The sequence below is a fragment of the Sphingobium sp. SG1 genome (assembly GCF_057063145.1).
In genome coordinates this window covers 584,926-639,175 of sequence record NZ_JBVVOJ010000001.1, presented here as the reverse complement: position 1 = coordinate 639,175, position 54,250 = coordinate 584,926, and the positions used below count along the sequence as shown (strand labels likewise).

Annotated in this window: 68 protein-coding genes (2 of these 68 running past the window's edge); 52 read left to right on the top strand and 16 right to left on the bottom strand. The window is 54.5% G+C overall.

Annotated elements, in window-relative coordinates; all coding sequences use genetic code 11:
• From AC0KVN_RS04180 to AC0KVN_RS04165, 4 genes are all read right to left on the bottom strand, one after another.
• On the bottom strand, window positions 1-522 hold the 5' portion of the coding sequence (locus AC0KVN_RS04180; RefSeq protein ID WP_483655877.1) for a VWA domain-containing protein. It extends 237 nt beyond the left edge of the window; only the first 522 of its 759 coding nucleotides appear in the window; its start codon is at window positions 520-522; its stop codon lies beyond the left edge, outside the window.
• Window positions 523-551: 29 nt separating this feature from the next.
• Window positions 552-1,664 carry a toxic anion resistance protein gene (locus AC0KVN_RS04175; RefSeq protein ID WP_483655876.1) on the bottom strand — a complete coding sequence of 371 codons (1,113 nt, stop codon included), beginning with the start codon at window positions 1,662-1,664 and terminating at the stop codon, window positions 552-554.
• 125 nt (window positions 1,665-1,789) lie between these two features.
• Window positions 1,790-2,299, bottom strand: a complete 510-nt coding sequence (locus AC0KVN_RS04170; RefSeq protein ID WP_483655875.1) for a hypothetical protein — start codon at window positions 2,297-2,299, stop codon at window positions 1,790-1,792.
• Window positions 2,300-2,340: 41 nt separating this feature from the next.
• A complete protein-coding gene (locus AC0KVN_RS04165; RefSeq protein ID WP_483655874.1) occupies window positions 2,341-3,531 on the bottom strand; it encodes a hypothetical protein in 1,191 nt (396 codons plus the stop codon).
• On the opposite strand from AC0KVN_RS04165, the gene AC0KVN_RS04160 reads away from it, so the two are divergent.
• From AC0KVN_RS04160 to AC0KVN_RS04140, 5 genes are all read left to right on the top strand, one after another.
• The gene (locus AC0KVN_RS04160; protein WP_483655873.1) at window positions 3,494-4,684 is read left to right on the top strand and encodes a hypothetical protein; all 1,191 of its coding nucleotides are present in this window, start codon (window positions 3,494-3,496) and stop codon (window positions 4,682-4,684) included. The genes AC0KVN_RS04165 and AC0KVN_RS04160 overlap by 38 nt on opposite strands.
• 1 nt (window position 4,685) lies before the next feature.
• Entirely contained in the window at window positions 4,686-5,216 is a 531-nt protein-coding gene (locus AC0KVN_RS04155) for a hypothetical protein (RefSeq protein ID WP_483655872.1), read from the top strand.
• A gap of 106 nt (window positions 5,217-5,322) precedes the next feature.
• The gene (locus tag AC0KVN_RS04150; protein WP_483655871.1) at window positions 5,323-5,787 is read left to right on the top strand and encodes a hypothetical protein; all 465 of its coding nucleotides are present in this window, start codon (window positions 5,323-5,325) and stop codon (window positions 5,785-5,787) included.
• 38 nt (window positions 5,788-5,825) lie between these two features.
• Entirely contained in the window at window positions 5,826-6,191 is a 366-nt protein-coding gene (locus AC0KVN_RS04145; RefSeq protein WP_483655870.1) for a TMEM199/VMA12 family protein, read from the top strand.
• 27 nt (window positions 6,192-6,218) lie between these two features.
• The gene (locus AC0KVN_RS04140; RefSeq protein ID WP_483655869.1) at window positions 6,219-6,998 is read left to right on the top strand and encodes a hypothetical protein; all 780 of its coding nucleotides are present in this window, start codon (window positions 6,219-6,221) and stop codon (window positions 6,996-6,998) included.
• Here AC0KVN_RS04140 and AC0KVN_RS04135 read toward each other — a convergent pair.
• The gene (locus tag AC0KVN_RS04135; protein ID WP_483655868.1) at window positions 6,972-7,895 is read right to left on the bottom strand and encodes a hypothetical protein; all 924 of its coding nucleotides are present in this window, start codon (window positions 7,893-7,895) and stop codon (window positions 6,972-6,974) included. The genes AC0KVN_RS04140 and AC0KVN_RS04135 overlap by 27 nt on opposite strands.
• Before the next feature lie 121 nt (window positions 7,896-8,016).
• Here AC0KVN_RS04135 and AC0KVN_RS04130 point away from each other — a divergent pair, with 121 nt between their 5' ends.
• The 14 genes from AC0KVN_RS04130 to AC0KVN_RS04065 all read left to right on the top strand — a co-directional run bounded on the left by AC0KVN_RS04130 (window position 8,017) and on the right by AC0KVN_RS04065 (window position 21,208).
• A complete protein-coding gene (locus AC0KVN_RS04130; RefSeq protein ID WP_483655867.1) occupies window positions 8,017-8,442 on the top strand; it encodes a hypothetical protein in 426 nt (141 codons plus the stop codon).
• Between the two features lie 62 nt (window positions 8,443-8,504).
• On the top strand, window positions 8,505-9,143 hold the full coding sequence (locus tag AC0KVN_RS04125) for a deoxynucleotide monophosphate kinase family protein (protein ID WP_483655866.1): 639 nt from the start codon (window positions 8,505-8,507) through the stop codon (window positions 9,141-9,143).
• A 10-nt stretch (window positions 9,144-9,153) separates the two neighbouring features.
• Window positions 9,154-9,690, top strand: coding sequence for a hypothetical protein (locus tag AC0KVN_RS04120; RefSeq protein WP_483655865.1), 537 nt, complete (start codon window positions 9,154-9,156; stop codon window positions 9,688-9,690).
• Between the two features lie 150 nt (window positions 9,691-9,840).
• Window positions 9,841-12,690 (top strand): phage tail sheath C-terminal domain-containing protein, encoded by a 2,850-nt coding sequence (locus AC0KVN_RS04115; protein WP_483655864.1) that lies wholly within the window; start codon window positions 9,841-9,843, stop codon window positions 12,688-12,690.
• A gap of 124 nt (window positions 12,691-12,814) precedes the next feature.
• Complete coding sequence (locus AC0KVN_RS04110) at window positions 12,815-13,390, top strand: hypothetical protein (RefSeq protein ID WP_483655863.1); 576 nt, start codon at window positions 12,815-12,817, stop codon at window positions 13,388-13,390.
• Window positions 13,391-13,396: 6 nt separating this feature from the next.
• The gene (locus AC0KVN_RS04105) at window positions 13,397-14,578 is read left to right on the top strand and encodes a hypothetical protein (RefSeq protein WP_483655862.1); all 1,182 of its coding nucleotides are present in this window, start codon (window positions 13,397-13,399) and stop codon (window positions 14,576-14,578) included.
• A 14-nt stretch (window positions 14,579-14,592) separates the two neighbouring features.
• Window positions 14,593-15,051 (top strand): TnsA endonuclease N-terminal domain-containing protein, encoded by a 459-nt coding sequence (locus AC0KVN_RS04100; protein ID WP_483655861.1) that lies wholly within the window; start codon window positions 14,593-14,595, stop codon window positions 15,049-15,051.
• On the top strand, window positions 14,952-15,704 hold the full coding sequence (locus AC0KVN_RS04095; protein WP_483655860.1) for a hypothetical protein: 753 nt from the start codon (window positions 14,952-14,954) through the stop codon (window positions 15,702-15,704). Before AC0KVN_RS04100 ends, AC0KVN_RS04095 begins: the two co-directional genes overlap by 100 nt.
• A gap of 23 nt (window positions 15,705-15,727) precedes the next feature.
• Window positions 15,728-16,474 (top strand): hypothetical protein, encoded by a 747-nt coding sequence (locus AC0KVN_RS04090; protein WP_483655859.1) that lies wholly within the window; start codon window positions 15,728-15,730, stop codon window positions 16,472-16,474.
• Entirely contained in the window at window positions 16,474-17,118 is a 645-nt protein-coding gene (locus tag AC0KVN_RS04085) for a hypothetical protein (protein WP_483655858.1), read from the top strand. The genes AC0KVN_RS04090 and AC0KVN_RS04085 overlap by 1 nt, the downstream gene beginning before the upstream one ends.
• Window positions 17,102-17,647 (top strand): NUDIX domain-containing protein, encoded by a 546-nt coding sequence (locus AC0KVN_RS04080; RefSeq protein WP_483655857.1) that lies wholly within the window; start codon window positions 17,102-17,104, stop codon window positions 17,645-17,647. Before AC0KVN_RS04085 ends, AC0KVN_RS04080 begins: the two co-directional genes overlap by 17 nt.
• A 37-nt stretch (window positions 17,648-17,684) precedes the next feature.
• Window positions 17,685-19,049 (top strand): hypothetical protein, encoded by a 1,365-nt coding sequence (locus AC0KVN_RS04075; RefSeq protein WP_483655856.1) that lies wholly within the window; start codon window positions 17,685-17,687, stop codon window positions 19,047-19,049.
• Entirely contained in the window at window positions 19,015-20,484 is a 1,470-nt protein-coding gene (locus AC0KVN_RS04070; RefSeq protein WP_483655855.1) for a hypothetical protein, read from the top strand. The genes AC0KVN_RS04075 and AC0KVN_RS04070 overlap by 35 nt, the downstream gene beginning before the upstream one ends.
• Window positions 20,456-21,208: a Hint domain-containing protein gene (locus AC0KVN_RS04065; RefSeq protein ID WP_483655854.1), complete on the top strand. Its 753-nt coding sequence runs from the start codon at window positions 20,456-20,458 to the stop codon at window positions 21,206-21,208. The genes AC0KVN_RS04070 and AC0KVN_RS04065 overlap by 29 nt, the downstream gene beginning before the upstream one ends.
• Here the strand turns inward: AC0KVN_RS04065 and AC0KVN_RS04060 are convergent.
• Window positions 21,192-21,809, bottom strand: a complete 618-nt coding sequence (locus tag AC0KVN_RS04060) for a class-II aminoacyl-tRNA synthetase family protein (protein WP_483655853.1) — start codon at window positions 21,807-21,809, stop codon at window positions 21,192-21,194. The genes AC0KVN_RS04065 and AC0KVN_RS04060 overlap by 17 nt on opposite strands.
• Window positions 21,796-22,647, bottom strand: a complete 852-nt coding sequence (locus AC0KVN_RS04055; RefSeq protein WP_483655852.1) for a nucleoside triphosphate pyrophosphohydrolase family protein — start codon at window positions 22,645-22,647, stop codon at window positions 21,796-21,798. The genes AC0KVN_RS04060 and AC0KVN_RS04055 overlap by 14 nt, the downstream gene beginning before the upstream one ends.
• Before the next feature lie 60 nt (window positions 22,648-22,707).
• On the opposite strand from AC0KVN_RS04055, the gene AC0KVN_RS04050 reads away from it, so the two are divergent.
• The 5 genes from AC0KVN_RS04050 to AC0KVN_RS04030 all read left to right on the top strand — a co-directional run bounded on the left by AC0KVN_RS04050 (window position 22,708) and on the right by AC0KVN_RS04030 (window position 26,865).
• Window positions 22,708-23,814 (top strand): phage terminase large subunit family protein, encoded by a 1,107-nt coding sequence (locus tag AC0KVN_RS04050; protein WP_483655851.1) that lies wholly within the window; start codon window positions 22,708-22,710, stop codon window positions 23,812-23,814.
• Window positions 23,815-23,913: 99 nt separating this feature from the next.
• The gene (locus AC0KVN_RS04045) at window positions 23,914-24,549 is read left to right on the top strand and encodes a hypothetical protein (RefSeq protein WP_483655850.1); all 636 of its coding nucleotides are present in this window, start codon (window positions 23,914-23,916) and stop codon (window positions 24,547-24,549) included.
• A 69-nt stretch (window positions 24,550-24,618) separates the two neighbouring features.
• Window positions 24,619-25,497 carry a hypothetical protein gene (locus AC0KVN_RS04040; RefSeq protein WP_483655849.1) on the top strand — a complete coding sequence of 293 codons (879 nt, stop codon included), beginning with the start codon at window positions 24,619-24,621 and terminating at the stop codon, window positions 25,495-25,497.
• A gap of 107 nt (window positions 25,498-25,604) precedes the next feature.
• Window positions 25,605-26,381 carry a metallophosphoesterase gene (locus tag AC0KVN_RS04035; RefSeq protein WP_483655848.1) on the top strand — a complete coding sequence of 259 codons (777 nt, stop codon included), beginning with the start codon at window positions 25,605-25,607 and terminating at the stop codon, window positions 26,379-26,381.
• Window positions 26,371-26,865, top strand: coding sequence for a peptide deformylase (locus AC0KVN_RS04030; protein ID WP_483655847.1), 495 nt, complete (start codon window positions 26,371-26,373; stop codon window positions 26,863-26,865). Before AC0KVN_RS04035 ends, AC0KVN_RS04030 begins: the two co-directional genes overlap by 11 nt.
• Here AC0KVN_RS04030 and AC0KVN_RS04025 read toward each other — a convergent pair.
• From AC0KVN_RS04025 to AC0KVN_RS04015, 3 genes are all read right to left on the bottom strand, one after another.
• Window positions 26,855-27,412 (bottom strand): hypothetical protein, encoded by a 558-nt coding sequence (locus AC0KVN_RS04025; protein ID WP_483655846.1) that lies wholly within the window; start codon window positions 27,410-27,412, stop codon window positions 26,855-26,857. The two genes, AC0KVN_RS04030 and AC0KVN_RS04025, sit on opposite strands and share 11 nt — an antisense overlap.
• A 26-nt stretch (window positions 27,413-27,438) precedes the next feature.
• Window positions 27,439-28,665, bottom strand: a complete 1,227-nt coding sequence (locus AC0KVN_RS04020; RefSeq protein WP_483655845.1) for an AAA family ATPase — start codon at window positions 28,663-28,665, stop codon at window positions 27,439-27,441.
• Window positions 28,666-28,827: 162 nt separating this feature from the next.
• A complete protein-coding gene (locus tag AC0KVN_RS04015) occupies window positions 28,828-29,751 on the bottom strand; it encodes an ADP-ribosylglycohydrolase family protein (RefSeq protein ID WP_483655844.1) in 924 nt (307 codons plus the stop codon).
• A gap of 889 nt (window positions 29,752-30,640) precedes the next feature.
• On the opposite strand from AC0KVN_RS04015, the gene AC0KVN_RS04010 reads away from it, so the two are divergent.
• The 8 genes from AC0KVN_RS04010 to AC0KVN_RS03975 all read left to right on the top strand — a co-directional run bounded on the left by AC0KVN_RS04010 (window position 30,641) and on the right by AC0KVN_RS03975 (window position 37,291).
• Complete coding sequence (locus tag AC0KVN_RS04010) at window positions 30,641-32,149, top strand: hypothetical protein (RefSeq protein WP_483655843.1); 1,509 nt, start codon at window positions 30,641-30,643, stop codon at window positions 32,147-32,149.
• 247 nt (window positions 32,150-32,396) lie between these two features.
• The gene (locus tag AC0KVN_RS04005; RefSeq protein ID WP_483655842.1) at window positions 32,397-33,470 is read left to right on the top strand and encodes a hypothetical protein; all 1,074 of its coding nucleotides are present in this window, start codon (window positions 32,397-32,399) and stop codon (window positions 33,468-33,470) included.
• Between the two features lie 133 nt (window positions 33,471-33,603).
• Window positions 33,604-34,686, top strand: a complete 1,083-nt coding sequence (locus AC0KVN_RS04000) for a P-loop NTPase family protein (protein WP_483655841.1) — start codon at window positions 33,604-33,606, stop codon at window positions 34,684-34,686.
• Between the two features lie 58 nt (window positions 34,687-34,744).
• Window positions 34,745-34,987: a hypothetical protein gene (locus AC0KVN_RS03995; RefSeq protein ID WP_483655840.1), complete on the top strand. Its 243-nt coding sequence runs from the start codon at window positions 34,745-34,747 to the stop codon at window positions 34,985-34,987.
• A gap of 6 nt (window positions 34,988-34,993) precedes the next feature.
• Complete coding sequence (locus tag AC0KVN_RS03990) at window positions 34,994-35,494, top strand: hypothetical protein (protein WP_483655839.1); 501 nt, start codon at window positions 34,994-34,996, stop codon at window positions 35,492-35,494.
• 87 nt (window positions 35,495-35,581) lie between these two features.
• Entirely contained in the window at window positions 35,582-36,430 is an 849-nt protein-coding gene (locus tag AC0KVN_RS03985) for a deoxycytidylate deaminase (RefSeq protein WP_483655838.1), read from the top strand.
• Window positions 36,427-36,696 (top strand): hypothetical protein, encoded by a 270-nt coding sequence (locus AC0KVN_RS03980; RefSeq protein ID WP_483655837.1) that lies wholly within the window; start codon window positions 36,427-36,429, stop codon window positions 36,694-36,696. The genes AC0KVN_RS03985 and AC0KVN_RS03980 overlap by 4 nt, the downstream gene beginning before the upstream one ends.
• Before the next feature lie 13 nt (window positions 36,697-36,709).
• Window positions 36,710-37,291 carry a hypothetical protein gene (locus tag AC0KVN_RS03975; RefSeq protein ID WP_483655836.1) on the top strand — a complete coding sequence of 194 codons (582 nt, stop codon included), beginning with the start codon at window positions 36,710-36,712 and terminating at the stop codon, window positions 37,289-37,291.
• Here the strand turns inward: AC0KVN_RS03975 and AC0KVN_RS03970 are convergent.
• The 5 genes from AC0KVN_RS03970 to AC0KVN_RS03950 form a co-directional block, all read right to left on the bottom strand.
• Window positions 37,288-37,809 (bottom strand): NUDIX domain-containing protein, encoded by a 522-nt coding sequence (locus AC0KVN_RS03970; RefSeq protein ID WP_483655835.1) that lies wholly within the window; start codon window positions 37,807-37,809, stop codon window positions 37,288-37,290. The two genes, AC0KVN_RS03975 and AC0KVN_RS03970, sit on opposite strands and share 4 nt — an antisense overlap.
• Before the next feature lie 180 nt (window positions 37,810-37,989).
• Complete coding sequence (locus AC0KVN_RS03965; RefSeq protein WP_483655834.1) at window positions 37,990-38,532, bottom strand: 3'-5' exonuclease family protein; 543 nt, start codon at window positions 38,530-38,532, stop codon at window positions 37,990-37,992.
• Window positions 38,492-38,872, bottom strand: a complete 381-nt coding sequence (locus AC0KVN_RS03960; protein ID WP_483655833.1) for a hypothetical protein — start codon at window positions 38,870-38,872, stop codon at window positions 38,492-38,494. Before AC0KVN_RS03960 ends, AC0KVN_RS03965 begins: the two co-directional genes overlap by 41 nt.
• A gap of 9 nt (window positions 38,873-38,881) precedes the next feature.
• A complete protein-coding gene (locus AC0KVN_RS03955) occupies window positions 38,882-39,373 on the bottom strand; it encodes a hypothetical protein (RefSeq protein ID WP_483655832.1) in 492 nt (163 codons plus the stop codon).
• Window positions 39,370-39,939: an alpha-ketoglutarate-dependent dioxygenase AlkB gene (locus tag AC0KVN_RS03950; RefSeq protein ID WP_483655831.1), complete on the bottom strand. Its 570-nt coding sequence runs from the start codon at window positions 39,937-39,939 to the stop codon at window positions 39,370-39,372. Before AC0KVN_RS03950 ends, AC0KVN_RS03955 begins: the two co-directional genes overlap by 4 nt.
• 145 nt (window positions 39,940-40,084) lie before the next feature.
• On the opposite strand from AC0KVN_RS03950, the gene AC0KVN_RS03945 reads away from it, so the two are divergent.
• The 13 genes from AC0KVN_RS03945 to AC0KVN_RS03885 all read left to right on the top strand — a co-directional run bounded on the left by AC0KVN_RS03945 (window position 40,085) and on the right by AC0KVN_RS03885 (window position 47,629).
• Window positions 40,085-41,566: a DEAD/DEAH box helicase family protein gene (locus AC0KVN_RS03945; RefSeq protein ID WP_483655830.1), complete on the top strand. Its 1,482-nt coding sequence runs from the start codon at window positions 40,085-40,087 to the stop codon at window positions 41,564-41,566.
• A gap of 114 nt (window positions 41,567-41,680) precedes the next feature.
• Complete coding sequence (locus AC0KVN_RS03940) at window positions 41,681-42,004, top strand: hypothetical protein (RefSeq protein WP_483655829.1); 324 nt, start codon at window positions 41,681-41,683, stop codon at window positions 42,002-42,004.
• Between the two features lie 48 nt (window positions 42,005-42,052).
• On the top strand, window positions 42,053-42,346 hold the full coding sequence (locus AC0KVN_RS03935) for a hypothetical protein (protein WP_483655828.1): 294 nt from the start codon (window positions 42,053-42,055) through the stop codon (window positions 42,344-42,346).
• The gene (locus AC0KVN_RS03930; protein ID WP_483655827.1) at window positions 42,330-42,839 is read left to right on the top strand and encodes a hypothetical protein; all 510 of its coding nucleotides are present in this window, start codon (window positions 42,330-42,332) and stop codon (window positions 42,837-42,839) included. Before AC0KVN_RS03935 ends, AC0KVN_RS03930 begins: the two co-directional genes overlap by 17 nt.
• A gap of 143 nt (window positions 42,840-42,982) precedes the next feature.
• A complete protein-coding gene (locus tag AC0KVN_RS03925) occupies window positions 42,983-43,447 on the top strand; it encodes a hypothetical protein (RefSeq protein WP_483655826.1) in 465 nt (154 codons plus the stop codon).
• 9 nt (window positions 43,448-43,456) lie between these two features.
• Window positions 43,457-44,050 (top strand): hypothetical protein, encoded by a 594-nt coding sequence (locus tag AC0KVN_RS03920; RefSeq protein WP_483655825.1) that lies wholly within the window; start codon window positions 43,457-43,459, stop codon window positions 44,048-44,050.
• Window positions 44,051-44,053: 3 nt separating this feature from the next.
• Window positions 44,054-44,521 (top strand): hypothetical protein, encoded by a 468-nt coding sequence (locus AC0KVN_RS03915; protein WP_483655824.1) that lies wholly within the window; start codon window positions 44,054-44,056, stop codon window positions 44,519-44,521.
• 159 nt (window positions 44,522-44,680) lie between these two features.
• Complete coding sequence (locus AC0KVN_RS03910) at window positions 44,681-45,190, top strand: hypothetical protein (RefSeq protein WP_483655823.1); 510 nt, start codon at window positions 44,681-44,683, stop codon at window positions 45,188-45,190.
• Window positions 45,129-45,860 carry a hypothetical protein gene (locus AC0KVN_RS03905; RefSeq protein WP_483655822.1) on the top strand — a complete coding sequence of 244 codons (732 nt, stop codon included), beginning with the start codon at window positions 45,129-45,131 and terminating at the stop codon, window positions 45,858-45,860. The genes AC0KVN_RS03910 and AC0KVN_RS03905 overlap by 62 nt, the downstream gene beginning before the upstream one ends.
• The gene (locus tag AC0KVN_RS03900) at window positions 45,860-46,132 is read left to right on the top strand and encodes a hypothetical protein (protein ID WP_483655821.1); all 273 of its coding nucleotides are present in this window, start codon (window positions 45,860-45,862) and stop codon (window positions 46,130-46,132) included. The genes AC0KVN_RS03905 and AC0KVN_RS03900 overlap by 1 nt, the downstream gene beginning before the upstream one ends.
• Before the next feature lies 1 nt (window position 46,133).
• Window positions 46,134-46,634, top strand: a complete 501-nt coding sequence (locus tag AC0KVN_RS03895) for a hypothetical protein (protein ID WP_483655820.1) — start codon at window positions 46,134-46,136, stop codon at window positions 46,632-46,634.
• Window positions 46,618-47,238: a hypothetical protein gene (locus tag AC0KVN_RS03890; protein ID WP_483655819.1), complete on the top strand. Its 621-nt coding sequence runs from the start codon at window positions 46,618-46,620 to the stop codon at window positions 47,236-47,238. Before AC0KVN_RS03895 ends, AC0KVN_RS03890 begins: the two co-directional genes overlap by 17 nt.
• Window positions 47,219-47,629: a hypothetical protein gene (locus AC0KVN_RS03885; protein ID WP_483655818.1), complete on the top strand. Its 411-nt coding sequence runs from the start codon at window positions 47,219-47,221 to the stop codon at window positions 47,627-47,629. Before AC0KVN_RS03890 ends, AC0KVN_RS03885 begins: the two co-directional genes overlap by 20 nt.
• Here the strand turns inward: AC0KVN_RS03885 and AC0KVN_RS03880 are convergent.
• Entirely contained in the window at window positions 47,626-48,027 is a 402-nt protein-coding gene (locus tag AC0KVN_RS03880) for a hypothetical protein (protein WP_483655817.1), read from the bottom strand. The genes AC0KVN_RS03885 and AC0KVN_RS03880 overlap by 4 nt on opposite strands.
• A 182-nt stretch (window positions 48,028-48,209) precedes the next feature.
• On the opposite strand from AC0KVN_RS03880, the gene AC0KVN_RS03875 reads away from it, so the two are divergent.
• The 7 genes from AC0KVN_RS03875 to AC0KVN_RS03845 form a co-directional block, all read left to right on the top strand.
• A complete protein-coding gene (locus AC0KVN_RS03875; protein WP_483655816.1) occupies window positions 48,210-48,911 on the top strand; it encodes a hypothetical protein in 702 nt (233 codons plus the stop codon).
• Between the two features lie 65 nt (window positions 48,912-48,976).
• The gene (locus AC0KVN_RS03870; RefSeq protein WP_483655815.1) at window positions 48,977-50,065 is read left to right on the top strand and encodes a hypothetical protein; all 1,089 of its coding nucleotides are present in this window, start codon (window positions 48,977-48,979) and stop codon (window positions 50,063-50,065) included.
• A gap of 29 nt (window positions 50,066-50,094) precedes the next feature.
• Window positions 50,095-51,519 carry a DnaB-like helicase C-terminal domain-containing protein gene (locus tag AC0KVN_RS03865; protein WP_483655814.1) on the top strand — a complete coding sequence of 475 codons (1,425 nt, stop codon included), beginning with the start codon at window positions 50,095-50,097 and terminating at the stop codon, window positions 51,517-51,519.
• Between the two features lie 43 nt (window positions 51,520-51,562).
• Complete coding sequence (locus AC0KVN_RS03860; RefSeq protein WP_483655813.1) at window positions 51,563-52,705, top strand: hypothetical protein; 1,143 nt, start codon at window positions 51,563-51,565, stop codon at window positions 52,703-52,705.
• Window positions 52,706-52,708: 3 nt separating this feature from the next.
• The gene (locus tag AC0KVN_RS03855; RefSeq protein WP_483655812.1) at window positions 52,709-53,068 is read left to right on the top strand and encodes a hypothetical protein; all 360 of its coding nucleotides are present in this window, start codon (window positions 52,709-52,711) and stop codon (window positions 53,066-53,068) included.
• A gap of 82 nt (window positions 53,069-53,150) precedes the next feature.
• Window positions 53,151-53,330, top strand: a complete 180-nt coding sequence (locus AC0KVN_RS03850) for a hypothetical protein (protein WP_483655811.1) — start codon at window positions 53,151-53,153, stop codon at window positions 53,328-53,330.
• A protein-coding gene (locus AC0KVN_RS03845) for a hypothetical protein (RefSeq protein WP_483655810.1) crosses the window boundary here: on the top strand, window positions 53,327-54,250 show its 5' portion. It continues 357 nt past the right edge of the window; 924 of the gene's 1,281 nt are visible here — the first part of the coding sequence; the start codon lies at window positions 53,327-53,329; the stop codon falls past the right edge of the window. Before AC0KVN_RS03850 ends, AC0KVN_RS03845 begins: the two co-directional genes overlap by 4 nt.

Here is a 54,250-nt window from a genome sequence, read left to right as displayed (position 1 = left end):
GTCGGGGTCCTGACAGTCGCCATCGGTGAGGATCATCGACAGGACCGGCATGGTGTTGATCGGGCCTCCCGATGCGACCACCTTAGTCACGGCGGGCTTGCCGCCGAAGCCGAAGAAGCCCTTCTTGGCCGGTTCCACTTCGACGACTTCCGCGCCACCGAAATGATGGTCGATCACGGAGGAGCCGATTGGCGCATAGCGCGTGCTGCCGCGCGGCAGGATGCCGTGCTTCTTGACGAAGTTGGTGTGGTTGTCGACGGTCGCGACACCGACATATTCACAGCGATCGTCGAACTTGCGCACGTCGACGTCACCGTCGTCATCTACGGTCACGGCGACACCCATCACCTGATTGACCGACAACTGAAGGTTGTCGTTTTCGATGTGTCTCTTCATCGAATAGGAAACGTCGAGCGCGAGGTCGACGCGCAGGCTGGGGATCACGCGGACACCCTTATCCAGCATCAGGCCGGTCACGAGTTCCTTTTTCTTCGACAGGTCGAGGGTCAGATTTGCTGCCATCGGAAATGGTCCTTTCAAATGAACGTTGATTAAATGGTGGGGGCGCGGGCCAGCCGTTCGGCCAGTTCCTTGCTCTTGGCTTCGAGCACAGGGCGATTGCGTTCGTTCTCCGCCTTGGCTTCGATGCGGATGCGTTCGATCTCGTTGAGCGAATTGATGACCGCATCATATTGCGCCGTGACCGTGCTGTTATCGAACGTCGCCTTGTTCGCTTCCGTGTGGATGAGCGTGGTATTGCGGCCGAGCAGTTCAGCGTTCTTGAGCATGGCTTGGTTCGCCATCTCGCGATTGGTCTGGTGGAGCTTGATACCCGCTTCCTGCTCCTTGTTCATGATCCAGAGACTGAAGGTGGTGCGCAGCGTCGGGAGGGTGGTCTGCTGAAATTCGAGGAAGGTAGTCGACAGGCTCTTCGCGTTGGTCTTCATGATGCTGGTCTGGGCCACCATCGTTTCGGCAAGAGCGCGGGCGTTGCGCAGGTTCGCAACGCGTGTCCGGGCAGCAGCGATAACGCTATGCCAGTCCTGCACCTTCTGCGCCGACAGCGTATTGGTCGGATCGACAGGCGGAACATTCGCTTCCATCCATGCGATGCCTTCTTCGATGTATTCGATTTCCGGGCCGAGATCGATATGTTGCTGTTCGAGCGCCGCACGGATGGTATCGAGCGTGCGAACCTGACCGTCATAGAGCGCAATGCGACGGTTCATTTCGGCGACCAGACCGTCGATGGTCTTTTCTGCTGTTTCGAACTGCGTCCGCGCCTTTGCGACCGCCTTCTTCATGTTTTTGAAGAAGCCAAAGAAGCCCTTCGAAACATTGTCGGGATCATAGCCCTTCGATACGAGGGACGCGTTGGTCAGCAGGTCGCCGAGTTCATCGAGATCGCCGGTTTTGTTCGAGGACAGGATGGTCTTCGAAGCGGCAGCAATGCTGGCCTGTGCCCCGCTGCCACGCTTTTCGATTTCCTCGACCGTCAGCACGATCTGGCGACCCTGCGGCGCAGCGGGCACGATGCCGTTGGTCGCGGCCGGGGGCTGCGTCAGCGAATTGGTATCGAACTGGGTGGGGAAGGGCGAGCCCGACACGACGGTCGGCGCGGGAGGAGTTGCGCCCACAATGAGCGGCTTGGGTGTTCGAGCCATCAAATGTTCCTCTTCAAATCCTGAAGCCGTCACTAAATCATAAAAGGTGGTATGTCCACCCCCGACTTCAAAATAAAATCAAACGATCAAATCAAACTTCATCGGCGGCTATATCGGAGCCCGCCCTACGTGCCAAGGTAGGTCACGTAAGATTTTTGTCCGACACCGTCAGAGCGCGACGTAAACCAGACTTCGTCGGCGCGTTCAATATGTTTTCCATCTGCGTCGATGAAGTGTTCATTTTGGTAGGGATTATAGGAAATCCGCTCCCCCTGAGGATCAAAGGGACGGTCCCACGAAACGAGCGTCCCGATGATACCCGCATGGACATTTTTCGCGCCGCGCGCGCGAACTGACTTCCAACCATGACCGCTGGTCTCATTACCAGCCCGAACATCAAAGACGCAGTCGGTCAGGTGAACGTGCGGGCTATGATGGAATACCCGGCCGGGCATTAAAGTGGAGAAACCATCGATCTGGGCGCGGACGGCCGATCGAAGCGAATATACGACAGGATGGCGTTTGTCGGCAGGGAGGTGATTGATGTTCAGGTTGCGATAAAGAAAGACGCGCATTCCCTCGAAGATAGGGTAGCGCTTATCATTTCGGGCACCGTTGAAATTACTCTGTTCCATCCCCTCTCGGTTAGGAAAGAGGGGATGGAATTTTCAATATTTCAGAAGTCAGCTTCCGGTCTGTAGGCCACGGCTTTACTCAATGCGACCTTTTCATCAATTTCCGAACCGTCATCGAGCTTGGTCTTGTTCGTATTATTGATGAAGTCCATCAGGAGATTGTTTGCTGCCTGCCACTGTGACGTGCGATGATCGACCTCTGACATGATCCACCTGCTGCTCTGATACTGGAAAAGGGTGACCGGCTTGTAATCGGTCCGGAGGTAATAATCGCCTTCGTTTGCACCTGTCGGGAACACCGTGCCGCTGCCCACCGGGACAGCGCCGTTGGGAGGCACGCCGTCACCGGCAAACACCCAAGGCGCGTTGGTTTCCGTGCCGGGCACATAATGGAACTGGCGGGTTTCGAAATATCGCGCCTTCACCTGCTCGGACGCCTGCTCCACAACCGCTTCATTGATCCCGCGATCCTTCAGTTCCGTCGACATGATGTCGCGGAGCAGATTGCCCGTGCCAAGGCCGAACGGGTCATTGGCCTGCTTGTCCAGAATATCGGAATATTCCTGTGCTCCGGTCATGGGGATCATTTTGACGCGCCATATATGAGGCAACCATGTGGCGGAGTATCCAGCGGCCGATCGGCTTGCGTCCTGCACGACATAGAAACGGTTGATCGGCTTGGCATCGGGGTCAGTGAGCGTATCGTCGCGCAGGTGAGGAAGCTCGATGACGTCCCCGGCCATGATTTTGCGCCCCAGCATGGCGATCATATCATTGAGGTGGAATTCGATGAAGATCGTATCGCTGCCGAGGAAGATGCCGAAGCTGCGCAGATCGAAATCGATATCCTGAATGTTATAGGTGCCGCGCATTTCATAGACATCGGTGCTGTATTTGCGGTCACGATTTTCGAGGAAGACGACGTCCTGAATCTTCGTAACATCAAGTTCCTCGCCGTCATCGACTCCAAGATATTTGTGCAGGAGCACGCCTGTCCCGGACATCCGCATAAAATTGCTGATGTGTCGATCGATGAATTTGTAATTTGCGCCCTTGCGCCCGTTGTTCCAGAGACTGATCGCCACGTCGTTACCTCGAATGTTCGACCTATTTAGGGCGGTAACGCCATTCTTCATTTTCTGCTTGCTTACATCATAAAAAGTGGTAAAAGGGTCGCAACAGGAGTGAACGACCATGCTGACGACCGACTTTCCCCAGATCGTTTCTGCCATCGAAGCACACGCTGGTCGTGCCGCTCCCACTCGCATGAAGCAGTTTGAGGAAGCGGTTTCTGCGCTCAGCGCCGGTCTGGCTGCGGGCGAAATCGCCAACCCGGTGTTCGTCGCGGCCAAGGGTGATGTGGATCGCATGTTCGAACTGGCCTTCGACGCTACCATCCAGAATGAGTTGCGGACGCTGACGGCATCGATGCGCGACGAAGCTGATTTCAATTACAAGTCGGAGCCGTTCGCCACCCTGAACGATTTCTACTACAATGGTCGCCCCACCGCGCATCTCGCTGCTGGCAAGCTCAAGAAGGCGTCGGCTTTCGCCGTCAAGCACAATCTGCCGGTGGTGCACAACTACATCGCGTTTCTGAACGAAATCATGCCGCTCGCGCTGGCGATCGAGACGCTGAAGGGCAAGACCGTGAAGCGCCGCGTGCTCAGCGCCGACGAACGTGAACAGGAACGCTATGCTCCGCCGGTGTCGACCAGCACGGCAGTCGCGCAGGTGAAGGCCATTCTTGAAGGCGTCGTCAATGACAGCTTCGAAGGCCTCAAGGCCCGCATTTTCAACGACGGCATGGCGCTCCTCGATCGCTTCCTCGCGAAGAAGCAGGGCATCATGGACGGCACCATCGAGCGCGTGCCTTTCCATGGTCGTGTCAGCAAAAATGCCTATTCGCCGGAGGAATATGCCACGATCCCCGGCATGCGGACCGACGGCGCACTGGCTGCTCGCCTGCACAATCTGGTCGAACGCGACAGTTTCCGCACTGACGCCCAGTATGTGCGTCGCGAGGATGCAGTCGCCCGCATGGAAGCCAAGGCTCTGCATGATGCGACCCTCATTCGCGATGCCTATGTGACCAAGAACCTGAAGAAGCTGGTCTCGATCCTCGAAGCCAAGGGCGACGATCTGTTCGAAGCGGTCAAGCCGCTGTCTATCCAGAATCTGGGCTATCTGACCGGCTCGATGCTCATCACCTTCAAGGATGGTTCGAGCTTCGAAACCAACAATTATGTCACCTTCGTGACCAACAGCTACGGCACCAGCTTCAATCGGTTTCCGCTGACCTTCCACAACGTGGTCATGCCCGACGGTTCGAAGATGAAGGGGCCGAGCGAAAAGGCCATGAACACCACCTTCGTGGGGAAGTGAGATGGTAAAGCACGCCAACCTGAAGAAAATGCCGCCGAAGGTCCGGGAGCTTGACCGGTTATTGCGCACGCACAGTGGCGAGCTATGGCACCCCTATTATGATCCCAAACGAGGACCGAAGCTCGATATTTACGATGCGACCTTCCTGCTTCGATTGATCGGGGTAACATTGAACGCGGGGGATTTCTCTGACGTTCCGGCCATGGTCGATCTCATCCCGCTCTTTGACCAGTTGCTGGAGAATCCGCGCTACGCCGGGCATCAAAAGCATATGGTCAATTTCAAGAACGCGGTGGAGCGCCAGCGCTGGGAAAAGGCATTCCTGCATATCGCGCGGGTGCTCAAAATCGTCCACCCAGTTGCGGCTGATCAGGTTTTCGAGGATAACCAGCGTGTGGCCATCATCCGCACCGAACATGGCTGGTATGACGGCAGTCTGTCAGGTCGGGTCGTCCCCGGCAGCGGAGGCTATCAAGTCGAGGACGACGATGGCAATGTGCATGACATCATGCATCTGCGCGACATTCACTAAGGACCTGACATGCGCCAACGCGCCTATGATCTGGCGCAGCATATTTAAATTGAGGTCGACCGGGTCGGTTTGATATCTTGGGTGAAACTTTGGATCACTCAATTTAATGGCAAAGCGTTTCGGTCGAAATCAGAAAAGACAGCTTCAAGAACAGCAAGCGCGACTTGCGCAACAAATCGATCAGCAGAATGCGGAGAACAGCGCGAAGCTGGAAGAGTTGCAGCAACAAAGTGCTGAATGGGAAAGGCAGTTCCGTTCCCAACGCTGGGCAAATGATGCGCGTAAGCGAAACCAAGTCCTGATAGAATTATCTCTGGAACGTCAACCCATCAACCAAGAACTGGGGGTTCGCCTCTCTGCAATAGCGGGCGATTACAACAAGGAACGAGTGATCTCGTATAGTCGGATTGATCCCCCTTATGTCATGTCGCGTGACGAGGAAGCGTCCTTCGTTTGTGCAGTAGGTGAGATGGTTGCCCGTCAGTTGTTTGAGGAAATGCGCAACAAATGGAATATCGGTTATGGCGTTCAGGAGAACCCATATGAGCGTGGATATCGCCCCAAGTGGTGACGAACGGGGAAGTCGATCTTCGGCCTAAATAGAAGGCTATGCAGAAGATCGACCTCCCTCAGTGGCCACCGCGTGAGTGGCGTTCGTTTCTCGCCCTGATCGCCAGCGTTCTGGGATCGGTGGCGCTGACATTCTTTGCCGCATGGGTGGTCTGGATTATCTGGAAGGGCGCGTGGCCGGTCGAAACCGCCGCTACCCGCATCGACCTACTTGGTCGCGCGCTCACGATCTCCCTTGGTGGTTCCCTCGTCGTGCTGATTACGCTCGGGTTCGCCATCAACCGTCGTTCGATCAAGGTTTCGTCCAACGGGTTCGAGGCCATCGGCGGGGATGAGGATGAGACGCCCGCGCCGGTTGCGGCCGAGCCCGCAGCGGAAACCACTTCGGAAACGGAGCCTAAATAGTCCCGAACCCTAACAGGATGAAGGACCATGACCGACGCCGTATTGCCGCCCCAGCGGGCCAAGATGATCAAGGAAATCGAACTACGCCTTGGCGGCATGATGATCGATGTCGAACTTGAAGTGGATCATTACAATCTGGCGATCGACTATGCCGTGCAGCGGTATCGCCAGCGCTCCGGTCACGCGGTCGAGGAGAGCTTCGTCTTTATCGAAACGCAGCCCGATACAGCCATCTACACGCTCCCTCAGGAGGTTCAGGAGGTTCAGGTAGTCTACCGCTCCTCGATCGCTGGTGGCCTCGCAGGGGGCGCTGTAGACCCCTTTAGCCTTGCCTTCTCCAACTCGATGTATACCGCCGTCATGCCGGGTGGCATGGGTTTTGGTGGTGGTGGCGCAGGCTGGCTCGCTACCTATGATTTCGGGATGCAGAACCTCAAGACGATGGGCCGCATGTTCGGCCGCGACGTTCTGTTCCAGTTCAATCCCACGACGAAGAAACTGCACCTCCATCGCAAGATCAACTCGGGTGAGGAAGTGGTTCTGCATGTCTATAATGCTCAGCCGGAGGAAGTCCTGTTGCAGGACGTCTACGCTCGCCCGTGGCTGTCCTCCTACGCGATCGCTCAGGCCAAACTGATGCTGGGCGAAGCGCGTGCCCTTTACGGAAACCTCGCTGGTCCGCAGGGCGGCATTACCCTCAATGGCGACTCGATCAAATCCGAGGCGCAGGCTGAGATCGAAAAGCTCGATCTGGAGATTAAGGACGGCGTCGGTCAACGTTTAGGGTATGGATTCGTCATCGGATAAATTTTGTTCATGCATTTGGTAGTTGTGCCAAATCGATATCCCATGGGTTTCCAAATCCCATTCCCATATCCTACGAACCTCGATACCACATTCTAAGGCTTCGAGATCGTAGCGTCGATCAAGTGCTTTTTGACGCTTCTCTCGATGACGCTTTTCGTCTAGTTCCCATAAAATACCACCGACATACGCATCATAATGATGACCACCTTTACGCAACTGAAATTGCTCTTCTACATCTCCATAAGCTTCTATCAGCAGGCTAATCATTTTATGCTCATTATTACCTATTTTGATATCACCACGTTTTGATATGCGTTCACTCATAGCACGCGAAGCGGCCAACTTTCTCGAAGGATGATCAGGACCTCTTGTTTCCACACCTGCATCGCGAAAATTTTTCCAGATTACCCATTCGGAGCATGCGAAAATTTCAGAAAGTTTTGCCATTGAAAAACCAAAGTTGTATAGCGCGATGCAATGGTTCACCGGGATGCTGACTTTTTCATTGCGTGGTCTCAGCGGGGTTTTGGCTCCGACTAGGCGATCGGTTGCTACAGACACGGTTACACCAAGCAGAGAAGCCACTTCTCGCAGCGACATTCCACTCTCATATAAACGTGTTAGCTCGTCTATATCTACGTCAACATGCTTCCGTCGTTGATCGTATTGGTTGATCACAACACCACGACGCTTAAGATATTGGACGATGGTCGATGGGTTTAAATTATATTCCTCGGCTAGCGATGCCGTCGATAATCCATTCTCATATTTGCACTTCATTTCCTCAGCCTGATGTGGTGTTAATTTCAACCGCTTATGAGCCGATCTGGCATTGTAAACTTTAGGGTCTCTGCCTTGAACATTGTTGCGCTTTAGAACTTTGCGAACCGCCGACATGGACACTGAGCATTTCTGCGCAATGTCGGATATCACAACCCCTTCGCGATAAAATTGCAAAATCTGTGTCTCGACACATATAGGGGTTCTGCGCATATAACTATTTAATGGGTATGATTTGATGGCGAACGATTATGAAATTCTCTACGTCCTTCTCAGAACTGACATGGAAAGTCTAGTTGGGACTTCTGATAAAAGAAAAACCGGGTTGCCATGTGCCCAGACTGGGCACGCGGCCAACCAGATGGTTTATCAGGCTCGGCAAAAAAATGATGAAGTGCTCAATTCCCTTTTGAAACAATGGGAGGCCCAAACCGGCCACGGTTTTGGGACCGAAGTGGTTCTGGGGGCACATATCGCGGACATCAGGCAAATAGTTGATCTGGCAATTCTGAAAGGACACCATGCTGCGATGGTCCATGACCCGGAATATCCACTTCACGATGGTAAAACCCTTCACCTGATCCCGGTCGATACATGCGCCTATGTGTTCGGCCTGAAGTCCGAACTCCATGGGATTTTGTCGTCACTGCCGCTGATGGCATGATTAAAATGGACTTGTGTTAGTCCAGATCGATACTCTTCAGGGGAATTTGAGAGTTCCCCTGAATGAGTAATTTGATTGCGTTTGTTGGTTTCAAGTCGTGCGGCAAGGATACGGCCGCAAATTACCTGACAGAGAGCATGGGGTTCAAGGCGTTTGCCTTCGCCGATCCGATCAAGGATTGCTTGGCTTCCATATTCGTCTGGGATCGCGCTCTGCTCAATGGCGACACGGTCGAGAGCCGTGAATGGCGCGAAAAGGTGGACCCGTGGTGGGCGGCCAAGCTCGGTATCCCCAATTTCTCTCCTCGTTGGGCAATGACCCATTTCGGCACCGACCTGATGCGCAATCACTTCGATGACCGTATCTGGATTCTCAGCACCGATCGTCGTCTCGAAATGTTCGAGGGCGAGGACATCGCGATCAAGGATGGGCGCTTTCCCAATGAACTGGCGGCCGTGCGCGCGCGCGGCGGAATGATCGTGCGGATCAAGCGTGGCGATGATCCTTGGTGGTTCGATACCGCAGCAGCAGCCAATGCCGGGTGCGCACAGTCACTCGCTATCATGAAGTCGATGGATGACGTCCACGAGAGCGAATGGGCGTGGATCGGTCAGGATTTCGACGCCATATTGTCAAACGACGATACGATCGCTGCCCTGCATGACAAGGTCGCCAGCTTTGTAAGTGGCGTTTATGCCTGAGAGCATTTGCATGTCTGGTGGTGCTGTCGGGGCTGACACCATGTGGGGTGATGCGGCGCGCGCGGCCGGGCATACCGTGGTGCATTGGGAATATCGCGGCCATCGAAGCTCGGTCCCGGAGAATGAGCGCCATTTCCTGACGCAGGAACAGCTTCTCGAAGCCGATGAGCATCTTGTTGTTGCCAATCGGACGCTCAAGCGTCGTTGGCCTGTCATGAACCAGTTCGTGGCCAGCCTGCTTCGACGAAATTTCTATCAGGTCCGCTGGTCCTCGTCACTTTATGCCGTGTCTCGGTTTGAGCGTGGTCTCGTTGCGGGTGGCACGGCATGGGCGGTGCAGATGTTCCTCGACCGGTTTGAAGGGAAGGGCGCTCTACCCTGTTACGTTTTTGATCAGGGTTGCGGCGTGTGGACCGAATGGGACGGCGGTGGCTTTCTGGAGATGGATGGTGTCCCTCCCATTCCTGAAGGAATTTATGCCGCTGTCGGCACACGCGAAATGAAGCCGAACGGCATCGCTGCGATTTCTGAAGTATTCAGCCAATAGGGGCGAATTGCCACCTAATAGAAGCCTCTGACCTAAATACCCTCACAGACTAATAACGTCTTTGGGGGATAATAAAGGCCGTCCAAAACAGCCCTCGAAAACACCTCCAAGGCATAAATACACGAACGAGATTCTTGGAGGTTTTCTCTGATGGCTACATTGGTTTCGGCGGGCGTTGATGTTCAGATCATCAACGAGTCGTTTTACAACAGTGCTGGCGCTGGCACGGTTCCCCTTATTGTGATCGCTACGGCGGCCAACAAGGTTTCGCCGACCGGCTCTGGTGTTGCTCTTTACACAACGACCGCGATGAGCGGTAAGGTTTTTCCGGCAACTTCGCAGCGCGAAGTGCTTCAGGCTTATGGTACTCCGCTGTTCTACTCGTCGCAGGGTTCGTCTCTGCACGGCTATGAACTGAACGAGTATGGTCTGCATCAGGTATGGCAGGTCATGGGGGTCCAGAATTCGGCTCTCGTCCTGCGCGCAGATATCGACCTTGCCGCACTGGTTCCGTCGGACAGCGCCCCGGCTGGTGCCCCTGCAAATGGTCAGCACTGGTTCGACGTTGGTGCGTCCTCGTTCGGCGTCTATCGCTCGAACGGCAATGCCAATGTCGGCGCAGCTTGGGTCAGCGTCTCCCCGAAGATTGCGACCGCGACTGACGTCGATGGCACTTTCGCGCCGAAGGTCACCTTCGGAAACAATGGCGATTTCGTCATCGTTCCGCAGACCACCGGCAACCTCCTGTGGGAAAAGGTTTCTGGTGCTTGGGTCAAGGTTGGCTCGACGCAGTGGAAGGCAGCGCACCCCACCACCGTTTCCTCGATTGTCAGCCCGTCGGCTGTCACCGGCACGATCTCCATCAATGGCACCAGCCTGTCGGCGTTTAGCGCTGCCAACCTGACCAGCATTGTTGCTGCGATCACCACGGCTGCGATCCCCGGCATCACGGCCGCTGTTGTTGCCAATCAGTTGGTCATCACCAATTCGACCGGCGGCGACATCGTTCTGGCGAATGTCACCGGCACCGCTCTGGCCACTCTGGGTCTGACTGCTGGCACGAAGAAGGGCGTCAGCCTGACCTTCACCAACAATGCTTCGTTCCCGGCCGGTTCGGTCGCCAACGACATGTGGATCAAGATGACCGAGCCCGCCAAGGGCAGCAAGTTCGTCGTGAAGCGCTACAACAATGCGACCGCTCAGTGGGCGGTTCTGCCGGTTCCGGCCTATGCGTTCAACTCGGCTCTTGCCGATGGCGCTGCTGGCAAGGATACCGCCGCTCTGGCTGGCTTCTCCGCAAGCGTCGCCGCTGGCGATCTGTATGTCGGCTATGACGCTGCAACTGGCGCGCGCGAACTGCGTCGCTATGATGGTGCTGGCTTTGCGACCCTGTCGTATGAGGCGTCGAGCACTGCTCCTGTTTCGGACCCCGAAGCTGGCGCGCTGTGGTTCTCGACCGACTATCGCGTCGACGTGATGATCGGCAACGGTCAGAACTGGAAGGGTTACAAGAACAGCTTTGTCAACACCGACCCCAAGGGCGTGATCATCTCTGGTTCGGCTCCGAAGGCCCAGAGCGACGGCACCCCGCTGGTTAGCGACGACATCTGGCTCGATTCCAGCGATGAGGAAAACTACCCGGCTCTGCGTCGCTATGATGCGGTTTCTGGCAAGTGGCTCCTGATCGACAAGACCGACCAGACCACCCCGAATGGTATCGTGTTCGCCGATGCTCGTCAGGATTCTGGCGTTGCATTCACCGGTCAGGTTGCCACCGGCTACGACTATAACAGCGTCGAAGCCGACGACATGCTGGTTTCGGATTTCGTCGACCCCGACGCCCCGGATGCTCGCAACTATCCGGCCGGAACTCTGCTGTTCAACACTCGTTATGCGACCAACAACGTCAAGGAATGGCGTCCTGCTCATTTCGTCGACGGTGGTTTCGACCCGAATACCAACTATTCGGAAGTCAGCTACACCGTTGGTTCGAACGTGTTCACCTTCCCCAAGACCGATGCCGGTCGCTGGGTGACGGTCTCGGGCAACAAGATCGATGGTTCGCCGTATATGGGTCGCAAGGCTCAGCGCGCGATGATCGTCCGCTCGATGCAGGAAGCTGTTGCCAGCAACGACGATATTCGTGCTGAAAACGTCTACTACATGCTCGCCACCGCACCGGGTTATCCCGAACTGCTGGACGAACTGGCGACGCTGAACCGCGATCAGAGCGAAGTCTCGACCCTGATCACCGATATGCCTGCTCGCCTGTCGCCGACGGCTGCGATCGCATGGGCTCAGAACGCCAATATGGCTGCTGAGAACGGCGAAGACGGTCTGACGACTGCCTATGAATATGCTGCGGCATATTATGGCTGGGGCCTGTCGACCAACTATGATGGTTCGAACGTCGCCGTCCCGTCGAGTTCGCTGGCTATCCGCGCGTTCCTCTACAACGACCGTGTTGGCCAGCCTTGGTTCGCCCCGGCTGGTTTGCAGCGTGGTCTGGTCGATAACGCGACCTCCATCGGTTACATCTCGTCGGAGAATGAATTTGTTCCTGTGAACCTCAATGCCGGTCACCGTGACAATCTCTATCTGAACAAGATCAACCCGATCACGAACGAAAACAATGCGCTCTACGTCATGGGTCAGAAGACCCTTGCGGCTTCGGCAAGCGCACTTGATCGTGTGCAGGGCGTTCGTCTGGCCAACTATGTGAAGTATCACCTGAACAAGGATACCCGCAAGTTCCTGTTCGAGCAGAATGACTCGTCGACCCGCGAAACCGCAACCATCACGGTCAGCCGTTTCTTCAATGGTCTGATGTCGCTCCGCGCGATCGAAGACTATGCAGTTCTCTGTGACGAAACCAACAACACGCCTGATCGCCGTATGCGCCACGAACTGTGGATCGACGTGTGGATCAAGCCGATCGGCGCAGTAGAGTTCGTCTACATCCCGGTCCGTTTCCGCGATCTCGATTCCGATCTGGGATAACTCCAAGAAACGAAAACTAGAACGGGGTGGGAAACCACCCCGTTTCTTTTTGGCCAAAGGGCTAAAAGTCCAAATATAATTAGAATGCCTAAATAGATGAAAGCCATCTATTAGGAGTTCAAGGATGTCAACCCTTCAATACTATAGCGTTCCGCTGGACGGTCAGCGCGGTAATCTGATGATGCCGAAGCCGAAGAACCGTTTCCGCCTGCGCGTCTTCAACTTTGGTCCGGGCACCGGCGGCATCGACTTTACGCAGAACGTCGTGTCGATGACCATGCCCAGCCAAACCAACCCCGAACAGGCCATTCACAGCTACAACAGCACCGCTTATTATGGCGGCAAGCTGGAACTGGGAACGTTCACGGTCACTCTGCGCGACGACGTGTCGAACTCGGCTATGCGTCTGGTTTCCTACCAGCTTCAGAAGCAGACCAACCGTCTTCAGCAGACCACTGCTCTGTCCGCCGCCAGCTACAAGTTCGATATGAAGCTTGATGCGATGGATGGTGGTGACGGCATTTTGTCCACTTGGTGGTATGAAGGCTGTTTCCTTCAGGGCTATGAAGGCACCGACTGGGACTTCTCGTCCTCTGATCCGGCAACGATCCAGCTTACCATCCGTCCCGATAACGCGACGCTGGAAGGCGATCTGTTCCCGATCAACCCGGTTCTGAACGCGAGCACTTTCATCAACTGATCTTGAATGACTGGCACCCGCTCTGACCTCCTCAACCGTCCCGATGCCATGCTCGCCACTCCTAACAGTGCGAGCGTGGTATTGGGCGCTGACAGCATTAGACAGGTTCGTCCCAAGAACCTGTTCTATGTGCGTTTCACCCGCCCTCTGATCAGTACCAGCGGTCTATGGCGTGAGGAAGTCGGCTTCATATGCAAGGCGATCGAAAAGCCTGCCATTGAGCCTCAGACTGACGAAAAAAGCCAATATGGCAAAAAGCGCACCATTCACACGGGTATCAAATATAATCCGATCACGATCACGCTCTATGACACCACGGACAACCTCGCTGTCCAGATGTGGAATGAGTATGCGAAATACCATTTTGGTGCATTCAACCAGTCGAGCATTGACGCTTGGCAGGACGATATCATTGCCGAAGTGGTAAGCGGCGCAGAAACCGGCTTTGGTCTCAAATCGCGCCCGGCGGGTAGCAACGCTACCTCGTCGCTTAACTCCCAGTATTTCTTTGATTCCATTCAGATTTTCGATCTGTATGGCGGTCGTTTCACGCGCACCGATCTCATCCACCCGAAGATTTCTGCTTTCACGCCCGATCCAGTCGATTTCGAGGATAGCGCCCCTGCGACCATTCGCATGACCTTCTTCTTCGAGGGTGTTCTCTATGCGAACAATGGCGCACCCATGCCGCTATCATCGGATCAGGCCCTCTACTCGATCTTTGCGAACGAATTTTCGGGGCAGGTTCTGGACGTGGCGGCTACCTCCTCGTCGGCATCGATGAACACCGTAAACCGGGCCACCGATTTCCTCGACTCTCTCAACCTTCCCGGCAACGGGATCGTCAGCACGGTGATGCGCGAAACTGGCCTGAATGGAAACGCTGGTCGCCTCGTCGGTAAGGTCCTCAGCGGCGCAAGCGTGCTGAGCAAATATGGCAATTTCAGCTTCGGCTCTAAGGCTGCCGCCGCAACCACAGCGACGCAGAATGACGATTTCAGCGATGTCGTAGCTGGCGGATTTGTCCCACTGGCCTATCCCATCACCGACGACATTATCACCGCGCCTGCCGTCATGTATGAGACCCAGAGCAGTGATGGCATTTCGCTCACGTCGGAGGGCTATGCCTACACGAATGCATCTATGGATGGCACGGCTCAGATAGGTAAGAAGGGAACGTTCACCTGAAGCCTAAATAGGGGATGGCGAACAAGTTTCTGAAAGACGAATTCATCCCCAAGAACCCGCACAAATATGTCGGGCAGGGGAAGATCATTTACCGATCGGGTTGGGAGAAGAAAGTCATGGAGACTTTCGATATGCATCCCGACGTCATTTCGTGGGCATCAGAACCTTTTTCACTACCATATCGCCATCCGCTGACCGGTCGACACACCGTCTACGTGCCTGATTTTATCATCATGTATGCCGATGCCACCGGTCGCCAGCGTTGTGAAATGATCGAGGTGAAACCCTACAAGGAAGTTCCCGGAGTTCCGGTGACCGGTCGTGGGAAATCTGCCCAAAAGACCATTCTCACACAAAAAATCAACGAAGCAAAATGGGCCGCCGCGAGGGCGTTCTGTACCAAACGCGGTATCTATTTCCGCGTGATGACGGAGAACGAAATCTTCCTCTGGGGCACGAGAGGAAAGAAATGACTAAAGGAATTGAAAACACGCTAGGCCTGCGATCATTGGAGGAAGCGCTTGCGGCCTTTGGTGCCAAGACGCCTGCCGTAGACGAAATCGACGAACAGGCACCGTATGAAATGACCGTCGATCTCAATGATGATCTGGAACTGTTCGAGCAGGAGCATCATCTGGATTTGCCGGATGATTTCGACCAGAGAGTTGCGCTATCGGTGTCGACCAAGCGTCGCGAGGAACTCGCTGAAGATTTGCTGTCGGGAAAGGATAGCGAGGACAAGCTTGACTTCCTCTATGGGGAATTTCTCACCCACAGCCGCACCCTGACCGATCTGGCATTGGAGCTTGACCCGGCCCGCGCGCCGCGTGCGTTTGAAGTGGCGAACGCCTTCATCAAGCATGCGATGGACGCAGTGTCGACCAAGCGCGACAACCAACTCAAGACCATGAAGCTGATGCTTGATCAAAAGCGCATGGAACTGGAAGAGCGCAAGCTCAACAACGCGGCCAACAATGGCGGCGAAGGGGTCATTCAGGCGCAGGCGACCGTGATGGCTACCAGCACCGCTGACATGCTGCGCGACATGCACAAAGCGATGAAAGCCCAGCAGGAAGCCGATGAAGCGGCGATCGCTGCGCGGGCCGAAGCTGAGAAAAATGCATAAATAGAACAAATCAGGAGCCCGTGATGAAAAGAGATTTGAAGAGTTATTTGGCCATGGTCGAGCGGACCTATTTCTACCGCCTCAAGAGCATTTTGCCGCTTGGTGAGATTGAGGGCACTGAGGAAGAGCGCGTTGCGGCCGTCCGTCGCCTTGAGCGCATCGAGCAGGCTGTTGCCCGCTATAATCCTGTGAGCTTTGAGCCGGTTCGTCGCACGATGATCCAGCATCTCCCGTTGGATTTCGTCAATGTTCAGAACCGTGAGGTCTATATCCTCGACATGGTGCTTGCGCTCCCCGTCAGCCCTGTGGCGCTACGTATGGCTTGCAAGGTTGCAGCACGCATCCCTGATGAATTCATTGTGGTTCATGGCGAAGGCGATCCGCTGGAAACAGCGATGGGTGAGGCCGATGCCGTTGCCGACATGAAGCGCGAAGCGACCGAAAATGGGTGGGCTCCGGCCGCGCTTCTGGACGATTCCAAAAACAGCGAAGGCGAAACGGAAAGCGAAGGCTATTACGGTAATAAGGCCACCAGCCGCTTCCTCCAGTATCTGGAGCAGGTTCGGGAAAAGAACACTGGCTGTTCGGTGGAGACAGATGAGAGCTTCAACGCCGAAATCGCCGATGCCCCCAAAGTCGTCCCCAATGCTGAGGATATCGACTGCGACGATACCACGGAAACGGTCGTGCGCCGCACCTATCGTGACGCTGAGGGTAAACTCCACACCCTGAGCCGCAAGGTCACGAAGATCGGGCGGGGTGAAGCCTGATGTTCGACGTTCTCGACAAACTCTACAACCTCCTTCAGCGCAAGTCCGTGGCGCTGAGCGATGACGAGATCATCGCCCGCCCCCGCTTCAATCAGAAGGCCATGGAAGCCATGGGCACCTATCTGGGCGTGTCGGCTGAGGAAATCCCCAACCTGATCGATCAGCTTGCCGCTCGATTGGGCAATGAGGAAGAAGTCGTTTCCGAAGATGATGGCGGCGAGGTTCGCTACACTTGGGAGGACGATGCCCTTGGTAATGTGACTGTGCGCGACGGCGTCAGTGGAAAGGAAAAATATCTCAACGTGAAGGACGCGGGGAACCTTCTGGCCCAGATCGACAATAGCGCCGAGCCCGAGCAGTCAATTCTTGCCAAGGTGTTTGTCGAGAGCGTGATGGAGGCAGATGATGTCGAGGACAAGGAATTGTCCGCCGCCGAAATGTCCATGAGCGCGTCGACATTCAATTTCCCGTGGAAAGTAGGTTCCGAACATGGTTTTGGGACCGCTCGTTTCAACGGAATGGGGCGCTCATTCAAAGTGACTGTCATCAATATTCTTGATAAGAATGGCGATGAAATTCATCCTGCGGCGCATCTGAAAACCGCCATCGACGAGATTGCATATAACTATGTCCAAGAAGCCTGAAAATATCCGCGACTTTATCGACATCGTCGTAGAAGGGGAGGGGCAATATATTCCTCCCCCGGCCGAATATGAACGCGAGGATGAAGAGCATTATGATGCTCTGGACAAAACTGGCTTTTTCGGTGCGCAAGCTGCTGGGTGCGTTTTCCTCGCCAAGAGCACCGGCCGACTGCTTTTGATGCTTCGTTCAATGAGCGTCCTCCAGCCACACACTTGGGGTAATTGCGGCGGCGCGCACAAAAGCGATGAGCAACCTGCGCATGCAGCCGAGCGCGAGGGGCGTGAGGAAACCGGGTTTTCGAAGAGAATGGACATGGTTCCCCTGCTGGTCTTCACCAGTGGATCGTTCCGATACAGCAATTTCCTTGCCGTAATCGAAGATGAATTCGAGCCCGATCTTGGCTGGGAAGCAGAAGATCACGCATGGGTTGAATTCGGGGATTGGCCGCAGCCATTGCACTTTGGGATGGAGGCATTGTTCTCCGATCCTGCTTCGGTGAGCAAGATCAAGGGGTTCATCAACCGGTAACGGGCCGTCAAATCATTAAAGTCTGCCTAAATATTGGATGGCAGACAATAGTGCAATTAAACAGCCCGGTGCGGTAACAACTTATACGGAAGAAGAGCAGCTAGAATTTGCACGCTGCCTCTACGATCCGTTTCATTTTATCCGCCACCATGTAATGATTCAGCACCCTCTCAAGGGTGCTGTCCCCTTCGAACCGTTTGAATACCAAATCCGGCTTCTGAAGGCTTTTCATAATAACCGTTTCTCTATCGCCCTTACGGCCCGTCAGATGGGCAAGGCGCTCTATACAGGCACGTCGATCCTCACCACTACCGGGTTCACCACAATGGGCGAACTCAACGTCGGTGACGTGATTTTCGGCGCAGATGGTCGCCCAGCCACCATCACGTTCATCACCGACACGATGACCGATCATGAATGCTTTGCGGTCGAATTTACGCACGGTGAGACCATCGTCGCCGATGCGGAGCACATCTGGTCGATCGTCGATCATGGCGAAGATAAGCTGGTGACGACAGAGGAACTCATCCCTCTTTTCCGCAAACATAAACGTGGCGTCTACATCAAGCAGAGCGCGCCACTTGTCATTGAGGGAGAGAGCGATCGCGATACCTATGAACAGGGAAAACTGGTTGGCCAGCGCCGTGAAACGCTCAGCACGCAGGATGTCCTCCTTGCGGAATATCACCGCAGATCGCTGATCAGCGGCCTGATGGACGCCAATGGCTCCCTATCTGATGACAAGGGCGGCTGGGAATTCGTCCTTGAGGACCGGGATACGATCGATGCAATCCGCCTCCTGTTGAGCACCTTGGGCGTTCAGGCGAAGCGCCCTGAATTTGATGGCCGGGCCTATCGCTTGAGCTTCAACACCCACGCTCTGGTGCATGGTTCGGATGACATAGCTGACCGGCACATTTTTATCCGGTCGATTGAACCCGTCGACAGCGTGCCTGTGCGGTGCCTTCAGGTCGATAATGAGGACCATCTGTTCCTCTGCGGCAAAACCCTCATTCCCACCCATAACACGACCTGTGCAGCCGCCTATCTGCTGTGGAAGGCAATGTATGTCCCCGACACCACCATCCTCATTGTGGGTAACATCCTTGCTGCCGCGCAGGAAATCATGGAGCGTATCAAGTTCGGCTACGAGAACCTACCAGATCAGTTTCGAATGGCAGTCACCGAATATAATAAGCGATCGATCTCGTTTGATAATGGCTCACGCATCGTGTGTCGCGCCACTACCCCAAACGCTGGTCGTGGTCTTTCGGTTTCTCTGTTGTATTGTCTTTCTGGCGAAACTGAAGTAACAGTGAGAAGTAAAAAGACTGGAATTATCGAAAAGGTCTCACTTGAAAAGCTCTATGGACTTTGTGACAGCGCTGAAAGCGAAGGTTGACGATTTCGGTAACATGACAAATTTCGGGAGGCATTTAGCCTCCCGAAACCCTGAGTGGTTCGACAGAGTTATTACCGAGACCCCATGGCTCGATGCGAGCACGTCATTCAATGAACGTGTCTACCACCTCGTCCATGATATGACCTCCAGACCGTTGTGTCCGCTGAGCGATATCGAACTCAAGTTCATCAACTTTACCGAAGGCTATCCTAAGCATCGGATGGTCAAAGCGTCACAAGTCCTTGCAACCACACCGGTTACTAATGCAGACATCGTTTGGATCAAGGCGCATCCATCACCGTTGGATATGTTGACCGGTCGGTTCATGACAGAGGAACCGGCACTCTATCGCCGCATCATGGCCTCGCCACGAGATTTCGGAGATGCAGGGTTTTCTGAACGGCTCTATGCGATAATCAACGACATCGAAAAACGACCAGATCACGGTTATAGCTGTTTCAGCAAAGGATACGGGTCGGGTATTCGAAAATCTGTGGCCGACGCTGAAGTTATTCCGCTGGCGCAGAAAATCGGCAGAGACGATGCCGCCACGGGCTACGCCGTCAAACGCTATATCGATCGCAATCGGTCCCGAAATGCCCGTCTATACGATCTGCCCGATGATAGGGAGGGCATCGACTACCTCACCTGTCCGCTTCTCGGTGAGCGGATGTTGAACATCAAAAAGCCTTATGTAGAAGGCATTTTGATGATGTCGTGGGATGCGTTCCGGGAACGGTTTCCTGAACAGAAATTGACATGCAAGGGGCACACGAGTGTGATTTCTCATGGGCTGTCAATGGAGGACGCCAGTGGTATCTCACGACATGCCGCATCAGTAAAGAAAGCTACCGTAAGCCGCGCCGTGGTGGGCGAGGACGGTCTCACAGTTAATCAGCGGAAGGGGCGCAAAACGCGCGATGCGTTGATGCAGCGGGATGCGGACGGTATCTCTGGCTATCAGAAAATAGCAGAGGTTGCGCGGCCGAAGCAGGTAGAGACGTTGGCGGCAGAACACAAACGCGCGAAGAAAGAGCACGCTTCGGAGTGGAAGGCGTACCGGTATTTTGTCGATTGGCTGTCTCGCCGTCACAAAAATGAATTGCTTGATGGAAAGCCGACCGGTCGGATGGGAGCTATTGGGGCTTTTCAAATCGATCATGTATTCCCCGTTCTCAAGGGGTTCCATCTTGGGATTTCGCCTTGGGTTATTGCTTCCCGGTCTAATCTCGAAGCCGTGCCGTGGAAGGTGAATAGCGATAGGCGAACCAATCACGATCATAATCTTGGCCAACTCCTAAGTAGTTCCGGCTATACTGCTGATTTGTCAAAACAAGAGTTTCAGCAGTTTATGGAAATATATAATGAAGGAGTGAGGGGATCGATTAGTCTTCTCAAGCGATACAATGAACGGTTTGATCCAAAATTATACTGAAAACTCAGAATATGAAATCCTAACCCCGTTTGGGTGGCAAGATTTCAAGGGCGTAATTCACAACATCGGAGAGCGCAAAGGTCGCCGCATTACCACCGATCAGGGGGCGGTAGAGGCGACACTCGACCATCGATTTGTGTCCAACGGTGAACTCATTGCCGTAGAGGACATCGTTCCGGGAATGTGCCTTGACGGGCAAAATGGCCCACAACGAGTCGAAAGCACGGAGGAAATAAATCTCGCTGAAACTTTTGAGATTTTTGACTCGACAGACCATATCATATACGCTAATGGAATAAGCTCCCACCAATGCGACGAATTCGCGTTCGTGGCCCCCAATGCGGCGGGGCCTTTCTGGACGGCTATTCAGCCTACCCTGTCAACTGGCGGTGGTTGCATCATCACGTCCACGCCAAAGTCAGATACCGACCAGTTTGCCCAGATTTGGCGTGCGGCCATGGATAACAAGGATGAGTTTGGTAATCTGACTTCGGCTCATGGTCGGGGAAAGAATGACTTCTTCGCCATCAAGGTGCCATGGTCAGAGCATCCCGAGCGTGACGAGGAATGGGCCAAGCCTTTCCGTGAATCGCTTGGTGAAGCCAAATTCGCACAGGAAATGGAATGCTGTCATGCCGACACGGCCATCTGGCTCAAAAGTGGTGACCGAGAGTTCCCGGCCACCATGGGTGATCTCTTCCACACGCTCAAGATGGCTGCGTAAGCAATGCCTTCGTAAACCGTGGTTCGGCCAATGCCGTTCCATAAAACCATCGGAAATCGCGCCATTCGCGCACCCCGTAGGAACCGACTTCCACACCATTGATGAGGAGGTCGGTTCCTTCGACTGTGGGCTGGATATCGACTGTCACTTCAAAGCCTGAGCGCCGGGCGATGTCCGTCATGATTGCCGCATTCATCTTGGCAATTTTGTCGATCGCCTCGGGCATGGTGTCGATCGTCGAGAAAAGCTCGACCTTAGCGAATTCCTTCTGATGGAGGTGATCTTCCTCTTCATCCCGGAAACACGGGCTGAACGCACAATATCGCCCCTTATAGACCTGCGTGCTGTCTTGATCGATCTGCTCCAGAGCACCAGTGGTGAGCATTTCCACAAACGACTGTTCGGCCGATCCCACCAGACACAGATGGTCCCTCCCGGACATGTAGATATCACGCTTATCCAGCACACCATCTACTGCAAAGGGGAGGGTGGATCGAATGCTATGATGGGTCACGCGCCAAGGGACATCTACCGGCTCGAAGCCATATCCCTCCCAGAAATTCATCGCGGCCGATAGATGGCGAAGCTTAGCGGCGTCCATTACGGAAAGCCCTTTCGGTGATGTTGGCCATGGCTTCTAGGTCCCGGAATGTCAGGCCGGGATGTCGTTCGTCCATATAGGCACGGATTGCCCCATAGAGGTCTGACAGTTCGACGCTTTCCATGATGATCGAGCCCTGTTCATGAGCATCGAGCAATTCCTGCGCCTCTTCGATGATTTTACTTGGGCTACCAAGCACACCCTTGGTGATTTCCCGCAAATGGTAGCCGGGCTTGTGTTCCCGATCGTTCTGCGAGCCCATGGCAAGGCAGTCCTCGATATATTCCCACAGACGACCGACCGGAATGTCATTTCCGAATGGGCAGACGCGCGGACCATCAACCTGCTTCAGAACCATTGCACGGGGTCTGAAGGGTACATCGCAGTTACGTTGAAGGCGGGTAATGGCGAACCGCGCATGCGTGCGGTGGAAGGTGTCTCGATCGAGATAATATCGCTCACCGCGCGCCACAGGGATGAAGGCTAGGCTTTTGCGGTTACCACGCGCCTCCCAGATATCGCCGTCTCCCTTTTTGCACGACACAGATACCATCTCATACTGGCCACCGGAGTGCGGCTCGAACGAGAAAATTTCGTTGGTCAGTGCGCCAGCGACCAGCGTGGACCTGAAGCTGTAGCGGTGGTTATGCACCTCCTCATCGGGGACATCCGCCGTGAGATCAGGATGCCAGAAATGCATCCTGTTTACATAGTCGAGCTTCAACTGGATGAAACCCAGACCGAACCAGTGAGGCGTTTCTCCACGTCGCAATTCGTCGATCGTGGGTAGTCCATTTGGGTTCATGACATCAGAAATAGTGGGGAGAATGTTGTCCATGACCCTAGCGGTAACGACCGCGAGCGGCGCTGATCAATAAACTCCGCACTAAATATTCTCATGAAAGAATATGTTCCAAATAGCCTTGGGCTCCAGATCATGGGTGCCGGTGGCAAATATGTAGATTTTGCAGGGATTGCTCATATGGGCGATACCGCAATCTGGCAGGTAGAATTCAGCAATAACCGTAAACTGGAATGCTCTGGTGCGCATCGGCTCTTTGCCTATAATGGTCTCAAGACCGTCGATGAAGTGAAAGTTGGTGACCGGGTTGCGCGTGCGGACGGTCGTTTCACCAAGGTGAAGTCAGTTCGTAAAACCGATCGGGTTGAGCCGGTTTATGACATCATCGAAGCCAGCGATGGGCATCGCTACGTCAGCAATGGCGTGATGTCGAGCAATTGCAGCTTCGTGTCCGATGACGAAACGCTGATCAATCCGATGACGCTCTCATATGTGAAGGGACGGGCACCGGATTTCTTCGTCGATTCCTCGCGATGGTATATGGAGCCACTTCCAAACCATATCTATTTGGTGGCGCTTGACCCTTCGCTGGGCACCGAAAATGATGCCGCAGCGATCCAGATTTTCATGGTTCCGGGAATGCAGCAGGTCGCGGAATGGCAGAGCAACAAGACCAACCCTCGTGGGCAGATGCGCACCCTGATGCGAATGTTGCACTTCCTCGACGCAGAGCTTCGCAATCATCCCGATCAATATGGCGATCCGGAAATTTACTGGACGGTTGAGAATAACAGTCTGGGCGAGGCCAACCTTCTGGTCATCGACGAAATCGGCGAACAGAATTTCCCCGGCATCATGTTGCATGAGCCCCGCAAACGTGGACAGACGAAGCGCTTCCGCAAAGGCCTCACGACCGGCAAACATTCGAAAATTTCAGCCTGCGCCACGCTTAAGAACCTGTTTGAGGCGGGCAAGGTAGGGGTTTTCAGTGAAAACCTCGTGGTCGAGTTGAAAAACTATGTAAGGCGCGAACAGAGCTTTGCCGCCAAACCGGGTATGCATGACGATCTGGTCGCCGCATTGCTTTTGGTGGTCCGAATGATGCAGGGGGTGAGAGCGCAGGGCGTAGACCTCGGCGAGGATTTGTCTAACACGTTTTCTGAAGACGAGATTTTTGGCGCGCCGATGCCGATCATGTTCTGATACTTCGAATAAGCCATTGCCATATAGGAATTGTTCCCTTAAGCAACCAAGCGTCGGCCGGTGGTCGAGATTTGATAAAGCGATTTGGAGCTAGCATATATGACATCGAAGGCAATTGCCGTTCGCTCGAAGAGCGCGGTAACCATTCCGAATGTTCGCGGTCACGCCAATCCCCACTATATCCGTCGCGAGAAGGCCAAGGTCATCCTGCGTCAGCATATCAAGGAAAACCCCGGTCGGTTCACTGTCGCCGATCTGTGTGGCCTGACCGGCATCACGACCAACCGCATCAACCGCATGATCACGTCGGAAACGGAATTTGCCCGCTTCGCCGCGCGCGGTATGATCGCGGTCCCCAAAATGGGTCGTCGTCCGTCGTGGGCGAACAAGAAGACCCCGGTGGTCCGCGAGTCCTTCTACAAGGGCGCATATGCTATGACCAAATTCCGCCTGTCGGGCGAAAAGCAGGCGACCGAACTCGGCATGCGTCTCTACGATGCAACCGTCGCCGCCCTGATTTCGTCCGGTCGCGCGCCGCAGAATGTTCTGATGCTGCAAGATGGCATTCGGGAAGAACTGCGGGCGCAGACGGCGATCATGTCGAAGAAGCTGCGTGAGGCTGAGCGCGCCATCGACAATACCAAGCGCCTCGTCGACGCCAATGCCATGCTGCTCTCGCAGATGCGCGGCAAGGCGGCTCCCCTGCTGCTCGAAGCGGGTTCCGCGCTTCAGTAACCAGCATGGGGCGGGCAGGTCCATGTCCTTGTCCGCCCCATTGCCCTGCATAATCGAGGGGAGCACCAGATGATCAACATGAAAAAATCCGATTGTGACAAGATCAATCGGTGCATCGAAATGGCATTCGACAGCGCGAGTGACGAAAGGCAGCAGATCGTTGCGCTCAGTGGCGCGCGACGGCTCGCCCGGTCGCTCTATGGCCTTGATCTCGGCAGCTATTTCAAGCAACTGGCCAAGGGTGAGTTTTCGACTCCGGTCCCGGCGAATGACGTTCAACGGACGTCGCGCGATCTCATTCGGATTGCGGCGCTTGAGCAGGAACTGGAAATGCGGGATTCCCGCATCGAGCGGCAGAATGATCTGATCGCCAGCAAGGACGATGAGATCGAACGACTACGTCGTGAAAATGATCTGTTGGTTCGGCATGCGTCTACCCAACCGGTCGAAGTTGCGGCTCCGCAACTGACCTACGGCAAGAACGACTTCGAGGTGTTCCAGAATACCCTCTACACCAAGCTGGGATCGTCGAAGCGCGCCTATTCCATTTTCTGCGAACAAACGGGGACATCCCTCGCCATGGTGCAGAAGTGGCGCAAGGATGGCATTGTTCCGGCCAACGCATTCGTTCTGATCGAGGGACTGGATAAGGAAACTGCGGTCACCAGTATCCGCCAGCCGCTTTCGCAAGAGCATCGCGAGCGCATCGACGCGCTGACGATGGAAGGGTTGTCCGATCGCGGGATCGCCGATCAAATGGCGAGCGAGTTCCCCGATAGGGTGTTCAATTCCAACATCATTGCAGGGGCGAAAACGCAAATCCGAAACGCGTTCATCGCTTCCATGCAGCGTGAAGGCCTTCCGCGCGAGACAGCTATTTTGCGGTTCATGAGCCGCTACCCGCGCGCTCGAAATCCGGAAAAGGCAATAGACGCAATATACGGCTGACGCCGATCACAATGCGGCTGCAAGACAGGGTGAGAAATCACCCTGTTTTTGCTTGCGTATTGCAATCGATATATACTAAAAGGTGGTATAAATTGATTGGACTTAAAGTGACTACAGAAGATTTTCAGGCACGGTTCGATGGCATCAGGTGGATCGGTGACGTCCACGGTGATCTCGCCGTGCGTTATGCCGTTGATGACGCCTTGGCCCAGAATTTCGCCATTGGTTTCATCGGCGACCTGACCGACCAAAGCCCGGCCGACAATGGCAAACCCAATGACAGCGCAGATGTCCTGCGGCTGCTGATCGAACTGGATCGCGACGATAAGGTCGTGTTTTCTCCGGGCAATCATTGCGCCAAACTGTATCGATATCTGACCAAGCTGCGTGCGGGCAAGGGCGAGGAAGCGAAGATCAAGCAGTCCCATGGTCTGGCTCAGACGGTTACCGAATTGATGACCGAGCAGGACGTTGATTTCCTGATCGACAACTTCATTCGGATCGCTGGTTCGACGCCTCTGTGGAACCTGATGGGCGATTATGTCTTCGTCCACGCTGGTGGTTCGCGTGCCATGTTCGTCGAACCGGCACCCGTGCTTTCGGCGGCTCTGACCGACAAGAAAAATGGTTTGGTGCATAGGGCTCTCTACGGTCAGACTGATGGCACGACTGACGAAAATGGTTTCCCAACGCGGCGCTATGACTGGGTAGACCGTCTCCCTGCCGCGAAAACGGTCGTCATTGGTCATGATATCCGCAAGGAAATCACCACGGTCGATGGTGCTGAGGGTGGACGCATGATCCACATCGACACCGGCGCGGGTAAGGGCGGGAAGCTGTCTTGGCTGGACCTGCGGGTTGAGGAGCTTGGTCTTGTTGTATGATCTGCGACGGGATGACGATCCCATACTCCTCACCCCAACGGAACCGTTCGATTTCGCCAATCCGCCGATTGATCCGATCGAACTGGCCAACAATATGCTCGATACCATGAGGGAGCATAACGGTGTGGGGATCGCTGCCAACCAGTGCGGTATCCCCTACAGCGTCTTCGTCATGCATGATGGCGCGCGTTTTCGGGCGTGCTTCAATCCGGTTATCGAGACGCTGGAAGACGCCGAAGATACTCTTGGTGAAGAGGGCTGCCTGAGCTTCCCCGGTCTATTCCTCAGAGTGAGGCGCAAGGACGCGATCCGCATCAGCTATACTGATGAGCATGGCGGCGGGCATATGGCGGTTCTCGAAGGTGTTTCGGCGCGAATTGCGTTGCATGAAACCGACCACCTCAAGGGCGTTCCCTTCACCTCACGGGTGTCGAAGCTGAAGCTCTCTATGGCTGAGAAGAAACGCCAGAAGATCAAAATCTAGGCAGAATTCGGTCCGCTTCCTCTTCGAGGATGCGGGCCTTTTCTTTGAGGTGCGAGGCCGACTGGGCATCCATCTGGCGAGCAGTATCGCGCAACGTCTGAGCGGCCATCCTGCGGCTGGATGCTTCTAGCTCAGGGTTGTAGTCGGACATCACACGAGATGGGGCGGCACGCTTGGAGCGCTTCTTGGGCACGCGCAGAGGTTCATTCCGATCGGGGAGGCGCTTCACCATCGGAACATGTTCGGCGCTGCGTCTACCCGTTACAGGATCACTGACCCACTTTAACGGCCGAGCGACGGGAAAATTGGGCTCTTCGATTCTGGTCCACCCCACGAGCGGCACGGCTGGTTCAAATGTCCGAGGGCCACCCAACGCAGGCGAAGCCCGCCCGGTGCGACCACCATCATAGCTGTAAAGCACCAGATCGGCGATGATCTCGCCGGTGTCTTCATAGACACGCTTCACCTTGGCGATACGATCATCGTAAGAGCAAATGACCCAGTCGCCATTCTGGACTGGAACTAGCGGCTGGGTCTCAATATTCATAGCTTCGATCTTACCACGTTTTGTGATCAGGCGAAAGGATTATCCATCATCGTCTGAAGCAAATTCTGGAGCGATGCCGCAGGCATGGGAAGCTTGGGCGCAACCAGTGCAAGGAAGTCATCTTCGCCAGCGTCGGGCAGAAATGCCTTGGTCATCGCGCGGGCTTCCTCACCCTGAATTTCTCCGATGGTCTCGTCGACATCGATGCGACCCGGCCGCAGCAACGCGGCATCCAGCATGTCGGCATGGTTCGACGTCATGAACAGCACGCGACCTTCCTTGGATGCCACGCCATCGATCGCATTGAGGACGCCCGCCAGAGTGAGGGTTCCCTTATCCTGATCAGTCGACAGGTCTTCCTTGTCCGTGACAGCCTCGCGGTCATGCGTCACCTTGACCGAGTCAATGTCCTCCATCAGGACGATCCCCGACGACGGGACGCGGGACAGGGCGCTCTGGAGCCCATTGTCGCCACCAACATTTGCCAGATTGATGACGTAGATGTCCTTGTTGAACGCACCCGCGAGCGCGAAAATGAAGGATGTCTTGCCCGTGCCGGGAATGCCCCGCAGGAGATACCCACGACGCCACGGAGTGCCGCGACGAAGGTAGGTGGCCTTGCTGGCGTAGAAGCGCTCCAGATCGGCCACAAGGCGATCCTTCTGCTCCTGCGGGATGAAGACCGTGGAGAGGTCGCGCTTGGTCTTGGTGTCGGCGAGACGATAGTAGTAATCGTCGTAATAGTAGACCCGAATGCGTTCAGCGCCTTGTGCTTCCCTCTGGGCTTCTTCTACCAGATCGCGCAGAACCTGCTGCTTGGTTCCAATCGTGGTCAGGGTGATAGTCTCGTCCACCGCTCGGTTGTAGCCGCCTTTGGCCTTTTCCTCGCGCTGACGGGAAATCCAGAGAGGGCGGCCATTATACCAGATATAATGGGTTCCCGGCCCAAGGGTGAAGTGCCACGACTTGGTGTCACGGCCGTCATCATCGGCGTCGTTGGTCACTTCTGCCAGTTGGAGATGGCGTGCGCTCTGCATAAACTCGCGGGCAGAAATCCACTGGTCGACCGCAGTGAACGCCTCCTGCGAAGACCGGATGGTCACGGACACGGTGAGCCAGCGGCGATACGCGTTCTTGGCAATTTCGGGGAGGTTCTTGGCAGACCCGACCGCTGCACCGGCAATACCGGTTCCCACAGCAGTCACAAACGTGGAGTTCTTGGTAAGACCGCTAATGGTCCGAAAGATATTCATCAAATCACCTCTATAAGATGAGGACCTTATAGAGGTGATGATATCGCGATCTCAATTTACATATGAGACTAAAGGAATTTTGTTCGATCCATTGGAATGAACACTTCACCATCTCGCTTGAAATAGGCTTCGCTCTCGCTGATCCACTTTATCGCTGGTTTCTCAGGCGACATTGATTTTCGCCCCCATTCGATATTCGGCAAGCCGAGTGTCGAGGTGCTGGAGATAGTAGCGACCAAAAGGTCCATTCTCCAAGGTCTCCACCAGATTGACCGGCAGATTGCGCTGACGGAAGGGCGTGCAGGATGCAATGCCGACGGCCATCGCCGCTACAGAGTCCGTGTCGCCACCTAGTTTGACCGAATAGGACAGAATGTCAGCAAGGGTGCGCTGAGAGTTGATGGCACGACGAACGGCTTTCCATGTCTGTTTCGCTGACATATCGGTGCGGACGTCGGGACCAGTTCGCCAGATCGGCATATCGCCGATGCTGACATGTCGAGCGATGAAATCGTCGATATCGACATTGGGATCATCGCCACCGGAAAGGAATGGTTCGCGATCTGCCGCGTAGATGAACCAGTTGGCCAGCAGGGCGACGGCCTGTGCATAGGGGACCGTTTCCGCCCCATGAGTGGTCATTGCCTGAATGCCCGCCGCAAGCGCGCAATCATGCGGATCACGAATATAGCCGAGGACGGCCGCGCCCATGATCGCCCCATTGCTGGAAGCATTGCGCTGAATATTTCGACGGAAGAATATCGCCCGTTCATCGGGATTAAGGGAATGGTCAAGCACCTGCTTGAGGAACGCCTCATATCGGCGGGAATATCCCGGCCGAGGGTCTATTGCATACACTTCAACATATGCGCGGATATACGACATGGCATCGAAGGGGTTGCCGTCGAGAACCACCAGAGCGTTGGCGATCGAACGCTGCGTATCGTCGGTATAATGGCCGGGCACCATATCGGCGTAGCGGGGATGTTGATAATATCGCGAGAGATCATTGGGGCGATCGCGTGTGTCATCGACAAACTCGAATGCAATCCCATAGGCATCGGCAACCGCCATCTCGACCAACATAATCACACTTCCTCAAATCATTTCCGTGGGCTGATACCACGTTTGAGGAAATGTGCAATGTGATAGTTATCCTTGGATTGCATGCACGCGATGCGAGTATCCGCTCCATTCTGGCTGCTGGGACACAGTCGATCGCCAGCCTCGAACATAAGCTCGAAACAACACCAAACCCCAGTTATTGGGACACATCATATCCCATCCGAAATTGCGATGGCGCGCGCTAAGACGAAATGCGGTGTCCTCCGACGGCGGTTCGATGACGTAGCCATGAAAATTGATCGGTTCATTATGCTGGCTCACGTCATATCCCCATTCAACTCGATGTGATGAGACGAGCAAGTAGCTTAGAAATTGAAATCGGTAAAGGGGCTGAGATAAATCTCCAGTCAGGTGACGCTTACCTTGGCTGGAACACTTTAAATCCAAGACAAATGCTTCGATCATGATGATCGGCCTCTGTGGTCGGCCCAGTGCCCGCAACCCGGCTTTGTGATCAAGCTATAGAAAGACATTGCTGATTAAACCGATCACGGGAATCGATCAGGGAACCCTGTTCAATCCACCCGTTCCCCCTGACGCCTAGACAACTGGCCAAGGGATAATTCTGCTATAACGTGACATGATGATCGTAGGGTCATCAGGACATAAAGCCGCCTCGTGGCGATATTACGAGGATCACTGGGATTGACCTCCCGTCATGTTTTCAAGGCATGGCCATCGGTGCAGGATAAACGTGATCATAGAATGTTGTTGGGTATAGCCGTTGGATAGTGAGTCCCCTGTCTCCTATCACCCTAACGGGTGGACGGTTTGTGTCCATCGTATATTGAAGTCATGAAATCATCTCGCAATCGCGCCATCCCGCATAAATACCCCACAGACGTGGGAGATGATCGTGATCGATTTCGGAAAGCTGGCAAAAGAGATATTCAGCATTCTTCGCCAATATAACTACACCCTCATCATGTATGATGGTGAAAGTGCCCTTACCCGTGAGCCAGAGAGCGCTCGCATCTTTTATGACAAGGGTGAGGACATTATGGTCAATCTTGGCGAAGATGGCGAGAACAGCTATATCGAATTGCTACGCAGCGATACTGTTCCGCTCCCCCAAATTCAGTCTCTGCGTGATTCATTGGTCGGCCGCGCCAATGTTTACAACCTCAACTTCAACATGCGCGAATTTGACGGCCGCATCACCCCGGCGGGCTTTTCGCGGTCCCTCATGGGTGAGAGCCGCAAGGAGTATATGGACATTACCGAGAATATGTATGGGACGACCAAATCGTCCTACCTGAAGCTGGAGAATGCCCGCCTGATCGTCAAGCATAGCGGCCGGGTAGATGAAGAGGCATTTGGCGCACGGTCGCGCAAGATCGATCGCATTTTCGTCGAGAACGACCGTGGCGAACGTTTTCTCCTCCCTACCAACCAGCTTCTTCCCGCCCGCGCCATGGTGCAGCATGTCAATCATGGTGGCTCTATCAGCGACATGATCGGTGACCACATCGATCGTATGGCGCGCGCATATCGCGATCTTGGTTCGTGCATCCGCCATGTCCGCCAGAATGCCGATGTCCTGCCGGAAAGCGCCGCTGGTGTCAGCGATGATGCTCGCAATAAGCGCCACCATATGCGTCGCATGTTTGAGCGCCTGTATCGCTCCTATGACAAAGCGTCGGATAGCCTTGTGCAGGATTCTCTCCTGACCGAGATGACCGATGATGTGTTGGCTGAGGCTGTAGCCAATCTGCGCACCCATCTGTGTGCGGAGGGTGCGTGCCTCGCTGATGAAGTGATCGAAAGTCTCGCGCAGGTTATTCGTTATGGCGACGAAGAGCCGCTGGTGGAAGCCAAGCCGGTAATCTCGGAAAGTGCCGATCAGTTGGGCAATCCAATCCTGAAGCAGCATTTTGCGTGGCTGGAGAATTTTGATGCTGATCATGTGCTTGCCGAGAGCGCGCGTTTTCAGGATTTCGACATCACCCGTGAGGACATGATCCTTCCCGACAATAGTTCCCCTGACCTGTATCGTGAAGTGGTGAAGCGTAAGCCGAAGCTTCTCAATGATGGGAGTGAAGGCAGCAACTTCATGGTCACGCTGCGTGCGACGGGCATCACCGTAGAGGGTGATGACATGGAGGAGGCAGAATATGCAGCTTCGCATCGCGCATTGGCATCGCCGGATCGCTGGGATTATCTCGTTCTGGACGCCGAACCCACCGATCATGAAGTGACGGCATCGATCGATGATATCGAACTCAATGGCGTTGAGCCAGATGACCTGCGGTCCGTCGATGGACTGTGGGACTTCTCGGCCGAAATGGTGGTGGTGGTCCACGCTGTCGATCCCGATGATGCTGGCGTAGCAGCAGTGGAATTTGTCACCGTCCACTAAATCGTAAAGTAAAACTTCCGTCCGTATAATAATATCGACAGTTGAATAATGATCCCGCTAACAATGAACTTGTTGGCGGGATTTATTTTGCTCAGCTTCACGGAAGAATATTTCGACGGTCTGAAAATTAAATATGGACATTCGAAACGGTGATCTTGGATAAATAAGATGTCAGCGGGAAACTGTTGATAGCCTACTCAGAACTTTATTTGACAACAACACTTTACAAGGAACATTTGACAAAGATATGCCTACTCTCGCAGAAATCAAAGCAAAGCTGGTCGCAGACGAAGAAGCAAAGAAGAGCCGCCAGACCGGTGGTGATCGCCCCAAGGGCCAGAGCACTGGTGACCAAGCATCGTTCCCCTTCTGGAACATCCCGGTGGGTGCAACTTCCACCGTTCGTCTCACCCCCGATGGCAATGAAAAGAACGTCCTGCCGTGGGTGAACAAGCAGACAATCGAACTGGATTTTGACGGCGTCGTCGGCGGTGATTACCCGACTTCGAAGCGCGTCACCGTGAAGGTTCCGTGCGTCGATATGTTCCGCGCTTCGGTTAACATGGCGTTCGCCGATCTGGAATGGGAAATTGGTTGCCCGATCCAGAACCACACCCGCAACTGGTGGGCCAAGAAGGGCGAGCCCGAAACCGCCCAGAGCCGTCTGGCTCGCAAATACTGGAAGAAGAACCAGTGGCTGATGCAGGGCTTCCACCGTGGCACCATCGATGAATCGGGCAAGCCGGTCTTCATCGAAGAAGCCGCCCCTGAAAATCCGCTGCGTCGTTTCGTCTTCGGCAAGAAGATTTACGACAAGATTTACAAGGGTTTCTACGGCACCATGTTCGAAGTGGCACCGAACGATTTCGTCGGCGGTTGCGATTTCGAGATCGTCAAGAGCAAGCTCGGCGACAACAACAACTACGACAATTCGAACTGGGCGCGTCGCGAAAGCTCGCTCACCTCGGACGAAATGGGCGCGATCGAACAGTATGGCCTCTATGACCTGAAGGAATTTGTCGGCAAGGTTCCGACCAAGGATGGCGTCGATGCCATCTATGCGATGTTCCTCGACAGTCTGAATGGCAAGCCGTTCGACTTTGCCAGCTACGGTGAGTTCTACCGTCCCTATGGCGGTGGCAATTCGGGTGGCGGCGAACGCACCAATGACATTCCGGCGGCACCGCGTGAAAACGCTTACCAGCCGCAGGCTAGTGCCCCTGAGCAGGCTCCGGCTTCGACCGGTGCACCCGCTGGTGGCGCTCAGATGTCGGCCACTGACGACCTGATTGCGCGCATCCGCAATCGTCAGGGTAACTGATGCAATGGGGCCGCAGGAAACTGCGGCCCCATCCTTTCCACATTCGATCATTCGGCACCGCCATTGGGTTCGGCGGAGGGGTGAAGCTTTGCCGTGAAAACAGCCCCACAAGAATACTGAGGTCCATTACTTTATGAAGCCATTCGACCTGTCGAAGCTGCGTAATCGCGTCAACAAGGCGCTGAAGATCAGCGACGGCTTTCACGATCCCAAGACATGGATCGATACCGGCAACTACGCGATCAACAAGCGTATTTCCGGTTCTTTTTTCAAGGGCATCCCGCTCGGGAAGGTCAGCGTCATCGCTGGTGAATCCGGTTCGGGTAAGTCCTATCTCGCATCGGGCAATCTGTGCCGCAACGCTCAGAAGGCCGGTGTCGTGCCGATCGTGCTCGACTCCGAATATGCGCTCGATCGCTCGTGGATGAACGCTCTGGGTGTCGACACGGACAATCTGATCCGCTGGCCGGTCAATCTGGTCGATGAATGTGCTGCCATCGTGCAGGAATTCATGGACATGTATATCGCCGAAGAACTCCCCAAGCCGGAGGAGGAGCGCGCCAAGTTCCTGTTCATCATCGACTCTCTGGGTATGCTTTCAACCCCGACCGAAGTTGACCAGTTCAACAAGGGCGAGATGAAGGGCGACATGGGCCGCAAGGCCAAGCAGTTGAAGGCTCTGGTTACCCAGTGTCTGAAGCTCTTTGGTCCCTATGACATCGGTATGGTGGCAACCAACCACGTCTACAAGTCGCAGGACCAGTTCAACCCCGATGATGTGATCTCGGGTGGTTCGGGCTTCATCTTCGCTTCTTCGATCATCCTGACGGTGAACAAGCTGAAGCTGAAGGAAGACGAGGACGGCAACAAGATCGGCGACGTTCGCGGTATCCGGTCGAAGGTGAAGTGCGTCAAGTCGCGCTATGCCAAGCCATTCGAAGAGGTCGAGGTCCAGATTCCCTACGACACCGGCATGAGCCCGTTTTCGGGTCTTTTCGAGATGTTCGAAAAGGATGGCACCTTCAAGCGTGAAGGCAACCAGTATGTCTATGTCGACGTCGACGGTGTGATCCACAAGATGTTCAAGAAGGCTTGGAAGAAAGACCATGCCCTCCTGATGCAGGTCATGCAGGAAATCGAAGCACGCCAAGAAGATGTCGGTGACGGTGTTGTCCTCGATGTCGACGATGGCATCGATGATGAAGACGAAGAATAATGAAATAAGCCTGACGGGGCTGTAAAGTCCCGTCAGTTTTTAATCACAAGAGGAATTGATGAATAGTGAAAGCAGTTTTCTGCTCGACATCTGGAGTGCGGTAGAAGAGCACATCGTGAAGAGTCAGAGACAAGAAGTGGCTGGCGCGATTTTACGTGCGTTCAGGGATTACGAGATCGAACCCAAGCTGCTCGCGGAAGCGGTCGAAGAGGATAATTACCTCGAAGCTGCCTATAAGGCGACTGTCGAAGACGATGAAGAACTCGATGGTGATTTGAGCGACTGGGGACGAGAGGATTAAGGGAAGATGGGTCGGTTATCAGACGTAAAAAATGCTTTCGATGCTGGTGACTTTGGCCCTCTTCTTGATGCTCTCGACTATTACGACACGCAGATCGATGAAGGCCAGAAATGGCTTGATATGATTGCTGACCCACATAAATTCGGTGTGGGCCGAATTGAAGTAGCGAATGTCAGCAAGCGCCTGCCGGGCATGATGATGATGCGCTACAATCAGGCGCAGGAAGCTGAAGCGATCAAATCTTTCCTTGAGGACAAGGCCACGGCCAAGCGGGTCGAAAAGCTCAAGCTCTACAAGGAAAATTATCGCCGGGACCTGACGGATGTCATGGCAGGGCGTTATGCCGATGGCGACACTGAATTTCTGCGTCTCAAGGAACTGGTTGGCGAGGTCAATCTGAGAGTCGAAGGTCTCAAGGGTTTTACCAAGGGGTTGGAAGCGCTCCACTATCAAGTGGGGTATCTGACCAAATTGCTGGTCGCGGGTATCGAAGACGCGACGCTGTGACGGGGAGGGGGCTACGGTCCCCTTTTTCGTTTGACCCAAATCACTATTGGTAGTAGCGAGGTCGCTCATTTTAGAGAAGTGATTTCGATGACGCTGTTGCCGCTGCACGATTGGGACTGCCATCATATGAGCGAAGCCTATCTGGCCGCTCGCAAGTCCAAGGATCGGCGCACGCAGGTCGGCGCGGTTATCGTCCCTCCAGATCATGATTTCTCCCTCAAGGGCTATAACGGGCCGCTGAGGGGTCTCGACGACAACGACCCGTCAATCTACGTCAAGCCCGCGACTGGTGGCCCATCGCCCTTCATGGCGCATGCGGAGCGCAACGCGATGGCCAATGCCGCCCGCGTCGGCATCCCGATCAAGGGATGCACGATGTATTGCACGTTGGTTTCCTGCCAGCATTGCGCGGCCGAGGTGGTGCAGGGCGGGCTCAAAGAGATCGTTTTCCATGAGCAGGCGATCCACACGCTCAATGCAACTCAGCAGATCGGGTTGGAGATATTCCGCCGGGCCAAAATCGAGGTGCGCTATTGGAGCGGTACGCCGCTCATCCATCACGTCCTGTATGATGGCCGGGTGGTCGACGTGTCCATGCGACCGACCGACATTGTGCGGCCACGCATATCGAACGAGGAGTTCAATTCTCTCCCTGAAAATGTGCGGCGATACATCATGTTCATGGAGACTGATGCAGACCCGAGGGGCACCATTCGTTCTGAAATGCTTCTCCACGATCAGGTCGAACTATTGGAGGCCCGGCTTAATGAGAAGCTTGGGGCACCCGTGGCCTATATGTGCGAAGCGGATGTGCGGGCTTTGCAGCACAAACCGCACGGCGATGACCTCAGTATATCGCCAATCCCTCGTCCCGATGCGGGAATGAATCTGCCGCTCTATTCGCCTCAGTTTTACGACAGGAGAACGTTATCGTGACTCAGCAATATGACATCACTGGCCGCACCGCGCGCTGCACCTGCGGTAAGACACAGCCATCCTCCCGTGACCTCGCGTTCTTCCAGTATCGCGGAGAGGGATCGCGCACGGCCGAGCATAGCTGCAAGAATTGTGGCTATGACGATACCGCCCACACCGATGAAGTGCGTGCGCGCCACCATGCTTCAAATGTGTGCCTGACGTTCGAGCGGCGGGGTGATTTCGGGTTCGACAGCTATTTTTGCGGATGCAGCGGCTGGGACTGACCTAAATAGGTCCATGACCACTGGACGCAACATCATGGTGATGCTGGAATCAGAGGCGCGTCGTCGCCCTGAGATCGCAGCAATGCTCGAAATCATCGAACTCCTCACTGACGAGGATATCGACACCGCTGTGGTCCCATTGCCTTGGTATCGCAAAGCCCTAAAGCAGGCGCGCGATATCAAGCTGGGGGCTGCTGCCACCGCCCGGATCACGGCAATCATGGATGATCCCGCCACAAACCCTGTGGAGACGTTTGTCACGCCCGAGATCATGGGCACGCAGATCATCTACACGGGTGAGGATGCTTGGGTGAAGAAGCGCGAGGGCGACGAAATTCGTATCCCATATAATACGCTGCTCTTCATCGCCGACAGCGGCGAACTCTATTATAACTCCACCCACTTCAAGCAGGCCAGTTCCGCGCTCAATCGCCACACGGTCGTCGGTCGATCATCGCTCAACGCCTATAAGAAGGCGTATCACGACCTTCTGCTGAAGAACCACCCTGATGCGCCTGTAATCGCTTCTGAGGCGGCAAACGCACCGAATGGAGCTTCAGCAGTGCTTGGATATCTCGGGGTCCGTTTGGGTTAGTCGATAAGCAGACGGCCGCGCGCGGCGAACCAGTCGCGCATTGCAGCAGTATGAGTGGGGAAGCATAGTTCGATCGGCTCGAAGGCCACGTCGATCTCATCACATTCGTCACTGGGGACGAACGATGTCAGTTCGTCATAATCGAGCGCCAGACGAGACTCTGCGAAAATGAGCATCTGGCCCCTGTTCGTATTATGGCTATCGAACAGCCTCGGCCGAAAGCCCTCAAGGCCAGTTTCCTCGCGCATTTCACGCTTGGCGGCGAACTGCACAGAGGGATCGTCAAAATTGACGAAGCCGCCGGGTAAGCCCCATTCGCCCAATTTGGGCTGAATGCTACGACGACCGATCAGGAGGCCAACTTTGTCCCGGTTGCGCACGGGTTGGAGCAACACTGCCACGGGATCAAGGCGGCGATACACTTCGATGGCGCACGCATCATTGAGACAGATGCGCGGCCAAGTCGAATTTTCATATTCGGAGCCACACTGGTGGCAATAGCTATAGGGTTTGAACATGCGTCATCCTACCCTATAGCCCGCGTGTAGCGTTATTTCTTTGGACCACGTCCCGACCATTTTTCGCCGTCGAGGATGACAAACCCTTCTGGGTCGACGTAGACTTCGCCGTCACGGCAGAGGTCATCGTTGACGCTGATTGAGCCATAACACGCAAAATCTGGTTCAAGCGCATTCCGGTCACATCCATGGCGCTCTCAGTCCATTGCGCGAGAATAGCGCGTTGAGCGCCTCCGCGTTGCCCATAGCGTCATCGAGCGCGTTGTGACTGTGTTTCGTCTTGCGAAGTCGCTTCCATGCGTTGGTGGCCCGGAAATTGCGCTCCAGTCCGGCAGCAAAATCACCGATCCGTCGCCCGGAATGCCCGAAAGGCGACCGCCCCACGAATTTATGGCACAACCAGTTGGGAAAGGCCGCATCGAATGACGGATTGTCCGATACGAGCGTCAGGCGATCAGCGCCTAGACCATCGAGCCATTCCACCATGCGCAGCGTCGTTTCACGCGCATCCGGCATGGCAAGATGCTGCTCGCGGGTCACACCGATCGAGCGATAGGCTGCCTCGACATAGTCATCGTGCAGCGGCGCAAATTCGCCATAGAATGTCTGGTCGAGGGACGGGGACATGACGACCAGACCGATGGAAATGATGTCATAGAGGCCGGGGACGGGACCAGAGGCCTCATCGTCCACGGCAATATAGAGATGTTTCTTGTTTTGCATATTCCACAATAGCTCTGTTCAAATCATTCGAGATCAGGATCGACCCGACCTCAAGGAGACGAACCACATCGGCCTTGATGCCCAATATGGTCGCAAATTCTTCTCGCGACAGATCGTCACGAATTGCTCTTACATCATTGGGGCGCAGAAGACCAAAATGATCGCACACCGCTTGATGATGAATGCCTTCAGCGCGCCAATCCGTGTAGGCAAAGTCACACTCGCTGCAACGGATCACCGGAACTTTGAAGCCGCTCACTTCGATATGGTCCTCACCGACCAGAATCGTTTCTGGTTCGAGGCTTTCACTCGTGGGGGCTTCGCACTGTAGGCAGATCATGAAGTTCCTCTATCGAATCAACTGTTTGAAATCGTCGACCGAGGTTATGGCCTTCGATAATGTTTCCCGTATGTCGGATGTTTGCGGAATGTCGCGTTCCTGTAGCATCCGCAGGGCATCGCAGCACGCCTGATAAAGCTCGTCGGCGTTCTGCTCAACAGCGATCGCATGTTCGGCCTGCCGATCACGTTCGTCATTGGCCCGGCGCATGTTCTCGCGCTCGGCGATCCTCTGCGTGATCTGCTCGCGCAAATTGGGAACCAGACTGATCGCCTCGTTGATCATGTTCCAGTAGCGTGGCTTGTCGCCGTTGAAGTCGGATTGTTGGTTACCGATCGTCCGATAAACGCGCAGCGTGTCCGTGTGCTTGTTCACTATCGGTAGGTGCGAATGCTCGCTGATCCACGTATGCCATTTGGCACCTTCCTCGTCCCCCCAGACAAGGCATGCGCCAAATTCGGGGAGGACGTGGCTGATCGAAGGGTTGATGATCTGGGTCATGCTTCGCCTTCCATGGCCATCAGGCCACGATAGGTCAGCGAGATGCGCGGCTTGCATGCGCGATCAGACTTGGGGATGCGATGCAGATGGGTCTGCTGCATCCCGGCGTTCATCAGGAAGAGCGAGCCGGGTGCCAGCATGATCTTGGTGATGGCTTCGCGATCATCGATCGGTCTGATCCAGATTTCACGGGGATCGCCCACGCTGACCACGGCGATCGGCCTGCTGTGGTCGATCTTGGGATCATCGTCGGCATGCCATCCCAGATGCTGGCGAGGGCCATCATAGCCGTTGAGGAAGCAGGCCTCGAAGTAGACGCCGATTTCCTTGTCCAACTGATCACGGATTTCCTCCACGATCGGATGGGGTGCCTGCGGCTGATAGGTGCGCGCACCGACGCCGCTGCCATAGGTGTAGGGGGCGTTGAAGTCATTCCACCAATATTCCCGACGCGGCCGATCCTCGTGCTTCACCCAGTCGAGTTCCGCCCACAGGCGGTCGAACACTTCATCGGCATAGCAGATGTAATTGGGGATGTAGACAAAAGGGGCAATGGCGTCAGTCATATCGTGTCTCTTCAAATGCTGTGACGGCTTTACTCCATTTTATCAAATTAGCAAACGAGAATTTTGACTTTGCGCGGTCGGGGCATGGATAGTGCCGGATAAGTAAAGGGGAATTGTCCCCCAGTATTTGAGCGCAACAAATTTAATGAAGACGACCAAGCTGGTCATTGAAGACCAAGTAAATTGCCGTTTCTACGATCTGGACCCGGAAACCCGTCGAGCTATCGTGAATGAATTGAGCTTTCTGCTCCCGTATGCCCGACATGTCCCTGCTTTCAAAATGGGGCGTTGGGACGGTAAAGTTTCATTCGCGACTGTCGGCGGCGGGACCTATATCAATCTTCTCGATCGAATTCTGCCTATTGTTGATGCGGCAGGTTATCAGATTGAATTGGTCGACCAGCGTAATCACGTCGACATCGACCTGCCTGAGATCGATGAGAATTACCTGTCGGACTTCACATGGCCCGCCAAGCATCGTCTGGCCGGTGAACCGATCATTCTTGCTGACCATCAGGTCCGCGCGATCAATGCCTATTCCTACGCCGACAATCACCAGTCGATCCAGTCGATCAGCACCAGCGCGGGCAAGACGATCATCACGGCTGCGTTGGCCAAGCTGGTTGGCGAGAGCACGGGTAAGCGAACGCTGACGATCGTGCCGTCGAAATCGCTGGTTAAGCAGACCTACGCGGATTTCAAGCTCGTCGGCCTCGATGTCGGCATGTTCTTTGGTGATGAGAAGGAATGGGGGCACCAGCACGTTGTCGCGACGTGGCAGTCCCTGTCTGTTTTCGTCAAGAAGGATCGTCGCAAGCAGGTCGTCGTCGACGCCAGTTTCGCTGATTTCATCAAGGATATGATCGCGGTAGTGGTCGACGAATGTCACTCGGCCAAGGCGGTTGAACTGCGCGCGTTGCTGGATGATCCGCGTGGCTGTGCCCACTTCCCTCTTCGGTGGGGGATGACCGGCACGGTTCCCAAGGAGCCGTTCGAATATCTGGCCATCTTTGGTGTTCTGGGGCCGGTGGTCAATTCGATCACTGCGCGCGAACTGCAAGACAAGCAGATCATGTCTGAATGCCACGTCACGATCATGCAGACCGATGATAGTGATCAGGCATTCAAGGAATATGCGCAGGCCTACAAATATCTCACCACAGATGAGGTGCGCATTCAGTGGCTCGCCGAATATGTGATGGAATTGCAGAAGACCGGCAACGTCCTGCTGCTCTACGATCGATATGCGACCTGCGACATTCTCAAGGAGATTATTCCCGATCTCTATGTCGTCAACGGGGAGATGAAGCTGGACAAGCGCGAAGCCATCTATGGTTTGTTCAGCGACGACACCAAGATGATCTGTGCGGCGACCTATGGCGTCGCGGCGGTCGGTGTCAACATTCCGGCACTGCATCACGTCGTCCTGTTGGAGGCGGGGAAGTCATTTACGCGCAGTATCCAGTCGGTTGGGCGTGGTCTGCGGCGGACGGCAATCAAGGTGTATGTCGACATTCACGACATCTGCTCGAACAACAAATTTTCTGCCCGCCACTTGCGCGATCGAAAGAAATATTATGAGGAGGCGCAATACCCCTACACGATCAAGAAGGTGAAATACCGCTGATTGACGAAGTTGGCGTAGAGGCGTATTTTCTCATCACCACATAATTTGATATCCGGCCGGCTCCATACTCTTGAAACCGGCCGGAATGATTTTATCTGACGATGAGGCCATTCGATGTTTGGTGGAAAAGTGATCACCTATTTCCGCAACCCAAAGCAACCATCACCTCATATTCGCGCGGTCGTGCCCGTTGTGGATCAGCGTCTCTTCCACGTCTTGATCAGACACAGTCCGGAAGGGGATTTCACTTTCTCCAAGGCCAAATATGGCTTCGGGTGGGTTGGCGACAAGGCGATAGATGAAAATGAGGCTCGGCGTTGTGCCCCTGATCTCGTCTCCAAGGCTTACGAAATCCAGCAGCATTATGAGCGTAATGGCCAACCGATGGCTTTGCGGCCGGAGCATCGGGCGCGTCTTCAAAAGCATGGAATAGGATAGATGGTCGAACATAGATCACACATACGACAAGGGCAGAACGACACACTGTTGGACGAATTGCGTGCCGTCTTGACCGATGAAGTGACTTCCATCCAGCATCAGGAATATTGGGGCGATGCCCCGCCCGTCGCGACAGCGGTCGATCGCGTGATGGTTCAGGCTGCCCTCATGGTGTCGCAGCAGGAAGCTGCGCAAATGGAGGCCGTGTTGTTGGCGATCGCGGATATGGCCGACAACGGCCAGTCAGACGGGGCTCTTGAGAATATATCTTTTCTTGCTCGCAATATCGTATCCGGGAACGGATTTGATAGAGCGAGACTGAACTATGATCGACTTCGATGATTTTCTGGGTGGACTTTTTGGTAGCGGGAAGAAGCCCCGTTTCAGCAATGGTGATATAACTGGTGGCGCAACATGGACCACCAGCAGCAAAACGTCTCGTGTCGAGACTACCACGGATGACGGTGAGCCTTTCACAGTCGAGGTGAATGGTGCGCGCCACACCGGCCGCAATCATATCGTGATCACGGGTAATACCGTCATCATCGACGGGCAGAAAATCTCGGTCGACAAGAGCCCCTCAACGATCGAACTTGTGGTCGTTGAGGGCAAAATCAACAACCTCATTGCGCTGGCCGATGTTCACGCTGGTGATGTTGGCTCTGCGTCCATCAGCGGTGATGCGACCGTCGGGGACGTTCGGGAGCTTCGGAACGTGATGGGCGACCTCACCGCCGAGACCATTAAGGGCGATGCCCGCGCAATGGGTGATGTCACTGCCGGGGTAATCCATGGTAAAGTGAAGGCCATGGGCGACGTCAACATCGGAAAATGATGTAATATCACGAATAATTTGCGATGAATGGAATACTTCATCGCAAATTAAATTGCGTTCACCACTTCAAATTGTCTATTGTTACTTCATAATATTTGGAGTGACAAGTGCTAATTTTGACCGAACACAATAGATCGTTCGATATGACTATAGTTCCAGATGAAGTCGACGATCTCAATTATTGTGTATTGGATTATTCCAACCCCGATGATGTCGACTTTGTCTTCCTACCGCTGGTCTATCTGGACTCCTTTTCCCGGCCTGCTGCTGACCTCCGCATAGGCAAGCATCGCCTTCAAATGCCGCTGGATTGGTCGATCGTTATCGCGGACAAAAATCTCGGGAACGTCGAGATCATCGAACTGAGCCAGCTAAACGATCGCGATTTCGATATTTTCGGTTTTAACCCGATCACAAGCACGATGCCACAATTCCACGACATCCTCATCGAGGACACGTTCCCAGACATCCAGTGGTATATGCCAAAGTTGGCCAACGGGCATCTATTGGCAGTCCCCCTTACCGGCGGCGACAATCCCACCTGCGCTTTCTTCGTCAGGGACACGAACAAGCTCCCGGACAGCCTCGATATCACAAAACTTATTTGAAAGAGAGATATGACAGACGAAACGAATGATCCAGTGTCAGAAGCCGAAGCGGCACGGACCGCCGCGCTGACCAAAATGATGACAGCAAAATGGGCTGCGTATTTTGCTTCCAAGATCGAAGCTGAAATGACCGATGCCGGGAAGGCTGAACCGCGCGGAACACCGATCCTCGACGACCGCAATGTCGATCTCCTCAATAAACTTTTTGGCGGTGAAAACCTCACTGAGGACGAAATTGCCACACTTGAACGGCTGCGGGAGCCTTACACGCCGGATATGAGTGTTTTGATTGATGCAGTGCGTGAACCTGATGCGGATGGAGAGGAAATTATTCCTCTGAGGGAAGTCCCTGTCCTTCCCCTCACCACGGATATCACGCCTACCGGCATCGACGCCGACAAATTCGCGGAATACTCCGTCCAGATCAACGGTGATGCCGCTATTTTGGGGCAGGTGACCAACGCGACTACCATCGTGTCGAACATGTCCAATGCATTTGGTGAGTTGCACGCCCGCGTAAATCGACTGGAGTGCCTATCTCTGGTGGGAATTGTCAGCGATGTCGTCCTCGTGGGGCTCCTCGCGGTATCGTTGTGGAAGTAAGCCATGAGCGACGATAGCAAACCCACAATCGATCCGGGTGAAATCCTGATCAGCGGTTCCGAGACACTGGCAAGCTGGCGGACTGGTTCGGACGCAACCACGATCAGTGGCGGCACGATCGCGACCAACAAAATCAGCAACGGAACGCTTTATGTGAGCGGCGCAAGCATCCCATTGGGTCAATGGGTGGACAGCACCGATGATAGCTTGGTTGCAGCCAAGAACGCGGCCGAAGCGGCGCAAAGCTCTGCTACCAAGGCCTATACGACAGCGCTGAATGCCGAGTTGGCAGCCGTGCAGGCTCAAAATGAGGCAGTGGCGGCTATGGCTATGGCTACCAAGGTTCGCGATGACGCCAACGACGGTTTCGCCGAATTCCAGCGCAAGGGGCGCAACCTGCTCTATGTGCTTGTCGGGGCGATCCTGTTCGACGTCGGTATAGCGGCGATGTTCTGGTCACTTCATACCTGATACTCGACAAGACCCCGGAGGTATTTTCGCCTCCGGGGCCTTGGAGCAACCTAAGCGAGGGGAGAATTCGCTTGGAAATTGACCTTCGTTCTCTCCTCTATTTATCGTGCCGAGACAGTTAATTGAATCGGTATATTTCCCTTGGCAGCCAAGCTTGACATGTTCGACACGATGCGCCGCATCGATCGTCGTGAATTTGAATTCTATGATCGCCTCACCCCTGATGAAAAAAAGGGGTTCAGTATCCCGGTTTTCCTGCGCACCGCCAGCGCGGTCCAAGGTGATCCCGATATCCGGGACTGGTATATCCTCGCGATCAATGAACGGGCCAACCTTTACCACCCGGCGCTCAAGGATCACCCTGATCTGCAATATAAGCTGATGGCCAGTTGCGGCCTTGGGATGCCGCAGAACCATTACTGGATCAACATGCCCAAGCGCTTGCCCAAGGCCGACGCGCTGTTTGATTTCATCAAGGAGGAGTGGCCGGGCGCAAATGAACTCGAATGCAAGATTATCGTCAGACAAATTGACGAAGAAAAACTCATCTCTCTATGCCGGGAGGCCGGTGTAAATCAGGACAGATTGCAGGAGATCATTGAGGCATATGGCCGCTACACAAACAAAGAGCCCACCAAGCCCAAAAAGAAGGGCAAAAAGCGAGCCTGATTTTCAGTGCCAATTCTGCAAGAAAGTCTTCAAGTCTGATGCCAACGTAGCCCGCCATCGTTGCAAGAAGAAGGATCGATGGATTGATCGTGAGTTGGCTCATGTTCGCACTTCGTTCGCGGTCTATGAGATGTTCTTCAAGTTCAACTATGGCCGAGGCGTCACATACGATCACTTCATGAATAGCACCCATTACACGCTGTTCGTGAAATTCGGCCAGTATATTCACGACGTGAATGCAGTGGAGCCTCTGGAATTTGCAAGGTTCGTGATCGAGAAGGGGGCTGGTCTTCCGATCACGAAATGGCCAACCGATGCGGTTTATGAAGTGTATCTGAGGCAGCGAATTTCGCGCGAAAGCCCAGACGTCGCGACCGAACGATCGATCCGGCTAATGGAGCAGTGGGCGGAAGAATATGAAGAGGTCTGGGTCGATTTCTTTCGGAATGTCCCCGCTACCTTGGCCACCCACTATATTCGGACTGGCAGATTGTCGCCTCTGCTCCTCTACATCACCGATAGCGGTCAGGAACTGTTGATGCGGTTTTCGGATGAGCAAATAAACATGATGTCGGAATTTATAGACCCGACCCTATGGAAGCGGCGTATAAAGATGAACAAAGCAGACATCGATGGTCTGACCAATATTTTGAAAGAAGCTGGATTGTAATGTCGGATGATATTTACTCTCGCATGTATGCGAGAGATGAGAACGAACCGGAGGTGATCGCGGAAGCGACCGTCATCAAGGAACGCGCCGAAGATCAAGGGCACCAGCGTGCCATCACGCGTCTCCGTGATGATCTGGACAAGCTGCAAGCGGCGTTCAAGCGCCTGACGACTGAGAACAAGGCTCTCGCTCAGCGTGTTCTGAACCTTGAGCGCGCATATGTCGCAGTCAATCGCGAACTCGACCACAAAATCGATAGGCGGGGGGATTGATATGACCCTCGATACAGTGACTGTGATCCGGCAGGATTTCGAGAATGCCCGGTTGATTTCAACGACCTTCTCTCAGGAGGATCGTGAATATCACGCAACGATGTGGCACGACGGCGATCGCCTTCTGGACGACCTTCAGACTGTCGACCTGTTCAAGGGCTGCACGCGCTGGTGTGATCTCAAGCCCATCCACTATCGTCACCTGATGATGCGAAGCGTCGAGCATACGGTCGGCCTGCGGCTCGACGAACTCAGCGATGGTGCCAACCCATATGTGCGAAGCCTCAACTTCGTCACACTGGGTTTCCTGCGTAGTTTGGAAGAGGCATCTGGTATGCAGATCGAATTGATGCGTATCCATCGCACTGGCCCGAACGAGGTCAGTTATGTGATCACGTCATCGATTTCGCCTGCCTTGGCCTCTCTCGTGACGGATCAACAGCCCGAGCAACCAAAGACCCCCAATTTCCGGATCGTCGTTGATAATGACAAGGATAGCTGACACCGACATTGACATCGATTTCTACAGCCGGGACGTGGCGTTGGCGCATATCCAGCATGTGCCCGCCATGATGGTGCAGAAGGATGAGCGCGTGCGTCATGCGTCGGGGATTTATCTCCAGAACGTCCCGGTCGATCCGGTCAATGGCTATTGTGCGTTCCCTTACAAGGAAGCGGGCGCGCTGGGATATTTCAAGATCGATTTCCTCAACAACAGCCTCTACGAGGGTGTTCGGGATGAAGCGCATCTGCGCGATCTCATGGATCGTGAGCCGCCTTGGGAGTTTCTGACGGAACGCGCGATCGTCAGTCAGCTTCACCATATCCACAACCATTTCGGAATTGTGCGCGCAATCTCGCCTCGCTCGATCATCGATCTGGCGGTCGTCATTTCGCTCATCCGGCCGGGCAAGAAACATCTGGCCTTCAAAACCCGCGCAGAAATAGACGCCGATATATGGACGCCCATTCCCGGTGATTATGTGTTCAAGAAGGCGCACGCAATCGCCTATGCCACCGCGATCGTCGTCCAGCTAAATCTCTTGTGCGAGAAGGCTGAGGCGTCTCTGTCAGGCGAGGAGGCGGATGATGTCTTCTCGTTCTGAGGTGGGCCAATCGAAGCGCAAAGGGGTATATTGGCTCACCAGAACCTACTATCCACGGCCGCACTCCGATATGGAGGCGACTACCGATTACCTCCTTCCTCTATATGAGCATGAGAGAGGATTGGATAAAGGGCGGTTTGCGCGCTTTTCGCCGGAGCCACTGGGTGAGGGCTGTATAGTCGACCTTTCGGGTGCAGCCTGCGAAGCTGAGCGGGTCCATTTCATCGAGTTGATCATGGAATGGCTCGCGGATCAGGAATGCGACTGGCATATGACCATTCCGGCTTGGGACAAACTGGCGCTCGATGTCAGCCTGAGTGACCCGGAAGCTGCATTCGTGTTTGACCTTCGTTATGGCGGCGATGTGACCGAGACGCTGAGGGTTGGTTAACCGGGGAGCTTGCGAACCAGCGTAACGACCCGTTTGCGGACCCGGCGGGCCATGGCGTCAGCCAGACTGACTTCGTGCCCCGCCAATAGGTCGAATTCCTTTCTGGCAAACTGTCGCAGGCATCCTCGAAACATTCGGAAGCGGGGGTCTTTGATGAACATGTTGATTGGGATTTGGCGATTGGAATCCCACCACCATGTCTCTCCGAACTGGAGAAGCAGAAGCCGCATGTTCTCATCTTGGATGAGGTCAAGCACATACATTGACAGAAAACGGTTATCCGAATTCTGAATTATCCCAAGATAAGGCTGATCGCGGAGCGTTCCATACGAGAGGAACGGGAATTTTTCCAGAATTTCTGCGATCGCGGGGTCTATTTCTTTATTGTCATCGCTCACGTTGTTATTTATTATCAAATAAATGTAATAATTGTATTTGAAGAAAATAAACTTTAAGTGGGGCGGGTGCGGTGGCGTGATGGGAACGGGTTCGGAATAAATAGGACATGGCGGCCGTAACCCTCTTCACACTACCACAAGTCGTGACCTTTGTTATGGCTTCCAATCCTATGGGGGCAAACATGATTACCAGTTTTCATCACACTCGCTCCGATTTCAAGATTTTCTGGAATGTGCGTAACGACATCGACTTCCTGATCAAGGATTTCGATCGTCAGACCCAGTCAATCCCATCCACTCGTTCGTTCGAGATCGTTATTTCAAACGTGCGTAGCGGCGTTGTGTTGATGCGCAAGGCGCTCACGATCATGTCCGCTCCGCGTGGGCATATGCGCCTTAGCCTTTCAGTCGAAGAAGCGCTGTCACTCCCCATTGGCCACCTGTCCTACTGCGTCCTTTCGATCGAGGATGGCGAAGAAACCCTGCTTTACACTGACCGTGACCACGGACCCAGCGCGCGCCTTGAAGTGACATATGGCCCGGTGCCTGAAGCCACCCAACCCCTCACCATAGAGCGTGCAGCGTTTCTACCTGTAAATGGTGCGCTTGTGTCTGGCGCGCATAAGGGACCGGCCCAGATCGGTGGAAATGGCGTCCAGACCATTCAGATCACAGGTAACGACTATACCGGCGTGCTTACCATCGAAGGAAGCTTGGAAGAAGCTCCACCCACGACCGAACAGGAGTGGTTTGAAATTGATACGCTGGAAAGCGATCAGCTTAACGGAAATGCCAGCATTGATCTCAATGTGATGATCAACTGGATACGTTTTTCTCTCGTCGAACACAATGGCACGCTTTCCCGACTGATATATCGGGCATGAATTAAATTGATCGGCGGCCGATCGGCTCTCTATCTCTATTCATAGAGAAATTGAGGTCGAATGTTGTGTCGCTGATTACTGATCTTGCCCGTGAGGATTTCCTCTGGGATGCGATCGTCGAAAACATCCATAATTCGCGGCCAAGCCGCAGTGCAGATTTCAACGTCAATTGCCCCATGTGCGTCAAGCGTGGGGAACGGCGGCCAGATACGCGTCATCGCTGCGGGATCACCAAAATGCCGGATGGCTTCGCGGTCAATTGCTTCAACTGCAAATTCGTAACGCGTTGGAGCTACGGTGGGCTGATGTCGTCCAACCTCAGGGACTTCATGTCCGAACTTGGCGTGCCTGACCTCCAGCTTCGCCGGATGGCGCATCGCCTTCATGCAATCAGTCGCACGCTCAGCCAGAGTTCGGAAGCCTATGAGATCATCGGCGAGCGGTTCCTGCCTGATTTTAACGCCATGGCACTCCCGGCGGGCGCGCGTCCACTCCATGAGTGGGTCGCCGAAGGTTGCAGTGATCCTCTGTTTTTTCAGGCCGTCCAATATATCTACGGGCGCGGCACTGACATAGCCGAGGGGGCGACCTACTATTGGACGCCGATTGCGAATGCGACAAAGGCATCCGAGACTGGTTCTGATCGCATGAACGAGCGGATCATCATTCCCTTCTACTTCAAGGGACGGATTGTTGGTTACTCCGCGCGCGGGACGGCGGGCGACGTGCTCCCGAAATACTGGTCACGCATCCCAGCCGACTATATTTTCAACAATGAAGTGCTGGAGAAGCGCGAGCGAAAATATGCGTTCATCGTGGAAGGTCCGACCGACGCCATCGGCATTGGTGGTGCGGCCACCCTTGGTAGCAAGCTGTCGGAAAAGCAGGCGGCGTGGATCAAATCGTCGGGTCGGACGCCAATTTTGGTGAGCGATCGCGATCGCGCCGGGATGCTCAATATCGAACATGCACTTCGTCACGGTTGGGGCGTGGCATTCCCGCGATTGTCCAGCCATGGCTGGTGGGATTCTGACGTGAACGACTGTGGCAAAGCCGTAGAGAAATACGGAAAGCTGTATGTAATTCGCTCAATACTTGAAACCGTTACATTTGATAGCAAAGAAATTGAGGTTCGTCGTCGGCTGTTTGTATAGTTGAGCCACACGGACAATTTGGAGATTTGATGACCGACTCGAATATTGAGTACGGCGAAGAGACGCAGCGCGTCCTCTTGGCCTTCATGCTTAGTGACCCTGATCTTTATGCACGCTCTCGTGGTATCGTCAAAGACGTTTACTTCGATGATGCACTCCGCCCGGCTGTCCGCTATATTCAGGAATATAGCGACCAGTATTCTGCGCTTCCTTTGCCCTCGCAGGTGAAGGCGCAGACCAATGTTTCGATCGATCATCTGACCGATATCGCTGACGCGCATCATGCTTGGTATCTGGCCACGGTAGAGAAATTCTGTCGCTACCGCGCGATTGAGGATGTCGTGCTCGAAGGCCCCGAATTGCTGCGTAAGGGTGAGGCGGCCGAGATCGAGCGTCGCCTCAAGGATGCGATGATCATCAGCCTGACCAGCGATCTCGGCTCGGTCTATTTTGATGATCCGATGGCGCGTCTGGAGCGCATCAGGGACAAGAGCAATTTTGTCTCCACTGGTTGGGCTTCGATCGACAAACTGCTCAACGGTGGTTTCACGGCTGGATCGCTCAATATTTTCTGCGGCGGCTCTGGTTCGGGCAAGTCGCTGTGGATGCAAAATATTGCGTTGAACTGGGTAGAAGCCGGTAAAAACGTCGTCTACTTCACGCTGGAGCTTGCCGAAGACCTGACCGACGCGCGCGTCGACCAGATGGTAACGGGGATGTCCCGTCACGATATGCTGGTCAACATCGAAGAGACGGCCATGCGCATTCGCGCAAAGGGTCGCACCGATGGGATGGGCACGCTCACTACCAAGAAATATTCGGAATCGGGCACGACTGCGAATGATCTGCGTGCCTATATCAAGGAATATACGATCAAGCGGGGCTATGCCCCGGATGCAATCTGCGTCGACTATCTTGACCTCATGTATCCGAACAACGCGAAGGTCGACCCGTCGAACCTTTTCGTCAAGGACAAGTATGTTGCGGAAGAACTGCGTGCGATCGCGGGCGATCTGAAAATCCCGCTGGTCACTGCGTCGCAGCTTAACCGTGGTGCTGTGCAGGAAAGCGAGTTCGACCACAGCCATATCGCTGGCGGTATTTCGAAGATCAACACCGCTGACAACGTGTTCGCGATCCTCTTCAACAACACCATGCGTGAAGCAGGTCGTTATCAGCTTCAGTTCATCAAGACCCGATCGGCTGCCGCCGTGGGTATGCGGATCGACATGAAGTTCAACAAGGTCAGCCTTAGGATCGAGGATGGCGACAATGAAGAAGAGCGTCCGCGAGAAAACACCCCTCAGGCGCTTCGTGAAGAGTTGAAGAGCAAAACGGCATCGACTGTGGAGGTGGCGAAAAACGCGACCGTAGACGAAGAGCCATCATCATCGCCGATGCGAGCGAGCATGAAATCCCTGCTTGCGGACATCAAGAAGGGCAAGGCTTCCTGATACGGGAAGGGGCGGCGCAGCGCGTCGCCCCGATAAATAGTCAATGCTGACAGAAAACGCCCAGACACAAGCCGCATTCGAAGCGCTCGCTGACGCCATTATCTCCAACTATGGAACCCATGCGACGCAGGTCGTGATGAGCGCCGCTGAAAACTACAATCCGCTATGGGATGGGGAAGAATATATCGTCACCGGCGACAGTTTCGGTGGCACTCGGTTCGAGGCGATGGCCCCGTCGTTCAAGGGTAACGCGGCGTTGTCTCCGCTCAAGCTGTTCATCAAGGAAAATCCCTATCTGGATGTCCGGTTGCGGGCATCACAAGGTGCTGGTCGCATGGGTGGACAGGTCAACGGCCATTATCAAACTCGGCGGGCTGGTGACTATGTCTCCAAGGGTATCGTTCTTTTCACGCATTCTGATTATCCAGAAATCGCCGCAGCAGCGCTCGCTGGTAAAGCGTTTGAAGTGAAAATTGGTATCGAGCAGATTCTCAAAGAGCGCCGCAGCACGTTGGTCCATGAACTGGTGCATGCCTATGATGACTGGATTTCGAAGGGGAAATATCGAGTAAACAAGCGGTCGATAGCAGCCGATATGGCCAGTGCAACTCTGAACAAATATTCGGACGCGCAGGATAAGGAAGTGGCGTATGCATCCTATCTCAATAACCCGGTCGAGATCAATGCACGCTTTGCCCAGCGCGTTTCCGAAATACGGATGATCAGGGGCCGATCGTGGAAGGACTATTATTCGGAATTTCAGTGGGGGTTTGCAGGTTGGAAGAACCTGCCCAAAGCTGACAAGGAACGCCTTACAAAGCGTCTGGTTGTCATATGGGCGCGCGGACGGACGTCCCAGCGCAAAGATATTACCGGCCTAATTTGGCGTTTGGAAACGCAGATTGCGGAAACTTATGGCGTCCATCTGCATATGGACAGTTACGGAGAGACCGGGGCTATTCGCGTCGAACGAATTGAGCCCGGAAAAATGACGAAGCGTCAAGAAGCCCTAATTATCGATCGTATAACTTTGTTCGCTGATATGTGGAACCGGACGATCGCATTGGGAGAGGGCGTGTTCAGCAAGCCGTTGCTGACCCATTACGATTTCGTCCCCAACAAGGGGAACAAGCGCAACTTCCAATTCTCTACGGCCTATTATCGCATTTCACGGCGTGGGGGCTGAACCATGAACCTAAATAACCCTATGCAGCACGATTCAGATCAGATGCGGTCTTCGCAGATGCACGGCTTCATCCTCGCGAGTGAGGATTATGTCCGTTACCTGTCAGAAGTCGAAATGGAAATGGCAGTCCTCGAACGTCTTACCGAGAGCGACGATGCCGTCCCCCTGATGGAAGACCTGATGGTCGCCAATGTGCGTCATCCCGTGATGGACGATCTGCATGACGTTTGCCGCCGCCTCCGGGCCTACATGGAGAATGCGGGAGGCGAATATGCTCTTGGCGTTGAAACAGGAATGGAGCGCGCAGCCGAGATGATCGAGAATTTGATCAAGCGCCACGAGGTATCAAACATTGGACAATAAAATGCGCAGCCTGCTTCAAGGCCTGTCAGATTACACGCCTGCGCGGGCAAGCGATCGCGACCTGTTTATCGAGGGTCGCGCCATGTCGATCATCGCCAGCGTATCCCACCTGATCAAATTGTTCGAGGAACATTATGATGAGGAGACGGCCGCCGATCTCACCAAGCGGTTGTTCAACGCGGCCCGCTCTGGCGACGAGGAAAAATTCCGCCGCAAAATTCGTGTGATCCGCGAAAGCCGTCAGAAGGGGAGATTGAAATGAGCGATATCGACGAAATGCTGCGCCGGATGAACGATACCGGCTATTTCGGTCAGGTTGATGAGGGCTTCATCGACAACCTGATCAACCGCGTGAAAAATGGTGCGGACAACGTCCTTGCCAACAATTTCGGCAATGGCAAGGCGCAGGGGCGTCTGGAAGTGCGTCAGACCACGATGGCGCTCGACAAGGCACTGAAGCGCTGGATGGGCATCAACAACATCAAGACGCTCACTCAGCGTGACATGAACAATTTCTGGGCATCGATCGGCGTCAAGGTGCCGGATGCGTCGTCACCGGCACCGACCTCAAATGATCAAGGCAACGCCAAAGGCACTGCGGCATCTGCTTCGTCGTCGAGTGCTGCTGCCCCGCAGGGTGGCCAACCTGCCGCTGGAGCGGCACCCACAGCGTCCCCTGCAACACCGGCTCAGCCCGCTGCACCGGCGGCTCCTGCCCAAGGCGGCGAGCAGGCACAAGCAGCTACCGGTCCGCTTCCTCCACGTCTTGGTCGGACATTGGCCGCGATCAGCAAGCCCAACGTTCGCCCCAACGATCTGTCGGCGGTCGCCGACGGCATTGATCAGGTGATGGCTGCCTCGAAGCCGGAGACCAAGCAGGCGATCGTAGCAAAGCTGAAGGAAATCGAAGCTGCCAACCCCGGCCGTTTCGATGCGCATCCGAACCTGAAGAAGCTCGTCTCTGAAAGCGTTGCGCTCAATCGCCACAATCTGATGGATCAGATGATCGATCGCGATCTTTCCATCACCGAAATGATGAACGCCATTGACCAGATGGTCACCGAAGATTTCGATGATCTGGATGCGCCTCTGGACAAGGAAGAGATCAAGCAGCAGCTTTTGGCGGCAGCACGCCACGCGTTGAACGGTGGAACGCCGAGTGGGAATTCTGGTAACGCGGGT

Excerpts from the sequence above, each read along its gene's own strand:
- AC0KVN_RS04175 (WP_483655876.1), bottom strand. The coding sequence starts at position 1,664 with ATGGCTCGAACACCCAAGCCGCTCATTGTGGGCGCAACTCCTCCCGCG.
- AC0KVN_RS04170 (WP_483655875.1), bottom strand. The coding sequence starts at position 2,299 with ATGGAACAGAGTAATTTCAACGGTGCCCGAAATGATAAGCGCTACCCT.
- AC0KVN_RS04160 (WP_483655873.1), top strand. The coding sequence starts at position 3,494 with ATGCTGACGACCGACTTTCCCCAGATCGTTTCTGCCATCGAAGCACAC.
- AC0KVN_RS04165 (WP_483655874.1), bottom strand. The coding sequence starts at position 3,531 with ATGGCAGAAACGATCTGGGGAAAGTCGGTCGTCAGCATGGTCGTTCAC.
- AC0KVN_RS04155 (WP_483655872.1), top strand. The coding sequence starts at position 4,686 with ATGGTAAAGCACGCCAACCTGAAGAAAATGCCGCCGAAGGTCCGGGAG.
- AC0KVN_RS04150 (WP_483655871.1), top strand. The coding sequence starts at position 5,323 with ATGGCAAAGCGTTTCGGTCGAAATCAGAAAAGACAGCTTCAAGAACAG.
- AC0KVN_RS04145 (WP_483655870.1), top strand. The coding sequence starts at position 5,826 with ATGCAGAAGATCGACCTCCCTCAGTGGCCACCGCGTGAGTGGCGTTCG.
- AC0KVN_RS04140 (WP_483655869.1), top strand. The coding sequence starts at position 6,219 with ATGACCGACGCCGTATTGCCGCCCCAGCGGGCCAAGATGATCAAGGAA.
- AC0KVN_RS04135 (WP_483655868.1), bottom strand. The coding sequence starts at position 7,895 with ATGTCGGCGGTTCGCAAAGTTCTAAAGCGCAACAATGTTCAAGGCAGA.
- AC0KVN_RS04130 (WP_483655867.1), top strand. The coding sequence starts at position 8,017 with ATGGCGAACGATTATGAAATTCTCTACGTCCTTCTCAGAACTGACATG.
- AC0KVN_RS04125 (WP_483655866.1), top strand. The coding sequence starts at position 8,505 with ATGAGTAATTTGATTGCGTTTGTTGGTTTCAAGTCGTGCGGCAAGGAT.
- AC0KVN_RS04120 (WP_483655865.1), top strand. The coding sequence starts at position 9,154 with ATGTCTGGTGGTGCTGTCGGGGCTGACACCATGTGGGGTGATGCGGCG.
- AC0KVN_RS04115 (WP_483655864.1), top strand. The coding sequence starts at position 9,841 with ATGGCTACATTGGTTTCGGCGGGCGTTGATGTTCAGATCATCAACGAG.
- AC0KVN_RS04110 (WP_483655863.1), top strand. The coding sequence starts at position 12,815 with ATGTCAACCCTTCAATACTATAGCGTTCCGCTGGACGGTCAGCGCGGT.
- AC0KVN_RS04105 (WP_483655862.1), top strand. The coding sequence starts at position 13,397 with ATGACTGGCACCCGCTCTGACCTCCTCAACCGTCCCGATGCCATGCTC.
- AC0KVN_RS04100 (WP_483655861.1), top strand. The coding sequence starts at position 14,593 with ATGGCGAACAAGTTTCTGAAAGACGAATTCATCCCCAAGAACCCGCAC.
- AC0KVN_RS04095 (WP_483655860.1), top strand. The coding sequence starts at position 14,952 with ATGGGCCGCCGCGAGGGCGTTCTGTACCAAACGCGGTATCTATTTCCG.
- AC0KVN_RS04090 (WP_483655859.1), top strand. The coding sequence starts at position 15,728 with ATGAAAAGAGATTTGAAGAGTTATTTGGCCATGGTCGAGCGGACCTAT.
- AC0KVN_RS04085 (WP_483655858.1), top strand. The coding sequence starts at position 16,474 with ATGTTCGACGTTCTCGACAAACTCTACAACCTCCTTCAGCGCAAGTCC.
- AC0KVN_RS04080 (WP_483655857.1), top strand. The coding sequence starts at position 17,102 with ATGTCCAAGAAGCCTGAAAATATCCGCGACTTTATCGACATCGTCGTA.
- AC0KVN_RS04075 (WP_483655856.1), top strand. The coding sequence starts at position 17,685 with ATGGCAGACAATAGTGCAATTAAACAGCCCGGTGCGGTAACAACTTAT.
- AC0KVN_RS04070 (WP_483655855.1), top strand. The coding sequence starts at position 19,015 with ATGGACTTTGTGACAGCGCTGAAAGCGAAGGTTGACGATTTCGGTAAC.
- AC0KVN_RS04065 (WP_483655854.1), top strand. The coding sequence starts at position 20,456 with ATGAACGGTTTGATCCAAAATTATACTGAAAACTCAGAATATGAAATC.
- AC0KVN_RS04060 (WP_483655853.1), bottom strand. The coding sequence starts at position 21,809 with ATGGACGCCGCTAAGCTTCGCCATCTATCGGCCGCGATGAATTTCTGG.
- AC0KVN_RS04055 (WP_483655852.1), bottom strand. The coding sequence starts at position 22,647 with ATGGACAACATTCTCCCCACTATTTCTGATGTCATGAACCCAAATGGA.
- AC0KVN_RS04050 (WP_483655851.1), top strand. The coding sequence starts at position 22,708 with ATGAAAGAATATGTTCCAAATAGCCTTGGGCTCCAGATCATGGGTGCC.
- AC0KVN_RS04045 (WP_483655850.1), top strand. The coding sequence starts at position 23,914 with ATGACATCGAAGGCAATTGCCGTTCGCTCGAAGAGCGCGGTAACCATT.
- AC0KVN_RS04040 (WP_483655849.1), top strand. The coding sequence starts at position 24,619 with ATGATCAACATGAAAAAATCCGATTGTGACAAGATCAATCGGTGCATC.
- AC0KVN_RS04025 (WP_483655846.1), bottom strand. The coding sequence starts at position 27,412 with ATGAATATTGAGACCCAGCCGCTAGTTCCAGTCCAGAATGGCGACTGG.
- AC0KVN_RS04020 (WP_483655845.1), bottom strand. The coding sequence starts at position 28,665 with ATGAATATCTTTCGGACCATTAGCGGTCTTACCAAGAACTCCACGTTT.
- AC0KVN_RS04015 (WP_483655844.1), bottom strand. The coding sequence starts at position 29,751 with ATGTTGGTCGAGATGGCGGTTGCCGATGCCTATGGGATTGCATTCGAG.
- AC0KVN_RS04010 (WP_483655843.1), top strand. The coding sequence starts at position 30,641 with ATGATCGTGATCGATTTCGGAAAGCTGGCAAAAGAGATATTCAGCATT.
- AC0KVN_RS04005 (WP_483655842.1), top strand. The coding sequence starts at position 32,397 with ATGCCTACTCTCGCAGAAATCAAAGCAAAGCTGGTCGCAGACGAAGAA.
- AC0KVN_RS04000 (WP_483655841.1), top strand. The coding sequence starts at position 33,604 with ATGAAGCCATTCGACCTGTCGAAGCTGCGTAATCGCGTCAACAAGGCG.
- AC0KVN_RS03995 (WP_483655840.1), top strand. The coding sequence starts at position 34,745 with ATGAATAGTGAAAGCAGTTTTCTGCTCGACATCTGGAGTGCGGTAGAA.
- AC0KVN_RS03990 (WP_483655839.1), top strand. The coding sequence starts at position 34,994 with ATGGGTCGGTTATCAGACGTAAAAAATGCTTTCGATGCTGGTGACTTT.
- AC0KVN_RS03985 (WP_483655838.1), top strand. The coding sequence starts at position 35,582 with ATGACGCTGTTGCCGCTGCACGATTGGGACTGCCATCATATGAGCGAA.
- AC0KVN_RS03975 (WP_483655836.1), top strand. The coding sequence starts at position 36,710 with ATGACCACTGGACGCAACATCATGGTGATGCTGGAATCAGAGGCGCGT.
- AC0KVN_RS03970 (WP_483655835.1), bottom strand. The coding sequence starts at position 37,809 with ATGTTCAAACCCTATAGCTATTGCCACCAGTGTGGCTCCGAATATGAA.
- AC0KVN_RS03965 (WP_483655834.1), bottom strand. The coding sequence starts at position 38,532 with ATGCAAAACAAGAAACATCTCTATATTGCCGTGGACGATGAGGCCTCT.
- AC0KVN_RS03960 (WP_483655833.1), bottom strand. The coding sequence starts at position 38,872 with ATGATCTGCCTACAGTGCGAAGCCCCCACGAGTGAAAGCCTCGAACCA.
- AC0KVN_RS03955 (WP_483655832.1), bottom strand. The coding sequence starts at position 39,373 with ATGACCCAGATCATCAACCCTTCGATCAGCCACGTCCTCCCCGAATTT.
- AC0KVN_RS03950 (WP_483655831.1), bottom strand. The coding sequence starts at position 39,939 with ATGACTGACGCCATTGCCCCTTTTGTCTACATCCCCAATTACATCTGC.
- AC0KVN_RS03945 (WP_483655830.1), top strand. The coding sequence starts at position 40,085 with ATGAAGACGACCAAGCTGGTCATTGAAGACCAAGTAAATTGCCGTTTC.
- AC0KVN_RS03940 (WP_483655829.1), top strand. The coding sequence starts at position 41,681 with ATGTTTGGTGGAAAAGTGATCACCTATTTCCGCAACCCAAAGCAACCA.
- AC0KVN_RS03930 (WP_483655827.1), top strand. The coding sequence starts at position 42,330 with ATGATCGACTTCGATGATTTTCTGGGTGGACTTTTTGGTAGCGGGAAG.
- AC0KVN_RS03925 (WP_483655826.1), top strand. The coding sequence starts at position 42,983 with ATGACTATAGTTCCAGATGAAGTCGACGATCTCAATTATTGTGTATTG.
- AC0KVN_RS03920 (WP_483655825.1), top strand. The coding sequence starts at position 43,457 with ATGACAGACGAAACGAATGATCCAGTGTCAGAAGCCGAAGCGGCACGG.
- AC0KVN_RS03915 (WP_483655824.1), top strand. The coding sequence starts at position 44,054 with ATGAGCGACGATAGCAAACCCACAATCGATCCGGGTGAAATCCTGATC.
- AC0KVN_RS03910 (WP_483655823.1), top strand. The coding sequence starts at position 44,681 with ATGTTCGACACGATGCGCCGCATCGATCGTCGTGAATTTGAATTCTAT.
- AC0KVN_RS03905 (WP_483655822.1), top strand. The coding sequence starts at position 45,129 with ATGGCCGCTACACAAACAAAGAGCCCACCAAGCCCAAAAAGAAGGGCA.
- AC0KVN_RS03900 (WP_483655821.1), top strand. The coding sequence starts at position 45,860 with ATGTCGGATGATATTTACTCTCGCATGTATGCGAGAGATGAGAACGAA.
- AC0KVN_RS03895 (WP_483655820.1), top strand. The coding sequence starts at position 46,134 with ATGACCCTCGATACAGTGACTGTGATCCGGCAGGATTTCGAGAATGCC.
- AC0KVN_RS03890 (WP_483655819.1), top strand. The coding sequence starts at position 46,618 with ATGACAAGGATAGCTGACACCGACATTGACATCGATTTCTACAGCCGG.
- AC0KVN_RS03885 (WP_483655818.1), top strand. The coding sequence starts at position 47,219 with ATGATGTCTTCTCGTTCTGAGGTGGGCCAATCGAAGCGCAAAGGGGTA.
- AC0KVN_RS03875 (WP_483655816.1), top strand. The coding sequence starts at position 48,210 with ATGATTACCAGTTTTCATCACACTCGCTCCGATTTCAAGATTTTCTGG.
- AC0KVN_RS03865 (WP_483655814.1), top strand. The coding sequence starts at position 50,095 with ATGACCGACTCGAATATTGAGTACGGCGAAGAGACGCAGCGCGTCCTC.
- AC0KVN_RS03860 (WP_483655813.1), top strand. The coding sequence starts at position 51,563 with ATGCTGACAGAAAACGCCCAGACACAAGCCGCATTCGAAGCGCTCGCT.
- AC0KVN_RS03855 (WP_483655812.1), top strand. The coding sequence starts at position 52,709 with ATGAACCTAAATAACCCTATGCAGCACGATTCAGATCAGATGCGGTCT.
- AC0KVN_RS03850 (WP_483655811.1), top strand. The coding sequence starts at position 53,151 with ATGTCGATCATCGCCAGCGTATCCCACCTGATCAAATTGTTCGAGGAA.